The sequence below is a fragment of the Amycolatopsis keratiniphila subsp. keratiniphila genome, assembly GCF_001620365.2.
In the GTDB taxonomy this organism is placed as follows: Bacteria; Actinomycetota; Actinomycetes; order Mycobacteriales; family Pseudonocardiaceae; genus Amycolatopsis; species Amycolatopsis keratiniphila.
This window is the reverse complement of sequence record NZ_LQMT02000007.1, coordinates 414,978-472,648: the sequence shown is the minus strand read 5'-3', so window position 1 is coordinate 472,648 and position 57,671 is coordinate 414,978. Positions and strand designations below refer to the sequence as shown.

The following is a 57,671-nucleotide window of genomic DNA, read 5'->3' as shown; positions in this document are numbered from 1 at the left end:
TCTGGTTCCGCGAAACGGGGGCCGCTGCACCGTTGCTGTGCGTGCACCCCGGCGGCGGTGACGTGCACTGGTACGAGAACCTCGCCGCCTCGCTGCCCGAGGACCAGCCGGTGGGCGGGTTCCGCTTCGAGGGATCGCGACGGTTCCCCGACGGCGTCACGGTCGCTCGACTGGCCCGCTACTACCTGGATCAGCTGGACGACGAGGTGACCGCGTCCGGAGTGCGTCTTCTGGGCTGGTGCGGCGGCAGCGCCATCGCGTGGGAGATGGCCAGACTGCTCACCGAGGCGGGCCGGGAGGTGACGCTGACCCTGATCGATCCGGTGGCCCCGGTTTCCGACGCCACCGACCAGCTGCGGGATTTCCAGCGATGCGAAGAACTTTTCGCCGCACTGAGCGGAGGCGAGAGCCGAGTGCGCGCCGAGGCGTTCGCGCTGCTGGCGGAGCTGCTCGACGAGGAGTTGCCGGAAGACGACCTGACCGACGACGAGTGGTCGGAGCGGGTCCGTGGATGGAACAGCCTGCTCAAGGCGATCTTCGGCTACCGCTTCGAAGTGGCGCGGTGGCCTGTGGACCTCGTCTTCGGCGAGGAGATCGCCACCGGGGCGCATACGGTGGTCCAGGACATCGACCCGGCAGAGTATTCCGCTTCGTGGCAACGGTTGCTGGCGGGCACCGCATATACCCGGACCACCGTGCCGGGCAGTCATCTCGGGATCCTGGAGGAACCCCACGTCGGGCGGCTCGCCGAACTCCTGTCCGGTGACCGGGTTCAGCGGAGCGAACCATGACGGGGCAACTTGTTCCGCTTCGTCAGAACCGCGACTTCCGGCTGTTGTGGATCGGCCAGACGCTGTCCGCGCTGGGCTCGACGATGTCCTCGGTCGCGCTTCCCCTGCTCGTGCTGGTGGCCACCGGCTCACCGATCAAAGCCGGGATCGTCGCCCTCGCCGGGAACCTGCCCTTCATTTTGCTGCAGCTTCCGGCCGGGGCCTTCGTCGACCGGCTGAACCGGCGTACCGTGATGATCAGCTGCGACCTGGGGCGGGCGCTGGCGGCAGGCAGTGTCGCGGTCGCGTTGCTGGCGGACGAGCTGACCTTCGCGCATCTCGTGGTGTACGCGGCTGTGGACGCGACGCTCGCGGTTCCGTTCCAGCTGGCCGAATCGGCGGCGTTGAGCAGGATTGTCGTCGACGAGAGCCAGCTTTCCACCGCCATCGCCCTGAACCAGGGCCGTGCCTACGGCGCCGAACTGGCCGGACAGCCGGTGGGCGGTCTGCTGTTCGGCATCAGGAATTTCCTGCCCTTCGTCGCGGAGGCGATCGCCTACGTGGGCTCGTTGCTGACCGTGCTCGCACTGCGCACACCGCTGCCCGCGCCACCGCGGACACGGGCACCGCATCTGCTGCGGGATATCAAGGAGGGGGTGACGTGGTTCTGGAGCAAGCCGTTCCTCCGCTGGACGGCGTTGTTCGTCTCCGCGAGCGACTTCGTCATCAACGGGCTTTTCCTGCTGCTCGTGGTGATCGCGCAGCGGGAGGGAGTGTCGGAGGTCGAGATCGGCTTCATGCTCGCACTCGGCGGCGCCGGGGGTGTGGCAGGATCTCTGCTGGCACCACTGATCCAGAAACGGATCGGGTCGATGCGGCTCATTGTCGCCGGTGTCGCCTGGATCGGCGCGCCGATGGTCGCGGCGCTCGCGCTGACCACCGACTATCTCTCGATGGGTCTCCTGCTCGGCCTGACTATGTCGGTCTGGCCGGTGTGGAACGCGGTCATCATGGCACGCTGGCTGGTGCTGATCCCGGACGAGCTGATGGGCCGGGTGCAGAGCGCGGCCGTCCTGATCGCCGGAGCGCCGGTCCCGCTGGCCGGGCTCGCCGCCGCGTTCCTCTACGAATCACTCGGTTCCGTCGGTGCCCTTCTCGTTTTCGCGGGCATCATGCTGACCGTCGCGATCTTCGCCACGCTGCACAAGGTGGTCCGCGATGCCGACATTCCGGTCGACGCCGATCATTCGTTGACCTAGTGCGCGATTTGTCCCAGAGAACCTGATCGTGAACAAAGGAGCCTCCATGGCCAGGAATCCCGACAGTGTGCTGTCCTGTGTGGACATGAACGGCGACGTGCTCGCCGACGGCGTGCTCAGGTACGCCTTCCGGCAATTGCTGGGGAACAACGGGTATGTCCATGTCGTCAACGTTCCCGAAAGCTTCGACCACGTCGAATTCCTCAAGGAGATGGGCGAATTCCAGCCCACGCCGACCGGAACGGTCGTCGGCGACGTGAAACCCGAGCGAGGCATGGACGACGTCAACCACGGACAGAACCGCGGAGGTTTGACGCCGCATACGGAAGGCTACGAGTTCCATGGGCTCCCGCCGCGCTACCTCGGCCTGTGGTGCGTCAACCCGCCCGCCGGCCAGGGTGGGGAGACCACGATCTTCGACGGCAACCGGGTTCTGACCGAGTTCACCGACGACGAACGGGTCCATCTACGTGACACCGCCTATCGCTGGGGATCCACCGAAGGGCTTGCCCGTCATGGTGTCCGGCCGACGGCGGAGCACCCGGTACTGGAAGAACACGACGGCGAGACGATCTTCCGGTTCTCCACCAACTATCTCGTCGTCCCCGACGGCGACGACGTCGCGCGGCGGGTGATCGACCGGGGCAACGAGCTGTTCGCCGAACGGCATATCGCGGTCCGCTACCGGCGACACGACCTGCTGGTCTGGGACAACTGGCGGATGCTGCACTCCCGCAACGCCTTCGAGGATCCCGAACGGCATCTCAAGCGTGTGCAGATCGCGGCATGAACGGCGCACAGGTGGTGATGGAGACGCTCGGCGCCGCCGGTGTCGGCTTCTGTTTCACGAATCCGGGGACCTCGGAAATGCACCTGGTCGCCGAAATGGCGACCAGGCCGTCGATCCGCAACGTGCTTTGCCTGTTCGAGGGAGTCGCGACCGGCGCCGCCGACGGTTACGGCCGGATGGCCGGGAAACCGGCCGCTACGCTTCTGCATCTCGGGCCGGGCCTGGGGAACGGCCTGGCGAATCTGCACAACGCCCGCCGGGCCGCCACCCCGTTGGTGAATCTCGTCGGCGACCACGCCACGTACCACAAGGCGTTCGATCCGCCACTGGACTCCGACATCGAGTCCATGGCGGGAACGGTGTCGACCTGGGTCCGCCGTACGACGAGCGTCGAGCACGTCGGCTCGGACATCGCCGAAGCCCTCGTCGCCGCGCGCACCGGACGCGGTGTGGCGACCCTGATCCTCCCTTCGGACGTCTGCTGGTCGGCCGGGGGAAGCGTCGCGCCGATCCCGGCGATCCCGCCGGACGGCTTCGACGCGGACGAGGTGGAGCGGGTCGCCAAGGTCCTGAGGAACGAGGAAGGCTGTCTGCTGTTCGTCGGCGGTGCCGTCATGCGGCGGGACGGACTGCGCGCGGCCCGCCGGATAGCGCGGGCGACCGGTACCCGGCTGCTGGCAGAGAAATCGCCCGCCCGGCACGAGCGTGGCGGCGGTATCCCGGACCTGGTGCGCCTGCCGTACCCGGTCGACGAGGCCCTGGGGACGTTGCGTGGCTATCGGCACATCGTCTTCGCCGGTGCCCGGCCCCCGGTGGCGTTCTTCGCCTATCCGGGCAAACCCAGCGAGCTCGTTTCCCCGGAAACCGAAGTGCACGAACTCGGCCAGTCGGCCGCAGCACTGGAGTACCTGGCCGAACTGATCGCGGCGGGCGAACTCCCGGACGACGGGCCGCGGGCGCGCCCCGGCATGCCCACCGGAGGGCTGACCGCGGAAGCGGTCGCGGCCGTCACCGGAGCGCTGTTGCCCGAAGGCGCCGTGCTCGTCGACGAATCCATGACCTCCGGCCAGCACTTGCCCGCCGCGACCGCCGATGCGCCCTGGCACGACTGGCTCAGCCTCACCGGCGGGTCGATCGGGATGGGCACGCCCGCCGCCACCGGTGCTGCGCTGGCCTGCCCGGACCGGCCGGTGATCTGCTTCGTGGCCGACGGCAGCGCGATGTACACCCCGCAGTCCTGGTGGACGCAGGCGCGCGAAAGCCTGAACGTCACCACCGTCATCCTGAACAACTCCTCGTACGCGATCTTGGCGGGCGAACTGGGCAGAGTCGGTACCTTCACCGACGCGGACCTGGACCGGGCCAGGGAGTTCATCGACATCTCTGGGCTGGACTTCGTGTCACTGGCAGCGGGGATGGGCATACCCGGCGCGCGCGTCGACACGGCGGAGGGGTTCGCCGGAAAGTTCCGTGAGGCGCTCGCCGAACCGGGCCCGCATCTCATCGAGGCCGTCATACCACCCGTGGCCGCATTGTGAGGCGCGGACGATGACGGCCACCTTCTCCCAGATCTCCGTGCTGCCCGGCGTCTGGCCGACCAGCGGGCTGTTGGAACGGTTGTGCGCGGTGAGTGAGCGACCGCCGTTGGTGCTGCCCGAATGGCCGTCCGAGAACTCCGCGGACCGGCGGGCGTTCGTCGGCACCGACGCCATCCTGGCCGGCTGGAAGGACGAACTCGGCGCGGACCGGCTGGCCCAGCTGCCCGCGCTGCGCTACATCGGCTTGCGGGCCACGTCGACCGACCGGGTGGATCTGGACTACGCGACCGGTCACGGCGTCACTGTCTCGCCGATCCAGGGCTACGGCGACATCGGGACCATGGAGTTCGTCGCGGAACAGCTCCTGCGGCACGCGCGTCGAGGCGACCCGGCGCGCGGGGAACTGTCCGGACGTCGCCTGGGCGTCATCGGTTACGGCCCCGTCGGGCAGGGCGTCGGCCGGATCGCCACAGCGCTGGGGATGGACGTCCTGTTCCATACGCCCACCCATCGCCTCGCGGCGGCGGGCGGGCCACGGTGGGCTCCGCTCCGGACAGTGCTGGCCACCTCCGACTACCTGACCTTCCATTCGCCCGCCTATCGCCACGTCGTCGGCCTCGACGAGCTGAAGAGCGTGCCGTCGGAAGCCGTGGTCGTCCTGACGACCTTGGGCCTGCCCATGGCCGAAGCCGATCTGATCGAGTGGCAACGGGGCCGCACCGGAAAGGTCGTACTCGACCTGTGCGCGGGGCACGGTCTGTCCGCTGCCGCCAAGCAGGTGCCCGGAGTCGAACTGCACGAACTCTATGCCGCCAGGACCGCGGAATCGGTGCGTCGCGCCGAAGCCGGGCTGCTGGCCAACCTCGTCGCCTGCCTGAATCCGAGCGAAAGGGAAAGTCGTTGACGCCCAACCCATTCGACGCGCCGGACGAGCGGTTCCACGTGCTGGTCAACGCCGAGGGACAGCATTCGCTCTGGCCGGCTTTCGCGGAGGTGCCCGTGGGCTGGACCGTCGTATTCGGGCCCACCGATCGCGAGTCCTGCCTGACGCACATTCGTGAGCACTGGACGGATATGCGACCACAAAGCCTGCGGGCACAACTGAGCTGACAGGAGCGAGCGAGTGGACGTCGGCCTTCTCATCGACGAACAGATCCGCCTGCGCGGCGACTCCGCGATCGCGGTCGCGGCCGACGACGGCCGGTTGACGTATCGCGAATTCGGTGTCGAGGCGGGCAGAATCGCCGCCGCGCTCATCGAATCCGGGGTCCGGCCGGATGACGTCGTGGCGGTGCGGCTGCCGAGAGGAGCCGGGCTGGCCGCCACGCTGCTCGGCGTACTCTGGTCCGGCGCCGCGTATCTTCCGCTGGACCCCGGCGCGCCGCGCCCGCGCGGGGACCGGATGATCCAGACGGCGGGAGCGCGGTTCATCGTCACCGACGAACCCGCGCCCGAGGGCGTGCGGCCGGTCAGGCCGGGGCGGACGGTGGCGGGCCCGCGCACGTCACGTCCCGAAGATCTCGCCTACGTCGTGTTCACCTCCGGTTCGACCGGTGAGCCGAAGCCCGTGGCCATCCCGCGTGGCGCGCTGTCCAACCACATCGTGGCCGCAGGCCGGAGGTACGGGCTGACGGGCGAGGACCGGGTGCTGCAATTCTCCAACGTGGCCTTCGACGTGTACGCCGAGGAGCTTTTCCCGACACTGGCGGCCGGTGGCCGGGTCGTGGTGCTGCCCGAGGCCGTACCGCCGGTCGTTCGCTTCGAAGAGTTCCTCGCGCGGGAGCAGATCACGGTGGTCAACTTGCCCACCTCCTACTGGACACAGTGGACCAAAGAGCTCGACGCCTCCCGTCTGGACAGCCTGCGGCTTGTTGTGACCGGCAGCGAGGCCGGGCACGCCACGGATCTGCGAGCATGGCGGCGGACGTCCCCGGTACCGGTGATCAACGCCTACGGACTCAGCGAAACCACGATCACTACCACGGCCGCCGAGCTGTCCGATGTGGAGGAAGGTGTCCTGCCACTGGGGCGGCCACTCGCCGGCATGCGGGTCTACGTCCTGGACGAAAGACTCGACCAGGTCGCCGACGGCGCGGTCGGGGAGCTCTACATCGCCGGGGCGGGCCTGGCCCGTGGTTATGCCGACCGGCCGGACCTGACGGCCGAACGGTTCGTCGCGTGCCCGTTCGGGCCGGGTGAGCGGATGTACCGCACCGGCGACCTCGTCCGGAAGAACGAGGATGGCGGGCTCCGGTTCGAGGGGCGCGCGGACGACCAGGTGAAGATCCGGGGAATCCGCGTGGAACCGGAAGAAGTCCGGGCCGCGCTGGAGGAACATTCCGAAGTCGCGTCCGCCGCCGTGGTCGCGCGCCGGTACGACAGCGGGGAAACCGGGCTGATCGGCTACGTCGTCGCGCGCCACGAAGACTCGCTGGTCCGCGTACGCGAGTGGCTGAGCCAGCGGCTGCCCTCGCATCTGGTGCCGCACAGCCTTGTTCCGCTGGAACGGATTCCGTTGACCGGAAACGGAAAACTTGACCGGGCGGCACTGCCGGTGCCCGTGCGGACCACGACCTTCTCCCCGCCGCGCGACGCCGAGGAAGCGATCCTGTGCTCGTTGTTCGGCGAAGTGCTCGGCGTGGACGAAGTCGGCGTGCACGCGAACTTCTTCGAACTGGGCGGGCATTCGCTGCTCGCTGCCCGGCTGGTCGGCCGTCTCGACGCCGAGGTGTCCATCCGCTGTGTCTTCGACGCGCCCACGCCGGCCCTGCTGGCGGCCCTGGTCCGGGAGCGGGGGACGGCGCGGACGGCGATCCGGCCGGTGACCCGGCCCGAATCGATCCCGCTTTCTCCCGCACAGCAACGGTTATGGTTTCTCGGCCAGCTGGGGGCTTCGCCGACCTACAGTCTGCCTTTCGCCGTCCGGTTGCGGGGCGATCTGGACCGCGCGGCCCTCGAAGCCTCGGTGGCGGACGTCATGGCGCGGCACGAGGCCCTGCGCACGGTCTTCACCGAAGATCAGGGCACGCCGTACCAAACGGTGCTCCCGGTCGAATCGGTGCGCGTCGACCTGCCTGTCGAGTATCCCGAAGACGTGGACGCCGCGATCCGGCACGATATCGACACCCCGTTCGACCTGTCCGCGGATCCGCCGTTGAGGGTGCGGCTGTTCGGTATCGGGCCGGAAGAGCACGTACTGCTCCTGACGATGAACCACATCGGCACCGACGGTTGGTCGATGCGGCCGCTGGCCCGGGACCTGCACGACGCGTACTCCGCGCGGCTGGCCGGAGCGGCTCCCGCTTGGTCACCGCTGCCCGTACAGTACGTGGACTACACGCTCTGGCAGGCCGATCTGCTGGGGCCATCGAGGAAGCGGACGCCTCTCGCCCTGCGGCAACTGGACTTCTGGCGCCGGACCCTGCGGGATCTGCCGGAGGACGTGCCCGCGACGGACCTGCCGAGACCCTCCGTGAGCAGCGGCCGCGGCGAGGCGGTGCCGATCACCATCGAGCAGGCATCGCACCGGGCGGCCGCCGCGCTGGCCAGGCGGACCGGCACCACGGTCTTCATGATCGTGCAGTCGACCGTCGCCGCGCTGCTGACCAGGCTCACCGCCGCGACGGACATCCCGATCGGCACACCGGTGGCCGGTCGCGGCGATCCGGCGCTGGAACAGCTGATCGGGTTCTTCGCCAACACCGTGGTCCTGCGGACGGACACCGGCGGCGATCCCACTCTGCTCGACCTGGCGCGCCGTGTCCGGCAGACCGATCTGGACGCGTTCGACAACCAGGACGTCCCGTTCGGAGACGTCGTCGAAGCGGTCAACCCAGGACGGTCGCTCACCCGCAATCCGCTGTTCCAGGTCATGCTCCTGCTGGCGGGCGAGAAGGACGGCGAAGGGTTCCGGTTTCCCGGCCTGACGGCCGACACGAGGGACGTCTTCACCGGCGCGGCACTCGTCGACCTGCTGTTCGATCTCGTGGAGCGGTACGACGCGGACGGGTCGCCCGCCGGAGTCCACGGCAGACTGGAAGTCGCCGCCGACCTCTACCTGCCGGAATCGGTGTCGTTGATGGCGAAGCGGTTCGCCGCGCTCTTCGAACGGTGGGTCGCGCGGCCGGACCTTCCGTTGTCCGAAGTGGACCTTTTCCTCGGCAACGAACGCGCCGACGTTCTCGACCGGTGGAACGCGACCGAGGTTCCCTTGCCCGACATCACCCTGCCCGGGCTGATCGAGAAGCAGGTAGCCGCGACACCGGATGCCCCGGCCATCAGGTCGGCGGACGGGGAGATCACCTTCGCCGAGTTGAACGAACGGGCCAACCGGATCGCGCACCTGCTCCTGTCGCGCGGTATCGGTCCGGGCGATCACGTCGGTGTCCTGCTGGCTCGTGGTCCTCGGCAGATCGAGGCCTTTGTCGGCATTTTGAAATGCGGTGCCGCGTATCTGCCGATCGACCCGGCCTATCCCGGCGATCGGATCCGGTTCATGATCGAAGACAGCCATCCTGCGATCGTTTTCGCGGCGGCGGCCGATTCTCTGCCCTGCGAGGTCCTGACGCCGGCCGACCTCGCGTCGGTCACCGGCCTGCCGGTGTCCAATCCACTCCCGGCGGATCGTCCGCGGCCGTTGACGGCGGACACGCCGAACTACGTGGTCTACACGTCGGGCTCGACCGGACGGCCGAAAGGCGTGGTGCTCCCCGCCAAGGTCCTGCTCAACGAAATGCTCTGGCACGCCACGCAGGCACCGTACGAGCCGGACGCGCGGGTGGCGCAGTTCAGCGCCATCGGATTCGACATGTCCGAGCACGAGATGCTCACGGCCCTGATCAACGGCAAGACGCTGTGCGTTCCCGACGAAGACACCCGCTCGGATCCGGCACGGCTGGCCCGCTGGCTCGACGACGAACGTGTCACCGAGTTCTACGCCACCAACGCCATCATGGCCGCGGTCTACGAGGCGGCCACCGAGCAGGGACTGGGTTTCGTGGCGCTGCGGCATCTGGTGCAGGGCGGCGAAATGCTTCACCTCACCCCGTCGGTCCGGGCCTTCCACGCCGCCCGGCCGTGGCTGCTTCTGCACAACGAGTACGGCCCGTCGGAGACCCACGGAGTGACCGGCGCCGCCTTGCCCGCCGACGTCGGCGAGTGGCCGTACCAGCCCACGGTCGGTCCGCCGATCTGGAACACCCAGGTTTTCGTACTGGACGAGCGTCTCCGGCCGGTCCCGGTCGGGATCGTCGGCGAGCTGTATCTGGCCGGCAACAACGTGGCGCACGGTTATCTCGGGCGGCCAGACCTGACCGCGGCACGGATGGTGGCGAACCCGTTCGGCCCTCTGGGCTCCCGGATGTACCGCAGTGGTGACCTGGGCCGCTGGCGTTCCGGCGGTTCACTCGAACTGGTCGGCCGGGTCGACGACCAGGTCAAGATCCGCGGTGTGCGGATCGAACTGGGCGAGCTGAACTCGGTGATCGGGACGCATCCGGCCGTCGGGCAGGCCGCCACCGTGCTGCGTGAGGACCGGCCGGGGGACCGGCGCCTGGTCGCGTATGTCGTCCCCGCCCGGTCGGGCCCCGCGCCGACGGTGGCGGAGCTGCGCAGGCATGTAGCCGCGGCGGTTCCCGAACCCGTCGTTCCCTCGGCCTTCGTCGTGCTGAGCATGCTCCCGGTCACCGCGAACGGCAAGGTCGACCAGGCCCGGCTGCCGAAACCGATCCATGTCGGCACGGCGCGGCACACGCCGAGCACCGAGCAGGAGACCGTGGTGTGCGACCTGTTCATGGAAGTCCTCGACGCTGATGAAGTCGGCGTGCACGACAACTTCTTCGAACTCGGTGGTCATTCCTTGCTGGTGACGCGGCTGCTGAGCCGGATGCGCGGAAAGCTCGGAGTAGAGCTGACCGTGCGGACGGTGTTCGAGGCGCCGACGCCTGCCGAACTAGCTGCCAGGATCGACAGCGCCGGGTGACGGGCACAGCGAAAGGCGGTGAGCGCGACTCGCGCTCACCGCCTTTTCGCTACTTCGCGAAGACGTCGTCCAAGGACTCTTCCACCACACCGGCCATCAGTTCCAGCTCTTCGGGTGTGATCGCCAAAGGCGGCATGAGCACCAACGTGTCGCCCAGCGAACGGATCCAGACCCCCCGCTCCTGCGCGGCCTGGCAGACCCGGAAACCGGCTCGGGGAAGGTCGGTGCCGAGCTCGATGCCGGTCATCACACCGAGCCTGCGGACCTCGTGGACCGCTTCGTGTTTGGCGACGCGGTCGAGCAGGTCACCGAGCAGATCGCCCTTCTGCCGGGCCATCGACGGCAGATCGAGTTCGGTGGCGATGGCGAGGCTCTCGAGTGCCGCGGCGCAGGCGAGCGGGTTGGCCGCGTACGTGTGGCCGTGGAAGAACATCGACGAGGGCTCCGAGCCGACGAAGGCACTCGCCACCCTGTCCGTCGCGAGAAGAGCCGACAACGGGAGTACACCACCGGTGACGCCCTTACCGCACAACATGATGTCGGGGACGATCCCGGCGTGCTCCGTGGCCCACATCCGTCCGGTCCTGGCCACCCCGGCCGCCACCTCGTCGCAGATGAGCAGGACGCCGTGCTTGTCGGCCAGCGTGCGGCACGCCCTGAGGAAGTCCGCGTGATAGGGCCGCATTCCGCCGGCGCCCTGGATCATGGGCTCGACGATGAGCGCGCAGCACCGACTGCCGACTTCGGCGAGCGTCGATTCGAGTGCGGCGATCGCCCGCGCCGCCGCCGCGGGGGCGGATTCGCCGTTCACCGGACCGGGCGAATCGGTTTTCCGGACCTTGAGCAGCAACGGTCCATAGGTCGACCGGGACTGATCGCCGCCCATGATGCTCGACGCGCCGATGGAATCACCGTGGAACGAGTTCTCCAAATGGAGGACCACTTCGCGCGGACTTCCGGACTGCACGGAGAATTGGTATGCCATCTTGAGTGCCGCGTCGACCATGGAAGCGCCATCATTGCCGTAGAAAACCTTGGAAAGGCGTTCGGTGCTTTCCGTGGAGGTCGGTGCCAGCTCGATCAATCGCTCGGCGAGCCGGATCCCGATCGTGTGTGTCGCACCGAAGAACGACGAATGATCCAGCTGGTCCAGCTGATCGGCCACGGCTGCCTTGATGCGAGGATCCCCGTGCTGATACGACGTAACCCAGAGCGAGCCGCAGGCGTCGAGCAACCTGCGGCCGGAGACATCGGTCAGCCATACACCGTCGGCGCTGTCGATGACCGGCGGATTGTCGGAAATCCAGTTCTGATGCTGAGTGTACGGATGCCATACCGCTTTTTCGTCCCGCAACTGCCAGTCGTGGACAACATTCATGATTTCGTCCCATCTCGACAAAAGGTGAAGTGAATCGGGCGCGACGAACAACGCGCTGCAATTTCCGAGTGGTGCCGGGAAGCCGATGACGCCATCTTCGCTTTGCGGGATCTGAGGTGTCAATGCGGCTGTTCGCACAGTGCGGTGGCGGGCGGGTCCGACCTCCCGCCCCCGGCATGGGGAGTTCGAGTCGAGGTCGCGAGACTGGTAGAGCGCAGGCTGTGTGACAGCTACATCCTGCTCCCCAACTTCCGAGTGGCCGGAAAATGACGGCGGATGTCAAGGAGCAGCTGCACGATCGCCGAGTTCGTCATCGACTGCCCAGCGACGGTAGCGGAGACGGCGTGCCCAGCGGCGGCGTGTGATGAGATGCTTCGCGGGCCACCGCCACTACCTGGTGACAGTTCCTGCGCAGGCGTCGACGATGCTGGCGTGCGAGTTCTTCCACGTCGACTGTGCGCTCACCCTCCGAAGGATCTACGTGTTCCTTGTGCTGGAGGTCGGCAGCCGCTACGTCCACATCCTCGGTATGACCACGAATCCGGACGGCTGGCGGACGCAGCAGATTCGCAATCTCATGCTGGATCTCGGTGATCGATATCGAGTTGGCAAGAATTCCTCCGCGTCGCCCGCGGGCGAACTGCTACCCCGAACGGTTCGTGCTCACGGCCAGAACCGAGCTCACCGACCGTATGTCGATCCTTAACGAGCGGCATCTGCGCGCCGAGCTCGCCGAGTACGTCCGACAGTACAACGGTCGACGGCCGCACCGGGCACGCGAGCTTCGCCCACCACAGCCGACCCACCCCGTGGCGGACCTCAACTCTCAGCGGATCAGGCGACAGCGGCTTCTCGGAGGCCTGATCAACGAGTACGAGCGTGCGGCGTAAATTCGCTGGTCAGCGTCGGTGAACGACTCTTGGAACCCCACAGGGGGAGTGGTTCCGACACTTGCACGCCACGTTCCGTCACGGGCAGTTGGCGACGGCTCCGAAGGACTTCGCCATTGAACGACTGAAGCCCCACCCCTCCGAGGAGGAGCAGGGCTTCTGACCTGCGAAAACAGATGGTGCGCGATACTGGGATTGAACCAGTGACCTCTTCCGTGTCAGGGAAGATCGAACTAGCTCCTGACCAGGTGTTTTCTCTGTTTTCGCAGGTCCGCGGTCTCTCGTTCGTCCTCGTTGGGGCGGCTTCGAACGCGTTGCGGCGCGTTTCGGTCGCCTGAATATCGCCAGTTGATCTTGGAATGCTGGTTACGAGGAGTTACTTCGTGTCTGCCAAAGCTATTGGTTTTCCGGTCGAGCGCGACTCGGTGCTTCAGCTGGTCACGGTCATCGTTGGTGTCATCGTGGGGTTGACGTTCTTGTTCGGGTTCGGCAACGTCCTGGCGTTCGGTCTCAGGCTCGGCGTATCCGGTTGGGTTGCTCCGCTGGTTGCGCCTGCAGTGGACTTGTCGGTCCTGGCGCTGCTTATCGCGATCCGGCAGCTGTCGCTGCGTGGCGCCTCTGCCGACGTGATCCGACCTGCGAAACGGCTACTGCTGGTCTCGAGCGTCGTCACGCTGGCCCTGAACGTGGCCGAGCCGCTCATCGCTGGGGAGATTGGCCGGGCGCTGTTTGATGCGGTCGGCCCGCTACTCCTGATCGGCTGGGCCGACGTCGGCCCAGCACTACTTCGCGAGCTCGCCTCCGCGGCGCATCCTGCAGAGGCACCTACAGTTCTGGCGCCGCCACCGAACCCACTTGTCCCGACCGCGCCTGAAGCTCCCTCGGACACGCCGCCTCAGGAGATCGATACGTCCCCGCCGCCAACGAAGCGGTCGAGCTTGTCGAAACTCGACGACGACCTGGTCGGGAGAGCCATCGGGGTGGACCGCCGTCATCGCGAGGAGCACCAACGCCCGATCTCGGCGGAAGGCCTGATGCGACACTTCGGCCTGGGAGCGGAACGTTCACGCTTGCTGATGCGCACCGTCCGTGCGCGGTGGGAGACCGAGCATTCGATTCCTAGCGGCCGCGACGGCGCTACGATCGATCTTCATGGGTAGCAGCTTGTGAGCCCTCTGACTGCTAGGAAGGCTCGACGAAGCATGGCGAGGTTAAGGGCTAGCTGTGGAGCGAACGTAACCGATGTCGCTCGACTCGGTTCCACTGGTGTAGTGGGACTTCGCGGTCGAGGGCTACATCGGCCGGCGAAACGCCGGGGCAGCGGTCGCCGCGGCGACGCTCCAGGCACTCACAATGGACACAGATCCTAACGCTGCCTGTAGCGATTGGGAGAGGCTGAGCGACTAGAGAGAAGGCACCTTTGTAGGTGTCTGCTATGGAGGTTCAGGTGGCTGGTCTTGAGCGCCGTGCTTTATTGATCGCTGGTGGGGCGGCAGGGGCCGGCCTGGCGGTGTGGGGAGCACTGAGGTTTGGTGTGCTGGGATGGCTGGCGCAGGAGAGCCATCCGGTGCGACCGGTGATGGAGGCTCTGAGCTGGATCGCCGGGATCGCAGGGCTGGTCGTGGCGCTGGGTGCCTTGCTGCTTGCTTGGCGTCAAAGTCGGACCTTGTCCACCCCTGCTGCGGAAACAGTGGACGGGCGGCAGGTATCGACGCCCAGCAGGTACAGGATCGAGCTGCAGGACAACAAGGGTGTTCAAATCGGCGATAACAACACGCAATCCAACGACTTTGGTGCGTAGAACAACATGATTTCTGCAGACGCCGAAGATCGCAGCTCGTTGAGCGATACAACTCCTGTCCAGATTGAACTGAGTGCCAGTAAAGGCGTTCAGGTCGGCGACCGCAACACACAGACAAACAATTTCAGCGTACGCGTGGATAAGGTAAACCAGATCAACCTGGTGGTTGGCGGGACAGGGAATGCCGCCCTGACCGCAGACGACCAAGCGGCGGTCCTTGCCACAGTCGCCCGGCACCGGCGCCGGAACCGGATGACGCGCCCCCGAGTCTTGGCTGTACATCCCGCCGTGTCCTTGCTGGTCGACCGACTGCAGGCACCTGAGGGGCGTGCCGTTGTTGTGCTCCATGGGCGCGCAGGCTCGGGCAAGAGCACTGTGGCGACCGAGGCTGTGCAGCGTTTGCTGGAATGCGGGTGGCCTGCGGCGGTGTTGAGGATGGACGCCATTGATGGAGTTTGTCGAACAGCCGATGCGCTCGGGCGAGCTAGTGAGCTGACGTCGTCTCCTGTCAGTGCGCTCGCGTCCACTGCTGGCGGTAGGGAAGCCCTTCTAGTTGTTGATCAGCTCGATGCAGTGAGTACCTATAGCGGCCGAATGCCTGACAGCTTCGAGGCTGTTGCAGAGTTGATCGAGCAGGCGTGTGAACACGAGACGATGAAGGTCGTCCTGGTCGTGCGCACGGCCGACCTGACCGCGGACCCGCGAATGAGCTCCTTGCTGACCGACGAGGGGAACGTAGAAGCACTCGAGGTCTGCGACCTCGACGCGGAAGCCGTACGTGCTGCGCTCGGCCAGCTAGAAGTCGATGCAGGTACATTGTCATCTGCGACTCTAGAACTACTGCGCGTACCACTTCACCTAGCGGTGTTTACCCGCTTGTCAGCTGATTCCCGAAAATTATCGTATCGCACTCTCTCGGACCTGTACCACCGGTTCACCGAACAGGTGGTGCCCGCAGTCGAGCCAGACCTAGGCGCCACCGGTTGGAGTGGCGTGATCAGTCCGCTCGTCGAGTACATGAGTGAACACGAGGCCTTGCAAGCCCCGGCCGCGCTGCTCGACGCACTGCCGAGTCGGGGTCGCCCTGCGCTTGCATCGGCCGGAATTCTAGTTGATGACACCGCCAACGTAGGTTTCTTCCACGAAACCTATTTTGACTATCTCTTTGCAAGAGCATTCATTGTGAAAGGTCGCAGCCTTCATGGATTCCTTCAAGAATCGGGACAGTATCTTTTCCGTCGGGCACAGACGCGCCAGGTATTGGAGCACCTTTTCAGCGTAGATCGCCGCCGATTTCGTGCAGAGGTCGTTGAGCTACTAGCTAGTCATGTGATTCGAGCTCACGTGCTGGATGTAGTGGTCGGCGTGCTGAGCTCTCTGCCTGCCAGTGGTGAAGATTGGCGGGCGATCGAGCCGCTGGCGTTCGGAGATTCACGACGCGCTGCCAGGCTGGTCGACCTCCTGTCCACGCCCAACTGGTTCGATGCCGCCGATTCGGCGGGACGTTGGGAGGCGCTACTCGCCGGCTCTGCAACTGTCGGCCGAAGCTCTCACGCGCTCATAGGCGCTGCTCGAGAACGACCAGAACGGGCAGCTGAGCTGGTCCGGCCCTATATCGGCGCCTCCGAGGAGTGGCACCGGCGGCTACGGGTGATGGTCGAGTGGTCCCTATCGCCGGGGTTGGTCGATCTAACTGTGCAGTTGTTGGAGCGTGGCGCTATCGACGGCGCGCGCGGTCCCATCGCGGTCAACAGTGACTTCTGGTCGATCATCGCTGGGTTAAAGGAAGACGATCCAGCGGGAGCCGCGCGAATAGTAGGCGCATATCTTGATCGCGCCAGAGTGCGCTCGCGGGCTGATGGTGTTCTGAATCCCTTTTCCGACTACGTTGATCAGTCCTCCGGCAGTGGCGGCGAGACGACGATCATCGAGATCGCTACTGCTGCGCCTGAACAATTTCTGGACAGTGTGCTGCCGTTCGTGTTGGCGATCTTGAACGACACTGCCGGAGACCGCATGGAGGACGGTCTTTGGACGTACCGTTTCTCCGGCTCGCATCAGATCGATGGTGCTGTCCTCGACGGAATCGATATCGCACTTTGCGCGAGTGCTCCGAGACTCTGGGCCGACGGCAGCCGCACCATCCGGGATCTGACCTCCATCGACCACGAGGTGGCTTGGTTCCTCGCTTGCCGCGCGTACACAGCGATCGCCGACCTGGCAGCCGACGTAGCGATTGACTGGTTGCTCTCGGATGACAGGTATCTGAATCTGGGCTGGCGGGACAGCAGGAGCTGGGCATCTCGCCAGCTTGTTGAGGCGGCGTCGAAGCGGTGCCAGGACGCTCGCTTGATCGCCTTGTGTACCAGGCTCCTCGACTACTACCCAGTGTGGGAGAAGACCGCGGAAGGGCGGTCTGCGCGTGGCTACTCTCAGTATGAGCTGCTGTCAGCATTGCCCGCGGACCGTCTGCCTCTGACAGCACGCCGTCGGCTGAATGAGCTCGAAAGAAAGTTCCCTGAATTCTTACCTCGTCCTCCCAAGCCGCTAGAAGCGCAGTTTGTTGGATCACCTGTACCCGAAGCGGCGGGCGAGTACATGACCGACAGTGACTGGATCAACGCCATCGCGAGATACCGCATCGGTCAGGACCGCGATCTCCGTACCTTCGGGAAAGGTGGGACGACGGAGCTCGCTCGTATGCTCGGACGCCGGGCCGAAGCTGAACCGGAGCGCTTCGCCGCACTGGCGTTGACCTTCGATGCGCACACACCGACAGCTCACATCACCGAAGTGATCAACGCAGTCGTCGGCAAGATCGACATAGCCCTGTTCACGCGGCTGTGCCAGCACGCCCACCGCATCGCAGATGCGGCAGTCGGCCGAACGGTGTGCTCGGCCATCGCGAAGATCGCAGCAGATGCTGATGACGCACTAGTAAGCCTCCTCGAGCACTACGCTCATGCAGACGATCCAGAGCAAGAACTCACCGCCATGTTCAGAAGTCGCCGAACCGATGAAGAACGTGACCTTGCCACCGAAGGGCTGAACTCGACGCGAGGGCTTGCGGCAGAGGCGATAGGACACGTCGTCTTCGCCCAGCACAACCACGGCTCTCGCCTCGTGTCGACCATCAGGCGGCTTGCCCGTGATCCGATCCTGTCGGTACAGGCGCAGGCGGCTCAACCTGTGCTCGCCTTGTTCAACATCGATCTCGACCAAGCACTGCACATCGCCGACGACATGTTCACGACGGCGCCAGTCGAGATCACCTACTCCAATGCGGTCAACAGACTCCTGAAGTACGCTATCTACCGCGACGGTGACCGGTTCGCCCGTCACCTCAACCGGACGCTTGAAGCCGTCGACCACTTCGCGGTGCGGGCCGGCCATATCTGGGCTAACGCCTTACTTAACGACCTGTTGCCGGCGGCCTGTCCAGCCGTTCCGGACGCCTTGCCCGAAGCAGCACGGCAGGGAGCCGCCGCCACCATCGCCAGCGCCCCACACCTCGCGACAGACATCCTGATCGACTTATTCGATGACCAGAGCCCACGAGTCCGCAAGGCGGCATCGGCCGCCGTGCGCTCCCTACATGAAATCGATACAGCTAGAGCTGAACGTATCCTGGCCGCCTTTACGGTCAGTCCGGCATTTCCAGAAAACTTCGAAGGGCTCTTTCGCTCCCTCGAACGCAGCCAGCGACATCTGCCGCCTGCGACGATCTCCGCCTGCGAACGAGCCGTCGCACAAGCCGGTCCAGACCTAGGTGACCTGAGGACGGCCCACGTGGCAACTAGCCGCAGCATCGTCACCCTCGTACTCCGTCTCTATCGCCAAGGCGACGCGGCAATGCGTGCTCGATGTCTCAACGTGATCGACCAGCTATCCGACCTTGGGGCATATGGACTGTCAGAAGCACTCCAACATGAACGCTGACGAGGGCCCCGGCCAGAAAACGGTATCGGGTTCAGCGAAAGCCAAAGGAGTGCTAGCTACGCCTTCCTGACGCCACTGCGGCCGTAGCCGCAAATGCAAAGAACAGGCATCAGCTGTCCGAGGCGGAAGCTTTCGAGGCGCAACCGCAGTCATTGCTGATTTCGAGAAAATTGCCTGTGATCATTCTTGGCACATTCGTGGCGTCAACTTGGTCAACGGGACACCGCCTTTCCTGTGTAAAGGTGAAGATGTGGACGGCGAGATCGCATTTGCATTTACAACGTTTTCTTCGGCATGACGAATGAGTGCAGGAAGTCGATTTCGGCAAAGCCGTGTTCGCATGGGGAGGCCTCCTGCGTCGTCTTGGTGATGGCGGGCCGAGTATAGTTACGCGGCGTGACAGATGATGTCAGTCAGGTCGTCAGCCAGATCCGGTTTCAGCTGAGCAACTTGCGGTCCCGTAACGGCCACCACCTGTTTGAAGAGATCTGCATGCATTTCGCGGCTTTGCGGATCAGCCGATGCGTCCTGCCGAAAACGGGGCCGGTCGGAGCGGGTGGAGACGCAGGGCGAGATTTCGAGACCTTCCGCTCCTTCCTCGCGGAAGATGATCGCGCCGTCGCGTTCGCGTGCACCCTGCAGGTCAAGGGTCTGACGAAGAAGATCCAGGCCGACGTCGCCAAGATTCTGTCCGGCCCGCCCGTGGATGCTATCTATGTATTCACTGAGACTGACGTGCCCGACGGTTACCAGCGCCAGCTGCGAGACCAGGTGCCCGACGAGATCCAATTCCAGATTATCGACGGCAACGCGCTTGCCAACCAGCTTGCGCAGCCCGACCTGCGCTGGATCGCGGACAGGTACTTAGGTATGCCGCAGCGGCTCAATCCGGAGCCTCGTCATGGGTTGCCGCGTCGCCGTTGCCTTGTCGGCCGCGACGCCGAGCTCGGCCGGGGCCGGACACTGCTCGCGGACCGTGAACGCCCGGTGGTGCTGGTCCACGGTCCGCCGGGTGTCGGCAAGACCGCCCTCGCTGGAGAGCTTGTATGGCTCGTCCAGGCCGACTTCCCGGGCGGTGTCGTCGTCGTCGACCTGTCTCAGCCGGATGAGTTGCTGCCAAGGGTGCTACTCGCTCTTGATCCGGGCGGTCAGGTACCGGGGGAGCGTTATCAACAGCGCGCCCGTGTGGCTGCGTTGCTGTCTGGCCCGAAGATGCTGCTTGTTCTCGACAATGTCCAGACTGAAGAGTCGATGGCAGACCTGTTGTCCATTGGCGGGGTCTTCGCCATCATCTGCACCAGCCGATCGCGGCTGACGGGGCTCGCGCCCGGCGAAGTCGAGGCCCTCGAAGTCCATCCGCTTCCCCAAGACGCTGCAGCCCAGCTGGCACGGACCGTTGCCGAAAGGTTGACCGAGGAACAAAGCAGCCACCTGGCCAGCGTGTGTGGAGGTCTCCCTATCGCGGTGCTGATCGCTGCCGCGCGGATTGCCAAGCGTCCTCAGCTCAGCATACCTGGTTACCTCGCCGAGCTCGCGGACCCGATCTACGGCACCGAGGAGCTGCGCGCGGGTGAGAAGTCGGTCGAGCGGATCGTCGAAGACAGCTACCGGCTGCTCACCGTCGAACAGGCGCAACTACTGGTCGTGCTGGGCGTGCTTCCCGGCACTGAGGTAGCCCTCGACATCGTCATCGCGGCAATCGCCGGACCCGACGCGGCACTCCCCGAGGTGCACGTGCGCTCGGTCTCCCGTCGCCTAGACGACCTCCTGGAACTGCACCTGATCGAGCAGATTGACGAGCGCCGCTATCGCTTGCACGACGTGCTGTACCGGTTCGCCCGGCACAAGGCCATGACTACCACTGATTCTGCCTGGCGTGACCGAGTCGTCGCGCACGCATGCCAGGCCTACGCCGACCGGGCAAGCCACGCCATCAGCTCGATCGGATTCATCGACATCGAAGGGCGTGAGCCGACAAACAACATCGACGCCGTGGCCATACTCGAGCACGATCACGCGGGTGCCATGGCGATGGCCCACCAAGCGGCACAGCGTGAACTGTGGGATGCGTTCATCAGACTGACCCGTGCGCTCATCCCCGCCTTGCAGTACCTGGGTCGGTGGAGTGAACTGGCTCGCATCTCGACCTGTCTGACAGATGCAGGCGAACGTGCTAGCAAGCAGGACTGGCGGGCCACCGGTCTGCTCAACCTCGGGACGGTCGCCGCCCGGAAAGGCGACACGGACAACGCGCTCGATCTGTTCCGCGAGTGCATCGACATGACTACGGACGGCGAACATAGCTGGATCGCGGAAGCTGCACGCAACGCCTACGGTGACCTGCTGCTCAACACTGGCTGCGCAGCAGATGCCATCCCGGTGCTCCAGCGAGCCCTGCGTGTGTGGCGGGCACTTGAGAACGACACCATGGTCGCGCATGCTCTCGACAGCCTAGGCAAGGCGAACCTGGTGATGGTCCGATGGGACCGCGCCGAGGCCTACTTCCGCAACGCTCTGCGGGTGGCCAAGCGAGCGGGCGTCAACGGTCTTCTCGGCACGTCAGGTATCGCCCTCGCGCAAGCACTCAGGCTCGGAGGCCGCAGCGCTGAGGCGAAGTCTGAATGCGAGACCGCCTTGGCCCGGGCCCGTGCCTTGGGCAACCGCGAAGTTGAGGCGGATGCGCTGCGCGAGATGGGTTTGATCGAGCAGGCACTCGGTAGCGGCGAGTTGCTTCTGGACAACCTGGCATCGGCCATGGAGATCTACCGCGGAGTCGGGAATGTCCGCAGCCAAGTGTCGACGCTGCTGGTGATGGGCACTACTGCGGAGAACCAAGGTGACCGGGACCTTGCCATGCGGTACTTCTTCGACTGCGCGGAGAAAGCACAGCAGATCAACGACTTCCGAAACCTCGCCCAAGCGCTCGCCCACATCGCCAATCTCTACGCGGAAGCCGGGCAGCACGAGCAAGCAGACGAGTACCTGCAGGACGCCGCTGCGGTCGCCGAAGGCTGCGGCAGCCCCCTGGTGCGTGCGCAGGTCCAACACCAGCAGGCCAAGATACTTCGACGAGTTGGGAAGATCGATGAAGTCCTTCCCCTGTTGCGCCGTTCTGTGCGTCTGTTCGAGCGCACCGGCGAATCCGACTCGCTTGCAAACGCGCGAGCGCGGCTTGGCGAAGCGCTGATTCAGCACGGCGAATGGCAAGAAGCCGCACTGGTCCTCCGTTCGGTCACCGACGCTCCCGCCGATGCGGCCCTCCCGCGGACCCGTGCCTCGGCGTTCCGTTTCCTCGCGACCCTGTATTCCCGCCGCGAGTTGTGGGCGGAAGCCGCGCAGGCCGCGGACCAAGCCGTCTCGCTGGCCGAGAACTCCGGCTCCCGTGGCGAACACATGCACTGCTGCCACACTAGGGGAAATGTGCTTGCACGCATGTCCCGGTGGCCCGAAGCTGCTGCCGAATACGACCGCGCCGCGGAATTGGCGACTACCCTGCGCGACCTCCAGACGATGCTGATCATTCGCAGCAACCAGGCCACCGGAGAGATGGCAACCGGCGATGTGACCAAGGCCATCGCCACGATGCGCGCAATTCAGGACCACGCTGAAGAACTTGGGCTCGATGAGCTGCATGCCTCACTGCGCATCAACCTCGGTACCGCTCTTGCCCAGCAGGGCCAACACGCCGACGCGAAGGTCGAATTCAACCGTGTCATCGCCATAGCTGGTCGCCTTGGGGCGACCGACCTCCTCGCATATGCCACGAGCAACCTGGCGAGGGTTCATGTGTCTCTGGGGGACTTACGCGCAGCGCGGCATTGCTTCCGTGAGGCGAGGCTGACCTGGCAACGCAGCGACAACATGGCCGCCGCGTCAAAAGCTCTGCAGAACGAGATGCTCCTAGCCATGGCCGTCGCTGATCAGGATGGCGACGACCCAAAGCGGCTGGATATCCCGGACGGTGTGCCCGAGGCGCTGGTGAACACATTCCATGCGCGCCGGATGGCTACTGAAGCAGCACAAGTCGCCACCGAGCCCGACCGCATTCCCCATCGCCGGACGATAGCTGTTTCCCAAGAGATCATAGACGAGCTCTCCGACCTCAAGCTGGACGCCATCTGGACCAGACTGGCTACCGGCCGTCGCCATTGCCTGGAATGCCAGCTCCTCATTGCCGAGGACGGCCCTGCGAACGCCGTCCTGCTGCGCTTCCCGTCCGGGCCGCCGGGAATCACGCTCGCTCACCCCGCGTGCGCCCCATCGACAGTAGTCAGCACCACGGATCAGGGACCGCGCGGCAGCCAGGTAATTTTCGAAACTGAATGCATCATCATGACTGGCGGTCTTCCCGGCATTATCGTGGACACCAGAGGTCCCTGGGGCGCAGACGAGGACGGTCAGCCGAGAGATGTGTTCCTTGACTCCCTCAGTGCAACGGGTTTCGTGACAGTGACCGACCTGACACCGCAATCGGAAGGATCGCGCATCCCGCAGCTCACGAAAGCTTCCCTGCATGCAAAGCTTGTGGGTAACCAACTGAAGATCATGCAGGACGACAAAGTGTTCGTCTCCAGCCTGCCGCTCTCGTTCAACCCCGATTGGTATGCCACGACTCAAAGACGCACGCTGCTTATGTTGTTCGGACACGACCTCCGAGGAATGGCCGCGGACGATCCCAGCTATCTCATCAAATCAGCCCAAGCCGGCACCCTCGTCGGCGCAGCCGTCAAACTGACCGTCGAGCCGCCCTCCCGCAACCAAAAGTGCGTCTGTACTCCCAAAACAGACCGTAAATTCAAGCACTGCTGTGGTCGCCCCAAGAGCACCATTGGATGAGGAGCCGAGGTTGCGGAGGTGATTCGCGAGCCAGGCAAACATCGTATCCTGGTAAGACGCGGGATGCCGGTCGTCGCTGTGCCTCCGACGAGGCCCATGTTCACCTTCGTGCCCCGACTCATCGGCATCGCTACTTCGCATTTGTTGGGCGCTGACCACGGCCGGTGCGATCGCACCGCACTGGCTCGTCGGCTTGGTCTGTGTGCTCGATGGCATGTGCGGAAACTGTCTAGGCAACGCGCAATAGCCGCAGTTGTCCGAAGTAATTCTTCAGCTACTTCTTGGTTTCCACGCGATCGCATCGGTCTCTTATGTATCGCCTTTCAGTCCCTGTTCGCTGCTTGGGCCTTCACGAGTTGGAAATGGCAGATCCGTTGCGCTCATTGGTTTTTCGGAACAGATTAGGCCCAGGGAACGGGATCAGAGTCGCCAGCCCAGCCGCCTGGTCCGAGAACCGATTGATAAGCTCCCTTGTATCCGAGCCAGTGCAGGATGAGGAGGTTGAGGTACTGTCGGCTGAGTAGCCAAGCATCAGTGACGAGGCCGTCTAAATGGTATAGGTCATCTTGAGGCGAGTTCGGATGAACCAGTCGGTTTCGAACTTCGCTGACTGCAGCAGGCCCGTCTATCGGTCTATCGGTGCTCAATTCTGAGTTGGCAAACTGTGCAAGGGTAGGTTGCCGTCTCGAGTCGATGCCTGTGTCGATCGACGCAGTGTTAAGTAGGATTCTGATGCGTCCTTGCGCGAGAAGCTTGTTGTATTGACTCTTGCTGAGCCCTTTGCCGAGTTTGAGAGTGACCCACGTGAGTAGCTCGAGGGCCGAGAATACGGTCATTGTGCGCTGCTCGACCCGGCCGGCTTGGTTCGACTCGACTGCCATCGCCAGTAGCATGTGTGTGGTGTGGCTGCGGTCGGGGTCGGCGAACGCGGCGTACACGCGCGTGAGTAGGTCGCAGAGATCTTCGTTGTAGATGTGGTACAGCCAGGCAAGGCCGCCGCTGCGGCCCGGTTCGCAGAAGAAGTCGCCCCACTGCTGCCAGACGATCGAGCCAGTCGAGTCCATCCCTATCGGTCCCGTTGGCCCAACCCAGCGTCCGAAGGCAAAGGAAAATCCGAAATGCAGCGCCTGCTGAAGCGGTGCAAACTCCATCGCGGTGAAGTTTCCGCCGTCGGCCCTAGTGATCTCCATGATGTGAGTAATAGCGAAGTTGTGTTCTCTGCCAAGAATTTCCCACACCCGCTTGTAGTCCTCGCGGCTATCGAGCGTGATTTTCCACGGTCCTAGTTGGAAACGCCATCGGCCCGTCCGCCATCCTTGGTGTTCGCCGTCGCTATGGAAGATCAGTGTCGGGCTGTGGATCGCGGGGAGGTTCATCCAGTGCAGTAGCACTCGCTGCAGCGGCGCTGTGTCGCTGCCGAGTGTCTGTCCCTGGACGGTTCCCTCCGACAAATTGCCTTTGAGGGCAGCCAACTCATGCACGCCAGACGGCAGATGGACGCGGAGTCGGATGCTCGGTTCCGTCAGCGCATTGAATGTCCAGAGTGACGGCGGGTGCTCATCGAGACGCCAGACGACGCGGAGCTGTGACCCGCATCGTATCAAAATCTTGCCGTCTAGCTCCTGCCCTTCCGCTTCCATGAGAGGGCCCTCATAGAGCTGGATGCCTTCGCCGGGCTCATTGAACGGGAAGACGGGAACCAGTGGCTCCTCGACCTTCAACTCAGGTGGAACCATCGCCATCAGCCAATCCAACCAGATCACGCGGCATCTGACGCCTAATTTCATAGGCCGTCGGCGTCATCGCGGGGCTAGGGTTCCTGTTCGGCAAAAGTCCTGGACTTCGAGCTTCGGCTCTGGGGCGCAGGTGGGTGGCTCCGGTGGCGGCGGCCGACTGTGGGCCTGTTGGTGCTGGCGTTGCTTGTCCGGCCTATCTGGCTGCGTCCAAGGATGCTGAGTTGCTGCTACGCCACGAGCTTGCCGTGCTGCGCAGAGGCAACTCGAAACCTCGCCTGGACTGGCCTGACCGGGCTGTGTTCGCCGGGCTGATTCGACTGCTGCCCAAGGCGCTGCGACGACACCGACAGGTTACCCCGGGCCCGATCCTGCGTTGGTACGTCGGCTGGTAGCCGCGAACTGTACCTATCTACGCTGGCACGGACGTCCGCCCGTTGATGAGGCGATCGCCGCGTTCACGCAAGGGGGTGAGTCAGAATTCGTCGACCAAGCCCTGCAGGTTGCGGTGAATACGGACGGTGCGGCCGAGCCTTCGGGCGCTGTTGGTGAGGTGCGAGGCGTGTGATCGTTCGCCGACGACGTGATCGCAATAGCCTGCCGCGGTCGTCAGGTACATCATGTCGGTGAGGTCGTTGTGTTCCCAGCGGAGTCCGTTCTTCGCGAGCTTCTCGTGGAGGACCTCTCTGAACAAGCCGAGGGAAGGCATCCTGCTGACGTCTTCCTCGCTGTCGTTGAAGAACCAGTTGGACAGGTCATCGGTGGTGATGCCTGACATGCTTGCGGCGAGGGCGATCTCGTTGCCGGAGTCCGCCATGAACTTCGCCCGCGTCCGACGGCGCTTCAGTTCCTTTCCGGATGGGTTGTCCTGCAGGAAGTCCGTGAACTGCTGGAAGCCGACCGTCCAGCCAGGGACCGGGTCGTGTGGCACATGGTCGTCGTCGAGCATGGTGTCGGCTATCCCGCCGATACACCGGATGGCGTGAACAGCCGAGCGAGCTTCAGCAGGCAGGTCTGAGGCCACCTCATCCAGACTTTTGTCGCGTCCATCGTGGATGGCGTTGGGCTCGAGCGTGACCGCCGCTGGTGGGATGAGGCACCGAGCGTGGAAGCGTACGGTCAGGGCTTGTCGTAGCTCGAACCGCCGAAGGGCCAGCGGGTCACGAAGTTGCCACCCCGCCGAGAGTCGCAGGATGGTCAGTGCTCGCCGATATCGTTGTTCGACGTCGACCTGTTTGCAGGTTTCCGACATGTGCGCAGAGGACATGGGCAGCACGATTCGCCGCTCGGTCGCCAGAGTGATGATGTGCTGGGCTGCGGCGCGTTCCTGTTCGCTGGGGACACGGTGGGGCTCGTGGATGGTGTTGGTGAGCGTGCTCCAGTGGTTCTGGTCGAGGTAGATCGTGGGACGGTCGTCTAGCGGTGCGAGTTCGGCCGGTTCGGGGAGTTCTATGACGATGTTGTGGCCGCGTTTGGTCTGAAGATGCAACTGGTGCGAGTGCGGGTGGTAGGCGGACGAGGTGATGGCGCTGGTCCGGTCGAAAATCTCTCGGGTGCTGGATGCGGACACGACCCGACCGTCGACGAAGACGATCGACATCGCGCCATCGCGATCGATCCGCATCACCGAAATCCGGTCGAAGAAGGAACGGCTCACAGCCGCGACCGTACAGGGAGCCACCGACAAAACGCGCCCAGAAAGCCGCGGTGGACCCGGTGCTGTGTGGACGAAGACGCCCGGTTGCAGTGCTGCCGCGCCGGAACGATGTCGCGCCCAAGGCGGCAAATACCGCGTGAGCGTCCTGCAGAGGCGCCGGATTCAGGCGATCTGGCGTCCGTTGGGTCGGTTGAGTTTCCAGTCGTCGGGGTCGTGGTTGACCCAGACCGTGGTGTCCGGTCGGCTGGCGAGCAGTTTCAGCTTGCGGAGGCCGTTTTCCTTGTCGGGGTTGGAGACGTCCAGTGGCATGCCGGTGGTTTTGTCGATGTTGCTGCGCAGGTGGGCGGCGTCGCTGCTGAGGACGATCTGCTTGCCGTCGGGCAACCGCACTTGCAGTCCGAGTGTGCCGAGGGTGTGTCCGGGCAGGGACAGGATCGTCACACTGCCGTCGCCGAAGACATCGTGGTCGTAGCCGCGGGGTACTTCGAGCCAGTCGATCCGGCTCGCGGCGTCGAGGTCGTGTTCTCGGAACATGGCGGCGTCGAGTGCGCGTGGGGTGCGGGCGTAGCGCAGTTCGTCGGCGCCGATGAAGCCTTGTGCGCCGGCGAACAGGTCGAGGCCGCCGGTGTGGTCGAAGTGCAGGTGCGAGATGACGATCTGCCGGACGTCCTTGGTGGTGAAACCGATCGACTCCAGTTGGGTGTCGAGCCGGTGGTCCTCGGGGAATCGGATGTCGAAGGCTTCGGCGAGGGGGCCGTACGCGCGGGCCGGGTCGCCGGCGGCGTTGCTGTCGAGTCCGGAGTCGAACATGAGCAGGCCGAGGTCGTGTTCGATCAGGAAGGTCGGGATCGGTACGGCGAGTTGGGTGCCGCCGGTGCCGAGTTGGAACAGGCCGCAGTCGGTGGCGATGGTGGGGGCGTCGAGTGCCCAGAGGTGCTTGATGGTGCCGGACACGGAGGTCTCCTTCGGGTGAGTTCAGGCGAGGACGACGGCGCGTGCGCCTTGTTCCGCGGCGCAGTAGTCGACGGCTTTGGCGATGTCGCTGAAGGGGAAGGTCTCGGTGACCAGCTGGTCGAGGTGCAGGGTGCCGCTCCGGTACAGCTCGACCAGGCGCGGGATGTCGCGCTTGATGTGGGCTGACCCGTACAGGCAGCCCTTCACCGTCTTGCCTGCCATGACGACGTTGCCGAAGACCTCGTCGATGCCGACGCCCGGGCCGGCGCCGACGAGGACCGTCGTGCCGCCACGGCGCGCCATGGCGATCGCCTGTTGCACGGTTTCGTGTCGTCCGGCCACCTCGATCACAACGTCCGCGCCGCGGCGGCCGGTGAGTGCTTGCACCTGCTTGACGACGTCGGGGCCCGCGGTCAGGGTGTGGGTGGCGCCGAGTTCGGAGGCCAGCGCCAGGCGGTCGTCGTGGACGTCGATCGCGATGATGGTGGTGGCTCCGGCGATGCGGGCGCCTTGCACGGCGTTGAGTCCGACGCCGCCACAGCCGACGACGGCGACGGTGTCGCCCACGCGCACGTCGCCGGTGTGCACGGCTGCACCGAATCCGGTGAGGACACCGCAGCCGAGCAGGGCGGCGGACGCGATCGGGATGTCGTCGGGGATCTTGATCGCCGCTCCGGCGGGAACGACGGTCCGTTGCGAGAAGCTGCCCAGTCCGCAGAACTGGCGGACGGGGGCGCCGTCCAGGCTCATCCGGGTGCTTCCATCGGACATGGTGTGCGCACCGAGCATGGTCCGCGGACGGCCGCACAGGTGCTGCTCGGCTCGTTGGCAGTAGAAGCAGCTGCCGCAGCTGGCCAGCCAGGACAGCACCACGTGGTCACCGGGTTGCAGGTCCTCGACGCCGTCGCCGACTTCGACGACCACGCCGGCGCCCTCGTGCCCGAGGACCAGCGGTACCGGCGCGGGGAGTTTGCCGGTGAAGACGCCGACATCGGATTGGCACACGCCGGTGGCGCGCACCTCGACGACGACCTCTCCGGGATGCGGATCGGCCAGCGTGATCTCGGTGATCCGGAGCGCGGAGCCCGCCTTTTCGAGCAGCGCGGCTTCAGTCATTTCGTTCGCCTCCATAAGTTTTGCGCAGAACGCTCTTGAGGACCTTCCCGCTGGCATTGCGCGGTAGGTCGCCCACGAAGTGGAAGTGTTGGGGCACCTTGTATTTGGCGAGGCGTTCCGTCAGCCACCGGCGCACTTGATCGGTGTCGACCGTGTGGCCGTCGGCGGGCACGATGATCGCGGCACCGGTTTCGACGTACTTGTCGTCGGGCACGCCGATCACCGCGGCGTCGGCGACGTCTTCGTGTCCGGTGAGGACCATTTCGACTTCGGCCGGGTACACGTTTTCGCCACCACTGCGGTACATGTCCTTGACTCGCCCGGCGATCGTCAGGAAGCCGTCTTCGTCGACGCGGCCCAGATCGCCGGAGTGACACCATCCGTCGACGAAGGTCGCTTTGGTGGCGTCGGGGAGGTTCCAGTAGCCGATGCTCACCCCGCCGCTGCGTACGCAGATCTCGCCGACTTCTCCTGCTTCGGTGTGTGTTCCGTCCGGCCGGATCACCTTCACCTCGGTCATGGCCTGCGGGCGGCCGATGCTGCTTTCGCGACCTCGTGCCACCGCGAATTCCAGGCTGGTGCTGACGGCGCCGCCTTCGGTGAGGCTGTAGGACTGCACCAGTTCGACGCCGGGCAGGCGTCGTTCCATCTCGTCGTAGATCCACGGCATCACCACGTCGCCACCAGTGACGATTCGGCGGAGCGACGTGGGGACGAGGGTTTCGACAGCGTCCTTGTGCAGCAGGTCGGCGAGCATGAACGGGTAGAGCAGCATCGACGTCGTGCCGTTGTGGCGGGCGACTTCGAGGAACCGTTCGCAGGTGAAGTTGCCGGAGGGGAAGGTGACCGCTGTGCCGTGTGCGAGCAGAGCGGGCAGCAGCAGGACTTCGAACCCGCCGGCGTGGAAGAGCGGTCCGCTGGTCTGGGCGACGGTGTGTTCGTCGATGCGCCACCGCTGTGCCTGGATGGCGCCGATCCAGAACGCGTTGCCGTGCGAGAACAGCACGCCTTTCGGCCGTCCGGTCGTGCCGGAGGAGTACATCAGCGACACCGGGTCGTCGGCGCTCACGGCGGGGAAGCCCGTGGCGTCGGATTCCTGCTCGGCGAACACCAGCAGGGGAGTGGCCCAATCCGGGGAGACGTCGGTGGAGGAGCGAGAGACGTAGGTCGTGACCGCGATGTCGTCGCGGATGCCTTCGATGGTGTCCGTGAACTCGGCGTCGAACAGCAGCAGGCTCGCTCCCGAGTCGCTGAGGGCGAACCGGAGTTCCGGCGCGGTCAAGCGCCAGTTGAGGCGAGCGGCGATGCCGCCTACTCGGCCGACGGCCAGGTAGAGCGCGACGTAGTCGACGCAGTTGCGCAGCAGGATTCCGACCCGGTCGCCTTTCCGGATGCCCGCTCGCTGCAGGGCACGTGCGTAGCGCAGCTCCAGGGCACGAAGCTCCGTCCAGGACACGGCGGGCTCACCGCCCAGCACGACGGCCGGGCGGCTGGGGTCCACGACCGGCATCTGTCCGGCGATCGCATCGGTGACGTAGTTGAGGCTCATCCTCATTGATGACTCCCGTGTTTCGTGTCGGCCTAGACGACCGCTCCGGACGTTCGCAACGCGGTTACTTCGTCCTCGGAAAGGCCCCAGTCGTGCAGCGCGGTGTCCGTGTCGGCCCCGGCGGGGACCGCGGGGCCTTGGATGGCGCCGGGAGTCCGGCTGAAACGCGGCGCGGGCGCGGGCTGCAGCACGCCGTCGACGGGAACAAAACTCGCCCTGGCCGTGGCGTGCTCGTGGTGCAGCGCCTCGTCGAGGTCGAGGACCGGTGTCGTGCACGCTTCCCGCCCGTCGAACCGGCTCTCCCACTCGCTCCGCGGGCGAGTGCGGAAGACGTCGGCGATCTTCGCGTGCAGCGACGGCCATTCGGGACGGTTCCATTGGAGTGCGGCGAGTTCCGGTGGCAGCCCGAGGACGTCGAGCAGTTCGCTGAAGAACTTCGCTTCGATCGCGGCGACGGCCATCCAGCCGCCGTCCACGGTCTCGTAGACGGTGTAGAACGGCGCGCCGCCGTCGAGGGTGTTGCCGCCTCGTTCGAGGCTGAGCATCCCGGCTTGGCGTTGTCCGTAGAAGACGCCGCCGAGCAGGGCGATGCCGTCGAGCATCGACGCGTCGACGACCTGGCCGGGGCCGCCGTTCCGGGCTTCCCACAAGGCTGCCACCAGCCCCATGGCGAGCATCAGGCCGCCACCGGCGTAGTCGCCTAGCAGATTGAGCGGAACCGCCGGAGCCCCGCCCGCAGGGCCTATCGCCGCGAGCAGGCCGGACGTCGCGAGGTAGTTGAGGTCGTGTCCGGCCGTCTGGCTCAGCGGACCGTCCTGGCCCCAGCCCGTCGCCCTTCCGTAAACCAGGCCGGGGTTGCGTGCGAAGCAGTCTTCGGGCCCCACGCCGAGCCGTTCGGCGACTCCCGGCCGGTTGCCTTCGATGAGGACGTCGGCCTGTTCGACCAGTCGCAGTACCACTTCGGCGCCACGCGGGTGTTTCAGGTCGACCGCGATCGAGCGCCGTCCCCGGTCATTCACGAAAGCGGGCTGTCTGCCGTTGGCGGCACCGAGGTCGGTGCGCATGGTGCCGACGGCGCTCGGCCGGTCCACCCGCAGCACTTCGGCCCCGAGGTCGCTGAGCAGCATGCCGCACCATGGCCCTGGCCCGATCCCGGCGAGTTCGACGACTTTCAGTCCCGCCAGTGGTCCGGCGTTCATGCGGCACCGACGAGGATCTGCTTGAGTTCGGTGAAACCGAGAATCCCTTCCGGCCCGGACTCGCGGCCCCAGCCCGACGCCCCGATCCCGCCGAAGGGTGCGCTCATCGCCGGGCCGAACGAGTTGACCGCCACCGCGCCGGCGCGGATCCGGCCCGCCACCTCGATCCCCGCCTCGACATCGGCGGTGTAGACGGCGCCCGACAATCCGAAGTCGGTGGCGTTGGCCAGCCGGACGGCGTCGTCGACGTCGCGGTACACCTGCACCGCGGTCACCGGCCCGAACACCTCACGGCGAATCAATTCGGCGTCCTCGGCGACGTCGGTGAAGAGCGTCGGCCGGTGAAACCAGCCGTTCTCCAGACCCGCCGGTCGTTCTCCGCCGGTGACCAGCCGTGCGCCGTCATCGCGTGCCCGTGCGACGAAGCCTTCGGTGCGACGCAGGGCGGCCTCGTTGATCAAGGGGCCGATGTGCGTCGCAGGGTCCAGTGGATCGCCGATGACCAGTCGTTCCCAGGCTGTCTTCAACCGGTCGACGACCTCGTCGTGCCGCCGTTCGGAGACCAGGATTCGCGACAGCAGCGCGCACACCTGGCCCGCACCGTTGGTGGCGCCGGGAACCAACGCCCGCAACGCCTTGTCCAGCGGTGCGTCGTCCAGGATCACGGCCGGCGATTTTCCGCCGAGTTCCAGTTGAGTGCGCGCGTACCGGCCGTGCGTCGCCGCGAGGACGTCCTGCGCCGCCGCATGGCCGCCGGTCAGCGAGACCAGGTCCACCCGGGACTCCCGGGTCAGTGCCTGCCCGACGGCGACCGGTCCCGACACGAAGTTCACCACCCCGGCAGGGAAGCCGGCCTGCCGGGCGCAGTCCGCTACCAACGCCATCGTCAGCGAGGATTCCGGCGCCGCCTTGACGACCACAGGGCATCCGGCGAGCAACGCCGGGACGACCTTCGACGCCACCGTCACGACCGGACCGTTGTAGGGGAGCATCGCCGCCACCACGCCGACAGGCTCCCGGCGCAGCAGGACGTCACCGAGTTCCGAGGACCGGCGCTGCTCACGCAGCATCTCCTCGGCGCCGTCGAGCGCCGACCGCCACGCGGCGACGGTGCCGAACCGGTGCAGTGCCCTGCCGTGCCGCACCGGCATTCCTGCCTCGACGGCCCACACCACATCCAGATCGGCCGCGCGTCGGTCCACCGACTCCAGCCAGCGGGCGCACAGCGCAACCCGATCGGCCAGGGGAGTGGCGGCCCACGCGTCGCGGGCGGAGACGGCGGCATCCACCGCGGCGGTCGCGTCCGTTTCGGACGCCTGCCGAGCCGTTCCGACCGGTTTCGCGTCCGCGGGGGACACGATGGTGTGCAGGTCTCCTGTCGCCGGACGCCACACGCCACCGACGAAGACGTCGTCGGTGTGCGGTACTCGTACGCCTGCCGCTTCCACGATTCTCCCGGTCGCTAGATTCCCTACGAACGAATAGATAATATATTGTGCACTTAGTTCGGGCAAGTGAGGAGGTCGTGGTGGTCGAGACGCGGGCGATGCGGAAACGCGCCGAGCGGATCAGACTTATCGAGCACACCGCCGCCCGGCTCTTCGCCGAGCGCGGCTACGAGGCGACGAACTTCGAAGACATCGGCGCGGCTTTGGACCTGCGCGGTCCCAGCCTGTACCACTACTTCTCATCGAAGGAAGAGCTGTTCCTCAGGTGCATGGAGCACGCGGCCGCTGAGGTGTTCCCCCGGCTCGCCGGGATCGCGGAGTCGGCGCACCCGCCACGGGAGAGGCTGCGGCTGATGTTCCGCGAGGAAGCCGCGATCACTCTTCGCGAGTACCCCGAGTTCATCCCGCTGTTCCTCAAAGTGCGGGTCCCGGTCGCGGCCCTGGAGGCCCGGCGCGACGAACTCCGTCGCGAGCAGACCCTGATCTTCCGCGGCGTGGTGGACGAGCTGGCAACGGACCGGCGGAAGGCCGATGAACTGCACCGGACCCTGAACCTGGCGCTGGGCGGACTCGCCCTCATCGGCGAATGGTTCGACCCGGCGGACCGGCTCGGCGTGGACGACTTCGCCGAGTCGGTGTCGCACACCCTTGTCAGGCTCTTCGAGTACTGAAGGCGAACCCCGGGTTTGTGTGCGGCGACCAAGCGCGCCTCGGTCTTTGTCGCCTTGAAACGAACGCCTCCGGGATCTTTGGTCGATCGAGCTGTGACCTCGACCTCACTCCCGGACCTACGTTCGGTCGGCAATCACCGCCGTGTGGCCCGAGGAGTCGAATCATGGGATTCAAGACCGGGGACTTCCCGCCTGTTGACCCCGCCAGGTTGTTCGAGATGCCCTATCTCGAACGGATCAAAGTGTTGTCCCGGCACTGGGTCGAGTACGGCTTCGGAACGCCGAAGATGACCCACGTCATCTACCTCGCGAAGCTTCTCGTGGTCTACGTCGTCGGTGGCCTGCTGATCGCCGCACTCACTTCGGGGCTCAACCCCCTGGAGTTCTCGTCCTGGTGGACCGAGCCGATCTTCTACCAGAAGCTCATCCTGTGGACGGTGTTCCTCGAGGCCCTCGGCGCCGGTGGTTCCTGGGGGCCGCTGGCCGGCCACTTCAAGCCGTTCACCTGCGGTTGGCGCACCTACCTGAAGGTCGACACGATCCGGCAGGCGCCGTGGAAGCGCGTCCCCCTGACCGGTGGCGACCGCCGCACGGGCGTCGACGTACTGCTTTACATCGCGGTCATCGCCGTCCTGCTCGCCGGGCTCCTGCTTCCCGGCACAGCGGACGCGGACCTCACACGGCTCGGCTTCGACGCGGGCCGGGTGATGCCTGCCGTCGCGGCCGCGCTCGCCGTGCTCATGGTGACGTTGGGATTGCGCGACAAGGTCTTCTTCCTGCAGGCCCGTGGCGAGCAGTACCTGCCCGCGATCATCTTCTTCGCGGCCTTCCCGATCGTGGACATGATCGTCGCGCTCAAGGTGCTGATCGTGGCCGTGTGGTTCGGCGCCGGTTTCTCCAAGTTCGGCAAGCATTTCTCGATGGTGGTCCCGCCGATGGTCAGCAACACGCCGTGGCTCCCGTCCAAGGCGGTCAAGCGTATGCACTACAAGGACTTTCCGCGTGATCTGCGCCCGTCGTACCGAGGTTCGCTGCTCGCGCACGTCGGCGGCACTTTCGTCGAAATCGTGACGCCGCTGGTCTTGTTGTTCACCGTCAACGCCACCGTGGCGCTGCTCGCCGCCGGGGTGATGGTGTGCTTCCACCTGTTCATCACCTCGACGTTCCCGCTCGCGGTGCCGCTCGAATGGAACATTCTGTTCGCCTTCGCCGCGGTCTTCCTCTTTCTCGGCCACCCGAACTGGGCAGGCTACGGCCTCGGCGACATGAACCCGGCCCTGCTCGCGCTGACCGTGGTGGGCGTTCTGTTCTTCCCGGTCCTGGGCAATCTCCGTCCCGATCTGGTGTCGTTCCTGCCTTCGATGCGGCAGTACGCCGGCAACTGGGCCTCGGCGATGTGGGCGTTCGCTCCCGGCGCCGAAGATCGTCTCGACCAGCACCTGGTGAAGCCCTCCGAGATGACCGTCAAGCAGCTCTCCGCCCTCTACGGTCCCGAAGCGGCCGAAGTCGTGATGCACCAGCTGCTGGGCTGGCGGGCCATGCACAGCCAGGGCCGCGCGCTCAACTCGATCATGATCAACCAGCTCGGCGCCGACATCGACCACTACACCTTGCGGGAAGCGGAGTTCAGCACGAACTGCATCATCGGGTTCAACTTCGGTGACGGCCACATGCACGACGCACGGTTCATCGAGTCCCTGCAGCGCCGCTGCGGTTTCCGGCCGGGGGAGTTCGTGGTGGTGTGGATCGAGTCGCAGCCGGTGCACCGGAACCACCTCCGCTACCAGGTGATCGATGCCGCTCTGGGAGTCGTCGAGCGCGGCGTCTACCGTGCCGAGGACGCCGTCGCCGAGCAGCCCTGGCTGCCGAACGGGCCCATCGCGGTCGACGTGCAATGGCGCATGCGGGGTTACGAGCGCGTGCGGTACCCGAAGGCGGCGGCCGATCGCGAGGAGGTGCAGCGATGACCACGGCAGTCGTCGTCGGCAGCGGGCCCAACGGCCTCGCCGCCGCGGTCACACTGGCCAAGGCCGGTCTGCAGGTGACGGTCATCGAGGCCGCGCACGTCGTCGGGGGAGGCACCCGCAGCAGCGAGCTCACCCTGCCGGGATTGATCCACGACGAGTGCTCGGGTTTCCATCCGCTCGCGGTCGATACGCCGTTCTCTCGCGAGGCCGACCTGCACAGCCACGGTCTGCGCTGGCTGTGGCCGGAGGTGCAGTACTCCCACCCGCTCGACGGCGGTCGTGGGGCGGCGGCGCTCCGGTCGGTCGGCGACACCGCGCTCGGGCTGGGTGACGACGCTCGCCGCTGGCGGCAGGTGTTCGGGCCGCTCACGGAGAACTTCGATCGGATCACCGAGGACTTCCTCCGCCCGATGCTGCACGTGCCCGCTCATCCGCTGGTACTCGCGCGGTTCGGGCTCCTGTCGAGCCTGCCCGCATCGGTGCTCGCGTCCCGCTGGTCCACGCCGGAGGCACGCGCTCTCTACGCCGGGGTCGCCGCCCACGCGATGCGGCCGTTGTCCTCGCCGATGTCCTCCGCGATCGGGGTCGCCCTCGGGACCGCCGCCCACGCCTACGGGTGGCCGGTCGCCGAGGGCGGGTCCGCGGCGATCAGCGCCGCGATGGTCGCCGCCCTGGAGAGCCATGGTGGCAAGGTCCTCACCGGCACGACAGTGCGGACCCTTGCCGAACTCGGCGAGCCGGACGTGGTGATGCTCGACGTCGCGCCGTCGGCGGCGGTGTCGATCGTGGGCGATCGCCTGCCTGGCCGGGTCCGGCGCGCACTGAGCCGCTACCGGCACGGCCCCGGCGTTTTCAAGGTCGAGTTCGCCGTGGACGGCGAAGTGCCCTGGAGACACGAGGACTCCCGCAGGGCCGGGACCGTCCACATCGGAGGGTCTGTCGAGGAGATCGCCGCCGCGGAGCGGGAGGTCGCCCGGGGCGGTATGCCCGAGCGGCCCTTCGTGCTGGTGGGCCAGCAGTACCTCGCCGATCCCAGCAGGTCGAAAGACGGCAAGAACCCGCTCTACGCCTACGCGCACGTGCCCGCCGGGTACACGGGCGACGCGACCGCGGCGATCGAGCGGCAGATCGAGCGGTTCGCCCCGGGGTTCAAGGATCGCGTCCTCGCCCGCCATGTCCGCTCCGCCGTCCAGATGGAGGAACACAACCCGAACTACATTGGCGGCGACGTCGTGACCGGGGCGAATTCCCCGCTGCAGCTGGTGTTCCGTCCACGGGTCACGCTCAATCCGTACGCGGTCGGCGTGCCCGGCGTCTACCTGTGCTCGGCGGCGACGCCGCCGGGCGCGGGTGCGCACGGGATGTGCGGGTACAACGCGGCCAAGGCGGCTCTCGCCGGGCTCAGCTGAGCTGGGTGGACGGCTTGTGAGTGGCGATTCGGGTTGGCGGTCCCTTCTCTTAAGAAGAGGCAGCCCGCCGGCAGGCAGGCTGGACGATGTGCAGGGGCTATCGTTCGCGGTCGGTCGCGTTGTCGTGGAGGTGGACCAGTGGATGTAATCAGTGCCTTCATTGCGCGATACGTGAAGGAGTTTGATTTTTACGACCAGGCTGCCCGTTTGGTTAAAGAGCGACTCGAAAGTAGTCTGCAGAGATCGGGGGTCCGTTGCATGGTGACATCTCGCGCGAAAGACCCGTCGCGCTTGGAGGAGAAATGTCGCATTCGGTCCAGCGACCGAAAATACGCGAGCGCGGACGACATTTTCGACGACATCGCGGATCTGGCTGGTGTTCGTGTTGCACTGTACTTCCCTGCAGAAAAAAACCAAGTTGATAGTGCAGTCAGGAACCTATTTCACCTTGTTGAAGAACGTCGAGATTTCCCTAGGCGTGATGTCACTTTGTCCGGCAAGCGATTCTCTGGCTACTCAGCTTCGCATTATCGGGTGAGATTAAACGAGAATTTGCTGACTGGCTCACAGAAGCGATACGCCTTGGCGAGAGTGGAAATACAAGTGGCGTCGGTGCTCATGCATGCATGGTCCGAAGTCGAGCACGACCTCGTCTACAAGCCATTTGAGGGCGAACTGTCTGAAGATGAGTATGCGATACTTGATCAGCTGAACGGTATGGTACTTGCGGGTGAATTGGCTTTAGAGACCCTTCAACGCGCTGGTGAGCGCAGGGTGGCTGAGGTGGGGCGCAAATTCTTGAATCACTATGAACTTACTGTCCACCTTCTCGATCAAGTTAATTCATTGGTGGATAAGCCGGTTGGCGAAGCTGGGCTTGGGCGAATTGACCTCCTGTTTATACTGCTCTCCCGGCTTGGGATCGACACGCCGGCCAATTTGGCCTCCTATCTCGCGGCATTACATGGGAATCTCGAAGAGCGTCCACTTGCGGATCAGGTTATTGACGCCGTACTGGAGAGGGATGAGTCTCGTTTTAAAACCTACCAGCACATTCAAGAGGAGGATGCACTGCGTGCAATTGGATCTGAGCACAACGATGACGCATTCATGTGGGCAGGACTATTTATGGCTCGCTGGGCTGAGCTTGAAGGCCTTCTGTTCTCGCTTCTTGATGACGACCAGCAGCGGCTAACAGGGGTACCTGCCTTTCGGTTGCTGCAGTTGATGGAAGGTCGTGGTATCCTTGATCCTTCCACTGTGCGAGAAATTGACCTACTTCGGCAAATGAGGAACAGGGTAGCGCATCGCATAGGATCAGATTCTCCTTCAAAGGCAACATTGCAGGAGGCTGTGGGGCGCATCGAGTCAATCATTGCTGAAATCGGGACACCTTCGCCTGATGACGCGTAAACTTGTGTGATGCTTTTATCCAGAGGTCCTGCAGGCTACGAACCCTCCGTAGCGGCACGCCTCATAGCCATAAGTGTTCTCGCGCTCACGTGCACCCCTCGACCAACAGTGTTGATCTGTCTTCAATCGTAACGCCAGGTCTGGCTTGGTGCCTTCGGCGCGACTCGAACTCGCACTGGACGGATTCGAGTCCGTCAAGGTGCCCTCACGGCCCAGCCTCACCTGCCGTAGGTACCTAAACACTTTTGGCTCTAACCCGAATCGCCACTCACGACCCACTCGACCAGGCACGTCGCCTTCGCCCTTGTCCGTGGTCAGTTCTTCAGGAGCAAGGTTCGGCCCAACCAGTGGCAGGCGGTGACGGCGAGCTCGATCGCCTGACGGTCGTCCCGGATCGCCCGTCCGAGTACCTTCTCGGCGCCGGCGATCCGGTACTTCACCGAGTTCTTGTGCATGAGCATCGCCTCCGCCGTGGCGGTGTAGCTGCTGTCGTGGCGGAAGAAGATCAGCAACGTCTCGCGCAGGCGTTCATACTGTTCGTCGCAGCGGGCGAGATCGCCCAGCATCTCGTGTACCCACCGTCGTGTCACGTCGAGATCGAGCGCGAAGAGCGCGGCCACGTTGAGGCCGGGCTCGTGGAACCCGGTCACCGGATGGGTCGGATCGTCGCGGACCATGGCGACCCGCTGTGCCTGAATCGCCTCCAGATGTGTCCGCCGGAAGCCGTCGAGCCCGGAGTGCACCGCGCCGAGCGCGACCTGGGGAAGCGGCGGTCCGGCGGCGTCGTCGAGCAGGGGCCGCACGGTGGCGATGTCGGGCGTGAAGCCGTCGGCGACCGGGATCCAAGCCCACGCGCTGGCCCGGTCCCGCGGGATGACCAGCGGGCTCCGTCCAGAGCCGAGCTTCTCCGCCATCGTCGTCACCGTCCGGGTGAACCGGGACAGCTGATCCTGCTGCGCGCCCGTCTCGTGCACCCACAGGACCACGCCGAGGTGGGGGACCCGCAGCCGGTAGCCGATCACCGCCTCGACCGCGTCGATATCGCTGGTCAAGCCGCTGATCAGGTCCTCGACCCGGCCGACGCGGGCGGTGTTGCGTTCGGTCAGCCAGCGCTCGCGTTCGCTCTCGTAGACGGTGACGATGCGTTGCGAGATCCAGTCGATGTAGTCGAAGGTGACGGTCACGAAGCGCTGGTAGCTGGCCGCCTGCATCAGCGGGTCGGGATGCCGGTCTCGGCACTCGCGGAAGGCGGATTCGAGGAGGTTCTGCTGCGCCAGCCGGTAGGCCCGCACCAGTGCGCTGACCGGGACCCCGCGCTGGGCCAGCCGTCGCGCGTACTCGAAGGCGGCGGACGGCGGTTCGAGGTTCTCGACGCTGATCGAGTGCCGGAGCGCGTGCAGGATGTTTTCGAGGTTTCCCTCGATGCTCGACCCCAGCAGATCCAGGATCGCGGCGTCGCCGGCGAGCTCCTCGATCCGGGTGGACAGCAGGTCGCGCAGACCGGCTGTGAGGGTCGCGGTGTTGTCGTTGAGCGCCGCAGCCACCGTCTCGACCTGCTTGCGAAGCTCCTCGTCCACCACGTGAACAGTCTCCCACCTCCTGTGACGGCCGCCACTGGTCGTCGGGAACGAAGGAGCGGGCCTGGTCTTGTCCATGCGGGCCAGTGCCGGTTCCGCGAGCGGGATTTAGCGTCGTTCCCATGGACATTCCCAGCGAACCGGCACGGATTCCGTTCGTCCGTGAGGTGCTCGATCCGCACGGCCCGTGCATCGCTGACCAGGCAGGCACCCTCGACAACACGGCCTTCGCCGATTCTGTCCGCCGCCTTGCGTATCGGTTCGAGACGATGGGCGTCGCCGCCGGCGACACCGTCGCGGTCATGCTCCCGAACTGCTCGGAGATCGCGACGACGATGTTCGCCGCGTGGTGCCGCGGGGCCGCGCTGACACCGGTCAACCCGGCGCTCACTGACGACGAGGTTCGTTACCAACTGCAGGACTCGACGGCCGCTCTCCTCGTGGGCGACGAGCGCGCCCGCGCACTGGCGGAGGCGACCGGGATCGCGTGGATCGATGCGCGCTCCGTCCACGCGCTCGGCGATGTTCCCGACGTGACTCCGGTCGCGGACCGGTCCGACTTCGCGTTGATCATCTACACCAGCGGTACGACCGGCAAACCCAAGGGCGTGCTCCTCGACCACGCAAACCTCGACGCGATGAGTTCGTCCCTCATCGAGCATTTCGGCCTCACCGCCGCCGACACCAGCCTCCTCGTGCTTCCGCTGTTCCACGTCAACGGACTGGTCGCCAGTGTCCTTTCGGCACTGCGCGCGGGAGGGAACGTGGTCATCGCGCCGCGCTTCTCCCCGGCCGATTTCTGGGACCAGGTCGAAACCCATCGGCCGACCTACTTCTCGGCGGTGCCGACGATGTACGCGCTCCTGGACGCCAAGACCGAACGCGAGGTGGACACGTCTTCGCTGCGGTTCGTCATCTGCGGCGCCGCACCGATGCCCGCCGAGCTCATCACCCGGTTCGAGGACAGGTTCAAGGTCCCGGTCGTGGAGGGATACGGGCTCTCGGAAGGCAGCGTGGCCTCGACCATCAATCCGGTGGACGGGCCCCGCAAGGCCGGAACGGTCGGGATCACCCTGCCCGGTCAGGAAGTCGCCGTCGTTTCCCCCGACGAGGAACGGCTCCCGCCGGGACAGCGCGGCGAAGTTGTCATCCGGGGAGCGAACGTGATGCGCGGTTACCTCGGCCGACCCGAGGAGACCGCGAGAGTGGTACGCGACGGCTGGCTGCACACCGGCGACGTCGGGATCCTTGACGATGAGGGCTACTTGATCCTCGTCGACCGGATCAAGGACATGATCATCCGAGGTGGCGAGAACATCTATCCCAAGGAGATCGAAGAGTGCCTCTACGGCCACCGGGCCGTGCTCGAAGCCGCTGTCGTCGGACGGCCGGACGACGTCTACGGCGAAGTCCCGGTCGCCTTCGTCGCGACCAAACCCGGATTGACCGTGACGGCGGAAGAACTCGCCGAGCACTGCTCCCGCTCGCTCGCACGCTACAAGACGCCCGCCGAGATCCACGTCAGGACCGAACTCCCCAGGAACTCAGTGGGCAAGCTCGTCAAAGGGCTTCTCCGCGAGCAGATGGACCGAAAGAAGGCGCACCCGTGAGCCGCACCCTGGTGATGTCCGGCGGAAGCCGCGGGATCGGCCTGGCCACCGCCTTGGCCTTCGCACGCCGCGGCGGCAACGTGGCGCTCCTCGCCAAGACCGATGTGCCGCAACCGAATCTACCCGGCACCATCCACACCGCCGTCGAGGCGATCCGGCAGGCTGGCGGCCGCGCGGTGGGGGTGGTCGGCGACGTCCGGTCCGAAGAGGACACCGCCAAACTGATAGCGACCGCCGTCGCGGAGTTCGGTGGCGTCGACGTCGTCGTCAACAACGCCAGCGCGATCCACACCGCGGGCACCCTGGAGACCCCGGCGAAGAAGTTCGCGTTGATGCACGAGGTCAACATCCGCGGCACCTGGCTGCTCACCACGGCCGCCTTGCCCCATTTGCGTAAGTCCCGAGGCTCGATCGTCACGCTCTCGCCGCCGTTGAACCTCGCGCCGCGCTGGCTGGGGATCCATCCGGCGTACACGACGTCGAAGTACGGCATGACCTTGCTGACTCTCGGCTGGGCCGCCGAGTTCGCCGCCGACGGGGTGTCGGCGTCCTGCCTGTGGCCGGAGACCCTGATCGACACCTCCGCCGTCCGCAACGTCGTGGGCGGTGCCGACCACGCCCGATCACCCGAGATCATGGCCGACGCCGCCCTCGCCCTGTTTGACCTGCCGCATGAGCGCAAGAACGGTCGCGCGTTCATCGATGCCGACGTCCTGCGCGAGGCTGGCGTCACGGACCTGAGCCGATACGGCGATGCCAACGCGCACAAGGACATCTTCGTCGATTAGACGTGCGTCGGGCCGGCGATCTTGGACGGGACTAGCGTAGAGAGCATGGCCGAGGTTCGTGTTGGTGTGGTGTTCCGTCCGCAATTGCCGCCGGAGGAGCTGAGGGAGACCGTCGTCGCGGCCGATGAGGCCGGTATCGACGAGTTGTGGTTGTGGGAGGACTGTTTCCTCGAAGGTGGTCTCACCAGTGCCGCGGCCGCGCTGGCGTGGAGCGAGCGGCTCACCGTCGGGATCGGCCTGATGCCGGTGCCGCTGCGCAATCCGGCCGTCGCCGCCATGGAGATCGCGACGCTGGCGCGGATGTTCCCCGGCCGGTTCGTCCCGACCGTCGGTCACGGGGTGCTCGACTGGATGGGGCAGGTCGGCGCCCGGGTGTCGTCGCCGATGACGTTGCTGCGCGAGCACGCCGACGCCGTCCGGCGGCTGCTGCACGGCGAGACCGTCAGCGTGACCGGACGTTATGTGAACCTTGACGCCGTGGCTCTGGACTGGCCGCCGGTGCAGGTGCCGCCGCTCATCATCGGCGGGCGGGGTCCGAAGACCGTCGCGCTGGCGGGCGAGGTGGGCGACGGGGTGCTCCTGGACGCCCTGCTGGCCACCCCCGACTACGTCGCTTCCGAGGCCGCCCGCGCCGCCGAGGCCGCGCAGGCCGCGGGCCGACCAGCGCCGCAGGTCATCGTTTTCGCGGAGATCGAGCCGGACATACCCGCCCTTGGCGACCGTGCCCGCGCTCTGATCGACGAGCTGGCCGCCGCGGGCGCCACCTCCGTCATCCTGCAATGCACGTCTCAGCACCCGGACCCGGGCCCGCTCATCGCCGCACTGTCTCGCTGACAACCGCCTACGGCAGCGAAGGAGGGGCGACCGCTTCAGCAGCAGCCCCTCCTTCGCTGTCTGATCAGAGGTTTTCTTCGAAGAAGGTGCCCAGCTTCGCCAGTGCCTGGTCGACGTACTTCGGCTGGTCGTACAGGTCGTAGTGGCTCGCGCCCTGGACGACGAAGATGTCCTTCTTCTCCGAGCGGGCCCGGTCGAACAGTTCGAATCCGTCCCGGTAGGACCCGAAGCCGCCTGGCACGTCGCCGACGATGACCTGCAGCGGCTGCGTCAGCAGCACCTCGGCCAGGTGGAAGGCGTCGAAGCCGACCGCCGCTTCGAGACCGGAGAAGCGCAGCTTGTTGGGTGAGCCGGCGCTCTGGCCCCTGTCGGTGGTGTAGTACTCGACGGCGTTGACGATGTCGATGTCGGTGATTCCGGCCTTTTCCCGCTCCTCGACCGAGGTGGGGATGTAGGTGGTGATGTGCGGCTCCGCGCCCCGCGCTTCGGCCGTGCGCTGCTTGCCGATCGCCTCGAGCGTCGCGACCGCGGCGTTGGCGCTCAGGTCGCCTTCGCGCAGGAGCCGTCCGTAGTTCGCGGCGACGACGGTGCCCAGCGCCTTGATCCGGTGGTCGGTCATCGTGGCGTTCGCGGCGTAACCACCGCCACCGCAGATCCCGACCAGGCCGATGCGGTCCTCGTCGACGTAGTCCTGCGTCACCAGGTAGTCGATCGCGCAGCGGAAGTCTTCGACCCGGGTGGCAGGGTCTTCGAGGTAGCGCGGCTCGCCTCCGCTCGCGCCCTGGTGTGACGCGTCGAACGCCAGGGTCACGTAGCCCAGTTCGGTCAGCCGCTCGGCGTAGATGCTGCCGGACGTCTGCTCCTTGCAGCTGCTGATCGGGTGGGCGCAGATGATCGCCGGGTACTTCTTGGCCGGGTCGAAGCCCTCCGGGAAGCGGACGTCGGCGGCGACGTCCCAGGTGCGGTTCTTGAAGGTCACGGATTCCATGGGATTTCCTCTCGTTCAGGCGGTCAGGTGCTCGCCGAAGAAGCCGGTGAGCTTGGTGACCGCGGGAGTGACGTGCTCGTCCTGGTCGTAGAGCGCGACGTGGGTGGCGCCGTCGATGACGAACAGTTCCTTGGGCTCGTCGGCCTTTTCGATGGCCTCGCGGCTGAAGTAGCCGGTGTCGGCATCGGAGCCGATGATCATCAGCAGCGGCCGGGGCGCGATCAGCTTGATCATCGCGTAGGAGTCGTACTGCGCGATCTGGTCGATGCTGCGCAGCGGCCACTCGTTGGTGGAGTTCGCGTGCCCGCCGCGCGGGGTGCGGTAGTAGTCCTGCGCCTCGCGATACAGCGTCGGAGCTTCCTCGAGCCCTTCGGGGCTTTCCGGAGCCCAGTTCTGCACACCCGCGACCTCGCCCCGCGCTTCGGCGGTGCGCAGCGCGCCCGCCTGGTCCAGCATGGCCTGCAGGACCTCCGGACCCTGGGTGCGGCCGAGACCTTCGACCAGCAGACTCCGGATGTCCACGGCGCTGACCGTGGCGACGGCCTTGATCCGGTGGTCGGTCTGCGCGGCGAACGGGACGTAGCCACCGGACGCGCAGATGCCCAGCGCGCCGATCCTGGCCGGGTCGATGTCGTCGCGGGTGGTCAGGTAGGTGACCGCGGACCGGACGTCCTCGGCACGCTGGAAGGGGTTCTCCAGACCGCGGGGCAGGCCCTCGCTCTCACCTTGGTATGCGGCGTCGAACACCAGGGTGGCGTACCCCTCGCGGGCCAGACGCTCGGCGTAGATCGACGCGGTCTGCTCCTTCACACCACCGCCGGGGTGGGACACGACGACGGCCGGCAGCGGGGCGCCGGTGTGGTCGTCCGGAGTGAACAGGAGACCGGCCAGCGCGAGCCCGGCGCTCGGGAAGGTGACGTTCGTCTTCATCTTCGGGATCTTTCTTTCGGCTTCTCTTCGGCCGGGCGTTTCGTTCGGCCTCGTATTCGAGACTCACACGCGTCGCGTGCTCCTACAATGGGACGGTTCCAGCCCCGCACACCACTGTCCAGGGACACAATTGGCCCAGGCTCCCGAGTTGCACCTGTTGCGACAATGGGGTCATGAGCAGTGACGACCACACCAACGAACTGGGGGAGTTCCTCAAGGCTCGCAGGTCCGAGGTGAGCCCCCGGACGGTCGGGCTGCCCGAGACCGGCGCCAAACGACGGGTGAAGGGGCTGCGCCGCGAGGAGGTCGCGCTCCTGGCCTCGATCAGCCCCGATTACTACACCCGTATCGAACAGGGACGCAGGCAGGCGTCCGCCCCGGTGCTCGACGTCCTGGCGAGGGTGCTGCATCTGGACGACGATGAACGTGAATACCTGTTCGAGCTCGCGGGAAAGGACGCAGAACGCCCACGCCGCCAATCCGCGCAGAAGGTGTCACTACAGTTGCTGCGGGTGATGGATGAACTGACCACGAGCCCCGCGCTCGTACTGGGCAGGCGAATGGACATTCTCGGCTGGAACCGGATGGCTTCCGCACTGCTGGTCGATTTCTCGGCGATTCCGGAAAAGAAGCGGAATTATGTGTGGCTGTTGTTCTCCGACCCCGCATTCAGGGCCTTGCACGTGGAGTGGGAGGCCATGGCCCGCACCGCCGTGGCGATGCTCCGGATGGAAGCCGGCCGCAACCCCCACGATCAGCGGATGGCCACCCTGGTCGGCGAACTGTCAATGAAGGACGACGACTTCCGCACGTGGTGGGGTGACCATCATGTCACCGCCCGCGAGCGGGGGAGCAAGACGCTTCGCCACCCCGTCGCGGGTGAGCTGACGCTCGACTGGGACGCGCTCACCTGTACGAGTGACCCCGAACAGCAGCTCATTGTCTGGACCGCCGAGCCCGGTAGCGCCGCCCACGACGGCCTTCGTTTCCTGTCGTCATGGGCAGCGAGTGAAGACCGATCCGCGGCGGACCGCTGAGGCCCGGCGGGATTTCGGATCAGTGGAAGCTCAACCGTCCGTGCCGCTGAACTGCCTCGATCCTGGTGAACAGCGCTCCGCGCACAATCGAAAAAGTGCTCGAAGTACGCGGTGTTATCCTTCACCGGATGAAAAGCGCTTGCGGGGACCCTGAATGGGGAGAATCGGCACCGGAGCGAGGCAGGCGGTGAGGAGGCCCTACAGCTACGCTGATGCGGTCAAACTGCTCGGCCCCAAGGAAAACGCAGCCGTGGCGGCGTTGGATCGACTGGTCGGCGGCGCACTCCTCGGCAGTGTCGCGTTCGGCGCGACGGAACTGCTCGGCTGGTTCGACGCCAAGGTCGACTTCATCAAGATCAGTCATGAAGTGCTGGGCAAACTCGCCGAGAAACAACGTGGCCTGAGCCGGTACGCCCGCACTGAAAGGGTGAGCGCGGCTCACTCCGTCATCGTGGTGCTGGCCTTCTTCGAAGCCGTCGACGAACTCGGCCTGCCGGTTTCCACCAAGCAGCTGGGCGTGACCAAAAAGGAACAACTTCAACTGGTCGGGCTATCACACCTGTTCGACGGGGTCTGGCCGATGCCCACCCCCGACCGTCCTTATGAGGCCACTCGCGAAGCTCTGTTCCGACAGTACGTCGACTCGGCCGCGGCTCTGCTGGAACTCGTGCGCGCCCACGCGATATGGGACGAGCTGAACGAAACCCAGCAAACGCGATTGGAGCTGATGGTCCGGGACATCGCCACCGCGGCGATTCACCGCTACCACGGGCTCGTCGGCCGGGTCGTGTCCGACTACCCGGAAATCGGGTTCTGGATCCAGTTCGCCGAGGTACGAAGCGCAGGGAGAGCGCTGGACCGAGTCGAGGAGGCGATGCGGCAACTCCTCGTCGGGGGCACCCCGGACCAGCGACGGGCGGAACTGGCCAAGGGCTATCGGGCCGCGCTGGACCGGCCGATCATCGAAGGAGACGACGACTTCGGCGACCTCCGCGTCCCGCTGATCCGTGACGCCTACGTGGATCCACAATTCCAAGTCACCTCGATGCGGAAGGACAACCGCTCCGCCGAACTGGCCTGGTGGAACTCCCTGCCGGTGCGGAACGACCTCTACCGCTACCTCGTCGGCTACTTCACCTCGCCGAAGGCGGTCAGCCTGCCTTTGCTCGTTCTCGGTGATCCGGGTTCGGGCAAATCCATGCTCACCAGCATTCTCGCGGCGAGGTTGTCGCCATCGGACTTCTTGACGCTGCGAGTCGAGCTGAGGAACGCGCCGACCGAAGGCGATTTGCTCGACCAAATCGAGTTCGGCCTGCGTGAGGCACTGCACGAGAAGGTGTCCTGGGCGGAGTTCTCGCGAACCGCCGGGGCCAGCCTGCCGATCGTCCTGCTCGACGGGTTCGACGAACTGTTGCAGGCCACCGGGGTTTCGCAGAGCCGGTACCTCGACAAGGTCGCGCGCTTCCAGCGTGAACGACTCGATCTCGGTGCGCCGGTGGCCGTCGTCGTGACGAGTCGTATCAGCGTGTGCAGTGGCGTTCAGATTCCGGTCGACGCCGATATCCTGCGGCTGACGCCGTTCACTCCTGACCAGGTCGGACAGTGGCTCCAGACCTGGAACGAGGACAACGCGCCCTATTTCAAAAAAGCGCGGCTGCGGCCATTGCCCGCGTCCGTGGCCCTCGCCTTCCCGGAAATAGCCGAGCAGCCGCTGCTCTTGCTGATGCTGGCGCTCTACGACGCCATCGGGAACGCGCTCCAGCAGGAGAGCAGCACCCTCAACACGTCTCAGTTGTACGAGCGCCTTCTTCGGCGTTTCTGCAGGCGCGAGCTGGCCAAGGACAACGTCGATCGCAGCCCGGAGCACCTCGAACGTGAGGTGGACATGGAATTGGAAAGGCTTGCCGTCGTAGCGCTCGGCATGTTCAACCGGGGCGCGCAGTGGATTGCGGAGCCAGACCTCAATGAGGACTTCGCCGGTCTGCTCAAGGTGGACGAGCGCAACCGCCGCCACGGTACCCAGACACCTCTGAGTGCCGGCCATTCGGCCCTCGGCCGCTTTTTCTTCATGCAACGCGCCGAAGCGAACAGGGACTCGGAAACCCTGCGAACCTACGAGTTTCTGCATGCCACATTCGGCGAATTCCTGGTCGCCCGGTTCGTCTGGCACACCCTCGACGAGCTGTTCCAAGTCTCCCAGCAGCGCAGATCCAGATTGACCACCTCGCTGACCGACGACAGCGAGTTGTACACCATTCTCTCGTTCGCCCCGTTGTCGTCCCGGTGGGCAGTGGTGAACTTCCTGGTCGAGCTGACCGGATCGGAGCCCGACAACGTCCCGCTGTCCGCGATGCTCAAGGAGCTCATCGCCCACTCCTTCGAGCCCCAGCAGCAGAAATACTCCGGATACGAGCCGGTGCGCCACCCCACGCCCCGACGTTACGCCGCGTACAACGTGAACCTGATCATCCTCGCCGCGGTCCTGGCGAGCCCGGGCCCGCTGGACACGGGTTCGGTCGGTGTGCACCCTTGGCACAAATTCGCCGGTTTCTGGAAGTCGCAATTCTCCTCCGGTGAATGGCGAGATCTGGTCACTCTGTTCCATCTCTTGCCCGGCGTCGGCGGCAAGCCCACCATCACCGTTGGGAGAGCGCCATCGATCAGTCCGGTCGCGCCTCCCGCCACGATCGAGACACTTTCGTTTCAGATAGCGGAACTGAGTGCGCACTTCACCGGCGACCCGGAACTTTTGCCGTACCGGTACGCCTTGGAACCCGTCATCCACCAGAACTGGTCGGTGGACCGAATCCGCGGACTGGCCGCCTTGGCGGCGGCGGCCCCCAACCGGACGGCCCTGGACCGCACCTACCGTGCCTGGGCGGACTTCTCACCTTCCCTGGTCATCGAACGGCTCGTGCTCGATCGAACAGCCGGACCGGACACCTTCGCGGCCTTGCTTGGCACCAGGGTGAGCGCCGAGCCGGAGTTCCGCACGATCGTCTACGAGCGCATTGCCAGAGGCGGCGACTACGACCGGGAGTACCTGTCGATCGTCGAGGGAATCTGGCGTAAGCACGAAGAAATAGTGGTCGCTCCGATAGCGCTGCTCGAAGCCTGGCTCCGGCTCGCGGAGCGAGGTTTTGACTTCGCGCAGATCTCTCCTCTTCCCGATTTCGAAGCCCTGGTGAACCTGATAGACGTCTCGGCCGTCTGCTACTCCAGGCCGGACCTCCGCACCCGGGTGCGGAATCTGCTCGACCGGCCCGGATTCACTGAGCATTTTCTCCTGCGCAGCCCGGCCACCGATGTTGCCGCAGCGAACCCGAGTCAGCCGAGGTCGACACGTCCGCTGGCGTTCGTCGACAAGCCCGAGCCCAGGAAGGCGGAGCCCGCCGCCGAGGTCTGGCAGCCCGAAGGGGAAAGCTGGCAGGTGCAACTGGGGAGACTGGATACGGCATTGGCTTCGGGCACTTTGACCGCCGACGACTACTATCTCGAACGCGAAAGAATCCTCAAGCTCGCCGTCGGCGTGGATCCGGAAGAGTAGCGCTCTCGGCGTGATCGTCAACCGATCCTGTCAGGTCTCTTACCTGAGAACGCGCTACAGCAGCTCGGCGTTGTGCTGGCCGACCGACGGCGCCACGAACGGAGCGAGGCGGCTGCCGTCGACGAGGATCGGCGACTTCGGGGCCAGGTGGGGGCCGACGCCGGGTTGGTCGATCTCGTCGAACAGGTCGAGGTCGCGGAGGGTGCCGCGGCCGAGTTCCTCGAAGGTCCGGTAGCGCTGCCACAGGATGCGGTGGCGATCCAGCGCGGCGGCGGCCGCGTCGAACGTCGTGCTCCGGAACCAGCGGGCCAGCAGCGTCGAGATCACGTCACGGTGTTCGAAGCGGGCGGATTCCCGCGAGAAGTCGATGCCCAACGACTCGCTCAGCGCGGTGAACGCGGCGGTGAGCCCGGTGGCTGTCAGCAACTTCGTCCAGTGGCGCTCCGTCAGCACCACGAGCATGACGCGAACTCCGTCGGCGGTGAGAAAGTCGCGGCCGTACGTGCCGTAGACGTCGTTGCCGGATTTGGCGCGGCCGTGGTCGGTGACCTGTGCTTCCGCCAGGTAGCCGAGATTGCCCGCGGTGGCCAGGGCGACGTCTTCGAGAGCGACGCGAATAGCGCGGCCCCGACCGGTCTCCTGCCGGTGCCGTTCCGCGGCGAGCAGACCGATCGCCAGGTAGAGACCTGCGGCGACATCCCAGGCGGGCAGCACATGGTTGACCGGTGCGGGGGCTTCGGCGGAGCCGGTGATCAACGGGAAACCGCTGCCCGCCTGGACTGTGTAGTCCACCGCGGCGCCACCGCCGGGGCGTCCTTCGAGGAGTACGTGGATCACGTCGGGACGACGAGCGGACAGCTCCGCGTAACCGAGGTCCGGATGCCGGTCGGTGTTGCTGACGACGACGCACGGTCCACCGTGGACGATCAGGTCCACGACCCGTTTCCGGTCCACTTCGGACTCCAGGTCGACGGCGACGGCGCGCTTTCCCTTGTTCAGCCCCGACCAGTAGAGACTGGTCCCGGAGTCGGCTAGCGGCCACCGCGTCCGGTCCGCCGCGCCACCGAGCGGTTCGACCCGGACGACGTCGGCGCCGAGCTGAGCCAAGGTGAGGCCGCACAACGGGGTTGCGACGTAGCTCGAGATCTCGACTACTCGCAAACCCGTGAGCAGCGCCGGGTTCGGGTCAGGCATCGTCGTCCTCCCGCCGCCGGGTGAAGTCGGGCTTGCGGCGTTCGCGGTGGGAGGCCAGACCTTCGCGGACTTCCGGTCCGCCGAAGCCGTAGAACTCCAGCGCCAGTGAGGAATCGAAGATCGCGCCCGCGACTTGCCGGTACCACGCGTTCAGGCTCTGCTTGGTCCAGCGGATGGCGTTCGGGGCGCCGAGAGCCAACTCGCGCGCGACTTCCCGCGCGGTCGGCAGCAGGTCGGCGTCCTCGTCGACGCAGAGGGAGACCAGGCCGATCCGCTCGGCTTCCTCGCCGGTCAGCGGACGGCAGGTCATCAGGTAGTACTTCGCCTTCGCCATGCCGCACAGCAACGGCCAGCACACCGCGGCGTGGTCACCGGCCGCGACACCGAGGCGCGTGTGCCCATCGATGATCTTGGCGGTCTTTGTGACCACCGAGACGTCGGCCAGCACACCGGCGACGAGGCCGGCACCGACCGCCGGGCCGTGGATCGCCGACACGATCGGCTTCGAGCAGTCGATGACGTTGTAGACCAGGTCCCGCGCCTCCCGCATCGTGCGGGTGCGCGTCTCGTAGTCGTTCGACAGCTTCTCCACCAGGTCGAACGAGCCACCGGCCGAGAATCCCTTGCCCTCACCGCGCAGGAGGACGGCGTTCACCTCCGGATCCCGGTCGAACTCCCGCCAGATGTCGGCCAGATCCGCGTGCGCGGCCTCGCTGACCGCGTTGAGGTTCGGCGCGTCCAGGACGAGTTCGACGACGCCCGCGTCGTCCGGGCCGTCCACCCGGAGGTTCTCGAAACGTGCGTAGCGGCTCATGCGCTTCCCTTCTTGCTCTGACCGAGAAACAGGCCTTCGCGGTCGTACTTGCGGAGCCGAGCCAGGGCGTCGGCGCTCACCTCGGGCAACTCCTTCAGATCGTCCGCCACCGCGAGCTCCCAGCCACAGCGCGAACGGGCGTATTCGACGCGATCGGCGAGCGGTTCGGGTCCAGGCGCGACATGGGTGAGAACGAGTTCGCCGTCGCGCCGGGACAGGATCCCGACGTCGGTCACCACGGCACGTACGCGCGCGCCGGGGCTCGTGACGTAGTCGCAGCGCTCGACAAACCGGCGCGGGCTCATCGTCCCGACAACCAGCGTCTCGTCGGCGTTGGTGACCACGTCGTTCGCGCCACCCGATCCGACGAGGTGAGGGCCGCCGGTGATCCGGGTCGTGTTGATGTTGCCCAGCCGGTCGATCTCCGCCGCGCCGACACAGGCGATCGACCGCGTGGACGGCCCGTTGACCACCGTGCCGAGCACCTGTTCGGTGTCGAGCAGCATCGACGAGGTCGGGAAGTTCGCGAAGCTGAAGATGAACGGGTCGCCCGGTGTCGGCGTGTAGTCCCAGAGCCCCAGTTCGGCGGCGAGCGCGACACGGTGGCCCTCGGCCTTGGCCGTCTCGACGCCCACCCAGGCCGCGAGGTTCGCCAGACCCGCTCCGGCGAGGACGGCGTCTGCGCCGGTCTCCGCGATCCGTGTCCGGACGAGACCGGCCAGCCAGGTGGCCGCGCGTTCGGCAGGCGTCGCGGGGCCGCTGTGCTCGCCCCTGCCGGTGGGTGGTGTCGGCTTACCGCTGGAGTGGACGAGGGCGTCGAGCCGTGCCTTGCCAAGCTTCTCGAGGTATGCGCCGTGGTCGGCGGGCTCGAGGATCCACTCACGTATCCAGTCGTCGAATTTCGGCGATCGGCTCGCTTCCCGTGCGGAAATCCAGAACGCGACGTCCTCGGCGTATCCCTCCACCGGCAGCCGCGTGCCTACGGGCCCGGCGAATACCCCGCCGGGATGCGCTCCGAACGGCGTCTCGATAACGGCGAGCACCCGGTGTGCCGGGACGCGGACCAGCGACGACCAGGGACGGAGATCGTCGACGACCTTCTCCACCGTGGCGAGGACGCCGCGGCGGGCGGCGAACGCGCCGATCGAACCCTCGAACATCGGGGGAGCGATCGCGAGATTGCCGTGCCGGTCGGCGACCGCGGCGTGCACCAGCGCGACGTCCGGCACCAGCGGCGAGACCAGGCCCACCCGGCCGAACCGGGTGTCGATCTCCTCGTAGCCCTCGTTCCCGGCCATCGAGGAGTCCCGCACAGACCCGGTGACGACGGCGGGCACGCCGGTGGCTGCGGCCCGCAAACGCTGGATGTAGCTCAGGAACGACCAGTTCTCGACCTCGACAGAACCGTCTGCGTAGGCCTTCTGGAACACGGGGTTCGGTGTGAACACCGGGAACGAGTCACCGGAGTAGACGGTGACGACCTTCTCGATGCAGCCGGAGCGGAACAGGACCGCGCCGAGCGACGACAGACTCGCCATGATCAGGGTGAATTTTGATGGTTTTCCCCAGTGCTGCCTGGCCAATTCCCGGACCAGCGCACTCCAACGGCTGTGGCCCATCATCACGTGCACGGCGTCACCGGGGCGGACGTGCCGCGCGATCGCCTCGTCCAGGCGGCAGAAGTCGGTCATGCGTGCACTCGCTCGACGAGGTTGACCTTGACGTGGTCTGGACGCTTCAACGCGCCCTGGGGGACGAAGTCGACAACGGTTTTGACGTTGAGCGCGGAGCGGATCCGTTGTTCGATGGTCTCGCGGAGCCCGGTCTGCTGTTCGGGGGTCAGGCCGGTGTCCTCCACGACGACCGGGAGCGGACGCTGCGTCGAGTGCCCCTCGAAGTCGGCGCGGATCCGCATCTCGCCAGGGGTCAATTCGGCGACGAGTTGCTTGATCGCGGAGGGGAAGACGTTGATACCGCGCACGATCAGCATGTCGTCGGTGCGGCCGATGCACCGGACCTTGTAGCCGGTGCGGCCGCAGGAACAACCGGTCCCGGTGACGACGACGTGATCGCGGGTGCGGAACCGCAGCAACGGGGACGCCTGACGCCGCAACGCGGTGTAGACGAGTTCGCCTTGTGCGCCTTCGACCGGGGCGATCTGTTCGCCGGTGTCGGGGTCGATGAGTTCGGCGATCATCAAGTCGGGGGAGAGGAAGTGCATACCGTCGGCGGCTTCGCATTCACCCCAGTACGTGCAGGCGATATCCGTGCCACCCAGCATCTCCCGCGACGTCGCACCCCACAGCGATTCGAGCTTCTCTCGGACTGCGGGAAGCCCGCCGCCGGGTTCGCCGCCGACGCTGATCGCGCGGACACCGAGGTCCCGTGCCGGACGGCCGACGATCTTCGGTGCCTGTTCGGCGAGGTGGGCGAGGAAGTACGGAGTACCGATCAAGGCGTTGGGGCGCTGATCGGCTTGGACTCGCAGGAGCCTTTCCGCGCCGGCCTCCGCGCCGACCGGGATGTCGACGATCCCCATGTACTGGAGGATCTGCACGATCGGAAGCCCGCCCACGAATCCCTTGCTCATGCCGAAGGCGTGCAGCAACCGGTCACCCGGATGGAATCCGTTGGCATACAACGCTCGCGCGCCGAGTTCACACCAGGTGGTGATGTCGCTCGGCGTCAGGCCGACGTAGGACGGGCTGCCCGTGGTACCGGACGACGCCTGGATCTGCACGACTTCGGACATCTCCGCGGCGACGTGTGTGCCCAGCGGCGGGGCGGCGGCGAGGCTGTCACGCAGTTCCTGCTTCTCGGTGAACGGCAGCCCGGCGAGATCCTCGACCGTCCGGATCTTCGCCAGGTCGGCACCGAGCTTCGCTTGATAGAACGCGCTGTGCGCGGCCAGGTACGCGACCTGCTCGCGCAGGCGTTCGTCCTGGACCGCACGGGCGGCGGCGGGGGAGAGGGTTTCGACCGCACTCCAGTGTCGTGCGGAAAAAGGTGCGACTGCCATTTTGATCACCTTCAGCTGACGACGACGAGGGTTTCGGCGACGCATGCCGGTTTGGCCGTGCCGTCGAGTTCGACGACATAGCGGGTCGTCACCGTCACCCCGGCCGTTCCGGGCTGAAGCTCGGTGAAGGTCGCCTTCGCACGCAACCGGGAGCCGACGGGGACCGGAGCCGGGAAGCGGACCTTGCCGAGTCCGTAGTTGATCCGCGCCGTGCCGAAGTCCAGCCGGTACAGCTCCCGGGCGAAGTACGGGATGAGCGACAGAGTGAGGAACCCGTGCGCGATCGTCGTGCCGAACGGCCCGGTCGCGGCGCGTTCCGGGTCGGTGTGGATCCACTGGTGGTCGCCGGTGGCTTCGGCGAACGCGTCGATCCGCGCCTGGTCGACGGTGAGCCAGCCGGTCGGGCCGAACTCCTCGCCGAGTACGGCCTGCACGTCGCCCGCCGAGGCGAAAACCCGAGTCACGATGTCAACTTCTCGAACACCGCGGCCAGCCCCTGACCGCCGCCGATGCACATGGTCTCCAGCGCGTAGCGCGCGTCCCGGCGGTGGAGTTCACGTGCCAGCGTGGCGAGGATCCGGGTGCCCGTGGCGCCGACGGGGTGACCCAGCGAGATACCGGAGCCGTGCACATTGAGCCGCTCGAAGTCGGTTGCACCGAAGCCCCACTCACGCGTGCAGGCCAGGACCTGAGCGGCGAACGCCTCGTTCAGTTCGACGAGGTCCAGGTCCGCGAACTTCAGCCCCGCCTTCGCAAGCGCGGCCGCGGTGGCGGGAACGGGACCGATGCCCATGATCTTCGGGGCGACCCCGGCGACGCCGTAGGAGACGAGCCGCACCAACGGACGCAGCCCGAGCTCGGCGGCGCGCTCGGGATGGGTGACGACGCAGACGGCCGCCGCGTCGTTCTGGCCGCTGGCGTTGCCGGCGGTCACTGTCGCTTCGGGATCCTGCTTGCCCAGCACGGGGCGCAACTTGGCGAGGGTCTCGGGCGTGGTGTCGGCGCGAGGGTGTTCGTCGGTGTCGACGACGACGGTGCCCTTCTTGGTCTCGACCGAGACCGGGATGATCTCCTCGGCGAACACCCCGGAGTTCTGCGCGGCGACCGCGCGCTGGTGCGAGGTGAAAGCGAGCTGGTCCTGTTCTTCGCGGGTGATCCCGTAGTCGCGCCGGAGATTCTCGGCGGTCTCCAGCATTCCTCCCGCGACCGGGTAGTGCTTGCCACCGGGTGTGGCGCGGCCGCGGTTGAGCGCGTCATGCAGCATCACCCCGCCGCCCTTGGCGCCCCAGCGCAGGTCGGTGGCGTAGAAGATCACGTTGCTCATGCTCTCGGCGCCACCCGCGACGATCACGTCGCTGACCCCGGCCTGCACCTGGAGGGCGGCCTGGACCACGGATTGCAGCCCGGAGCCGCACCGCCGGTCGACCTGCATGCCCGGCACGGTCACCGGCAGCCCGGCGTCGAGTGCGGCCACGCGGCCGATAGCGGGCGCTTCCGCGCTGGGGTAGCAGTGGCCGAGGATGACGTCGTCGATGGCTTCGGGGTCGATCCCGGTGCGCTCGAGCAGTCCGGTGAGCGCGATGGTGGCGAGGTCGGCGGCCGGGACGCTCTTGAGCGAGCCGCCGAAGCGGCCGATCGGGGTCCGGACGGGTTCGCAGATGACGGCGTCACGCATGGGGAGTGCCTTCCTCGTACAGTTCGACTTCCAGGCTGGTCCGTGGGCCCGCGGGGACGCCGCCAGGACCGAAGAGACCGAGCTGCCCCGCTTCCGCCCGGAGCTGAGCGGGCTCACCGCAGAACAGCGGCGCGTTATTGCGGTGACTCAAGCGCTTCACCCGGGCGCCGGGATGGTCCAGACGGAGGGTTTCGGCGAGCGCGAGGGACATCAGCGGGCCGTGCACGACCAGGCCGGGGTAGCCCTCGGTGCGGGTGGCGTAGGGCCAGTCGTAGTGGATGCGGTGTGGGTTCGCGGTGGCCGCCGAGAACCGCATCAGCAGTGTCGGATCGGTGGCGAAGTCCCACGTGCCCGCCTCGGCGCGGCGGAACGGCGCGCCGACGGGGTCGAAGTCGGCCGGTTTCGGCTCGGCGGGTGTGCCGCGGTCGCGGTAGATCAGGTCCTGCCGCTCTTCCACGCACAACGCGCCATCCTCTGTGGACAGACGAGTGCGCACGACGACGATCACCAGACGGCCGGATCGCCCGGATTTCTCCGTCACCGAGTCCACTGTGGATTCGTGGACCACGGTGGCGCCGATCTTCAGCGGGGTGTGGAAGGTCACCTCGCCGCCGGCGAACATCCGCCGTGGCAGGTCCACCGGCGGTAGGAACGTGCCACGAGCCGGATGCCCGTCGGTGCCCAGCTCCGAGGAGACGGGCCAACGGGGGAGAGCGACCCAGTGCCACAGCGGCGGCAGGTCGTCGCCGGGCAGCGGCGCGGGCAGCCCGTCGTCGAACAGGGCGGCGAGCGCCGTGACCGGCGCCGGATCGACCAGCTCGCGGGTGGTGACGGTGCGCGGAGCCCACTGCTCCATCACATGAACCTTCCGCCGGTCACTTCCAGCACCGTGCCGGTCATGTAGGACGACAGGTCCGAGGCCAGGAACAGGGCCACCGAGGCGATCTCGCCGACCTCACCGGCCCGGCCCATCGGGATCTCGGCCATCTTCTGGTCCCACACCTTGGCGGGCATCGCCTCGGTCATCGCGGTGCGGATCAGCCCGGGCTGGATCGCGTTGACGCGGACGCCGTGGTGAGCGAGTTCCTTCGCCGCGGCCTTGGTCAGTCCGACGATGCCTGCCTTGGCCGCCGAATAGTTCGTCTGGCCGACCATGCCGACCTTGCCCGAGAGCGACGAGATGTTGACGATCGAGCCGCGGCTGCGTTCGCGCATGATCGCCGCGGCCTTGCGGACACCGTTCCAGCTGCCCTTGAGGTGCACGTTGATCACCTGGTCGAACTGGTCTTCGGTCATCTTGCGCAGCGTCGCGTCGCGGGTGATCCCGGCGTTGTTGACCAGGACGTCCACGGGGGAGAAGG

The 57,671-nt window shown here is 66.0% G+C and carries 40 protein-coding genes (2 of these 40 cut by a window edge); 21 read left to right on the top strand and 19 right to left on the bottom strand.

The features are described 5' to 3' along the window. The 7 genes in view from AVR91_RS06435 to AVR91_RS06405 are tightly spaced (at most 46 nt apart) and all read left to right on the top strand, a layout consistent with a single transcriptional unit that may run on beyond the window. Positions 1–791 carry the final stretch of a non-ribosomal peptide synthetase gene (locus AVR91_RS06435; protein WP_063274863.1) on the top strand. Its footprint begins 6,367 nt before the window's first position, so the window shows 791 of its 7,158 coding nt (coding positions 6,368–7,158); its start codon lies off the left edge, out of view; the stop codon is at positions 789–791. Next, the gene (locus AVR91_RS06430) at positions 788–2,029 is read left to right on the top strand and encodes an MFS transporter (RefSeq protein ID WP_063274862.1); all 1,242 of its coding nucleotides are present in this window, start codon (positions 788–790) and stop codon (positions 2,027–2,029) included. The genes AVR91_RS06435 and AVR91_RS06430 overlap by 4 nt, the downstream gene beginning before the upstream one ends. A 46-nt stretch (positions 2,030–2,075) precedes the next feature. After that, positions 2,076–2,819 (top strand): TauD/TfdA family dioxygenase, encoded by a 744-nt coding sequence (locus AVR91_RS06425; protein WP_063274861.1) that lies wholly within the window; start codon positions 2,076–2,078, stop codon positions 2,817–2,819. Beyond that, on the top strand, positions 2,816–4,357 hold the full coding sequence (locus AVR91_RS06420) for an acetolactate synthase large subunit (RefSeq protein ID WP_063274860.1): 1,542 nt from the start codon (positions 2,816–2,818) through the stop codon (positions 4,355–4,357). The genes AVR91_RS06425 and AVR91_RS06420 overlap by 4 nt, the downstream gene beginning before the upstream one ends. Before the next feature lie 10 nt (positions 4,358–4,367). Continuing rightward, complete coding sequence (locus AVR91_RS06415; protein ID WP_063274859.1) at positions 4,368–5,261, top strand: NAD(P)-dependent oxidoreductase; 894 nt, start codon at positions 4,368–4,370, stop codon at positions 5,259–5,261. After that, on the top strand, positions 5,258–5,467 hold the full coding sequence (locus AVR91_RS06410) for an MbtH family protein (RefSeq protein ID WP_063274858.1): 210 nt from the start codon (positions 5,258–5,260) through the stop codon (positions 5,465–5,467). Before AVR91_RS06415 ends, AVR91_RS06410 begins: the two co-directional genes overlap by 4 nt. A gap of 13 nt (positions 5,468–5,480) precedes the next feature. Continuing rightward, positions 5,481–10,337, top strand: coding sequence for a non-ribosomal peptide synthetase (locus AVR91_RS06405; RefSeq protein WP_063274857.1), 4,857 nt, complete (start codon positions 5,481–5,483; stop codon positions 10,335–10,337). A gap of 49 nt (positions 10,338–10,386) precedes the next feature. Here AVR91_RS06405 and bioA read toward each other — a convergent pair whose 3' ends face one another. Next, positions 10,387–11,838 carry an adenosylmethionine--8-amino-7-oxononanoate transaminase gene (bioA, locus tag AVR91_RS06400; RefSeq protein ID WP_211282645.1) on the bottom strand — a complete coding sequence of 484 codons (1,452 nt, stop codon included), beginning with the start codon at positions 11,836–11,838 and terminating at the stop codon, positions 10,387–10,389. 467 nt (positions 11,839–12,305) lie between these two features. Between bioA and AVR91_RS43680 the strand changes: the two genes are divergently transcribed. The 5 genes from AVR91_RS43680 (at position 12,306) to AVR91_RS06375 (ending at position 23,181) form a co-directional block, all read left to right on the top strand. Continuing rightward, the gene (locus tag AVR91_RS43680; RefSeq protein ID WP_228709134.1) at positions 12,306–12,605 is read left to right on the top strand and encodes a transposase; all 300 of its coding nucleotides are present in this window, start codon (positions 12,306–12,308) and stop codon (positions 12,603–12,605) included. A gap of 383 nt (positions 12,606–12,988) precedes the next feature. Then, on the top strand, positions 12,989–13,765 hold the full coding sequence (locus tag AVR91_RS06390; RefSeq protein ID WP_323807886.1) for a hypothetical protein: 777 nt from the start codon (positions 12,989–12,991) through the stop codon (positions 13,763–13,765). Positions 13,766–14,040: 275 nt separating this feature from the next. After that, entirely contained in the window at positions 14,041–14,406 is a 366-nt protein-coding gene (locus tag AVR91_RS42715) for a hypothetical protein (protein WP_143253902.1), read from the top strand. Positions 14,407–14,412: 6 nt separating this feature from the next. Next, positions 14,413–18,345 (top strand): NACHT domain-containing protein, encoded by a 3,933-nt coding sequence (locus AVR91_RS42710; protein WP_143253901.1) that lies wholly within the window; start codon positions 14,413–14,415, stop codon positions 18,343–18,345. Between the two features lie 396 nt (positions 18,346–18,741). Further along, on the top strand, positions 18,742–23,181 hold the full coding sequence (locus tag AVR91_RS06375) for a tetratricopeptide repeat protein (RefSeq protein WP_063274852.1): 4,440 nt from the start codon (positions 18,742–18,744) through the stop codon (positions 23,179–23,181). A 401-nt stretch (positions 23,182–23,582) separates the two neighbouring features. Here the strand turns inward: AVR91_RS06375 and AVR91_RS06370 are convergent, their stop codons facing one another. From AVR91_RS06370 to AVR91_RS06335, 7 genes are all read right to left on the bottom strand, one after another. Continuing rightward, the gene (locus tag AVR91_RS06370; protein ID WP_143253900.1) at positions 23,583–24,944 is read right to left on the bottom strand and encodes a hypothetical protein; all 1,362 of its coding nucleotides are present in this window, start codon (positions 24,942–24,944) and stop codon (positions 23,583–23,585) included. Between the two features lie 445 nt (positions 24,945–25,389). Then, the gene (locus tag AVR91_RS06360; RefSeq protein WP_063274850.1) at positions 25,390–26,571 is read right to left on the bottom strand and encodes a hypothetical protein; all 1,182 of its coding nucleotides are present in this window, start codon (positions 26,569–26,571) and stop codon (positions 25,390–25,392) included. Between the two features lie 162 nt (positions 26,572–26,733). Further along, positions 26,734–27,525, bottom strand: a complete 792-nt coding sequence (locus AVR91_RS06355) for an N-acyl homoserine lactonase family protein (RefSeq protein WP_063274849.1) — start codon at positions 27,523–27,525, stop codon at positions 26,734–26,736. 21 nt (positions 27,526–27,546) lie between these two features. After that, complete coding sequence (locus AVR91_RS06350; protein ID WP_063274848.1) at positions 27,547–28,641, bottom strand: zinc-binding dehydrogenase; 1,095 nt, start codon at positions 28,639–28,641, stop codon at positions 27,547–27,549. After that, positions 28,634–30,196 (bottom strand): class I adenylate-forming enzyme family protein, encoded by a 1,563-nt coding sequence (locus tag AVR91_RS06345; protein WP_083737405.1) that lies wholly within the window; start codon positions 30,194–30,196, stop codon positions 28,634–28,636. The genes AVR91_RS06350 and AVR91_RS06345 overlap by 8 nt, the downstream gene beginning before the upstream one ends. A 26-nt stretch (positions 30,197–30,222) precedes the next feature. Next, entirely contained in the window at positions 30,223–31,389 is a 1,167-nt protein-coding gene (locus tag AVR91_RS06340; protein ID WP_063274846.1) for a CaiB/BaiF CoA transferase family protein, read from the bottom strand. Next, a complete protein-coding gene (locus AVR91_RS06335) occupies positions 31,386–32,837 on the bottom strand; it encodes an aldehyde dehydrogenase family protein (RefSeq protein ID WP_063274845.1) in 1,452 nt (483 codons plus the stop codon). The genes AVR91_RS06340 and AVR91_RS06335 overlap by 4 nt, the downstream gene beginning before the upstream one ends. A gap of 80 nt (positions 32,838–32,917) precedes the next feature. Between AVR91_RS06335 and AVR91_RS06330 the strand changes: the two genes are divergently transcribed. From AVR91_RS06330 to AVR91_RS06315, 4 genes are all read left to right on the top strand, one after another. Next, the gene (locus tag AVR91_RS06330) at positions 32,918–33,508 is read left to right on the top strand and encodes a TetR/AcrR family transcriptional regulator (RefSeq protein WP_076857266.1); all 591 of its coding nucleotides are present in this window, start codon (positions 32,918–32,920) and stop codon (positions 33,506–33,508) included. Between the two features lie 164 nt (positions 33,509–33,672). Beyond that, positions 33,673–35,475 carry a DUF3556 domain-containing protein gene (locus AVR91_RS06325; protein WP_063274843.1) on the top strand — a complete coding sequence of 601 codons (1,803 nt, stop codon included), beginning with the start codon at positions 33,673–33,675 and terminating at the stop codon, positions 35,473–35,475. Continuing rightward, on the top strand, positions 35,472–36,884 hold the full coding sequence (locus tag AVR91_RS06320; protein WP_063274842.1) for a phytoene desaturase family protein: 1,413 nt from the start codon (positions 35,472–35,474) through the stop codon (positions 36,882–36,884). Before AVR91_RS06325 ends, AVR91_RS06320 begins: the two co-directional genes overlap by 4 nt. 138 nt (positions 36,885–37,022) lie before the next feature. Next, a complete protein-coding gene (locus AVR91_RS06315; RefSeq protein WP_076857265.1) occupies positions 37,023–38,297 on the top strand; it encodes a GTP pyrophosphokinase in 1,275 nt (424 codons plus the stop codon). A 314-nt stretch (positions 38,298–38,611) separates the two neighbouring features. Here the strand turns inward: AVR91_RS06315 and AVR91_RS06310 are convergent, their stop codons facing one another. Further along, positions 38,612–39,874 (bottom strand): PucR family transcriptional regulator, encoded by a 1,263-nt coding sequence (locus AVR91_RS06310; RefSeq protein ID WP_158077389.1) that lies wholly within the window; start codon positions 39,872–39,874, stop codon positions 38,612–38,614. A 122-nt stretch (positions 39,875–39,996) separates the two neighbouring features. On the opposite strand from AVR91_RS06310, the gene AVR91_RS06305 reads away from it, so the two are divergent. From AVR91_RS06305 to AVR91_RS06295, 3 genes are read left to right on the top strand one after another with little or no spacing between them, the layout of a single operon-like run. Continuing rightward, positions 39,997–41,484 (top strand): class I adenylate-forming enzyme family protein, encoded by a 1,488-nt coding sequence (locus AVR91_RS06305; RefSeq protein WP_063274840.1) that lies wholly within the window; start codon positions 39,997–39,999, stop codon positions 41,482–41,484. Beyond that, entirely contained in the window at positions 41,481–42,272 is a 792-nt protein-coding gene (locus AVR91_RS06300) for an SDR family oxidoreductase (protein ID WP_228709133.1), read from the top strand. The genes AVR91_RS06305 and AVR91_RS06300 overlap by 4 nt, the downstream gene beginning before the upstream one ends. 45 nt (positions 42,273–42,317) lie before the next feature. Beyond that, positions 42,318–43,106, top strand: coding sequence for an LLM class flavin-dependent oxidoreductase (locus tag AVR91_RS06295; RefSeq protein ID WP_063274839.1), 789 nt, complete (start codon positions 42,318–42,320; stop codon positions 43,104–43,106). Between the two features lie 64 nt (positions 43,107–43,170). Here AVR91_RS06295 and AVR91_RS06290 read toward each other — a convergent pair whose 3' ends face one another. Beyond that, complete coding sequence (locus AVR91_RS06290; RefSeq protein ID WP_063274838.1) at positions 43,171–44,094, bottom strand: alpha/beta hydrolase; 924 nt, start codon at positions 44,092–44,094, stop codon at positions 43,171–43,173. 15 nt (positions 44,095–44,109) lie between these two features. Then, on the bottom strand, positions 44,110–45,024 hold the full coding sequence (locus AVR91_RS06285; protein ID WP_063274837.1) for an alpha/beta hydrolase: 915 nt from the start codon (positions 45,022–45,024) through the stop codon (positions 44,110–44,112). A 173-nt stretch (positions 45,025–45,197) separates the two neighbouring features. On the opposite strand from AVR91_RS06285, the gene AVR91_RS06280 reads away from it, so the two are divergent. Further along, complete coding sequence (locus AVR91_RS06280) at positions 45,198–46,061, top strand: helix-turn-helix domain-containing protein (protein ID WP_063274836.1); 864 nt, start codon at positions 45,198–45,200, stop codon at positions 46,059–46,061. A 154-nt stretch (positions 46,062–46,215) separates the two neighbouring features. Beyond that, entirely contained in the window at positions 46,216–49,608 is a 3,393-nt protein-coding gene (locus AVR91_RS06275) for an NACHT domain-containing protein (RefSeq protein ID WP_143253897.1), read from the top strand. 54 nt (positions 49,609–49,662) lie between these two features. Here AVR91_RS06275 and AVR91_RS06270 read toward each other — a convergent pair whose 3' ends face one another. The 8 genes in view from AVR91_RS06270 to fabG are tightly spaced (at most 11 nt apart) and all read right to left on the bottom strand, a layout consistent with a single transcriptional unit that may run on beyond the window. Further along, positions 49,663–50,802 (bottom strand): CoA transferase, encoded by a 1,140-nt coding sequence (locus AVR91_RS06270; RefSeq protein WP_063274834.1) that lies wholly within the window; start codon positions 50,800–50,802, stop codon positions 49,663–49,665. Then, entirely contained in the window at positions 50,795–51,616 is an 822-nt protein-coding gene (locus AVR91_RS06265; RefSeq protein WP_063274833.1) for an enoyl-CoA hydratase/isomerase family protein, read from the bottom strand. Before AVR91_RS06265 ends, AVR91_RS06270 begins: the two co-directional genes overlap by 8 nt. Then, positions 51,613–53,307 (bottom strand): CoA-transferase, encoded by a 1,695-nt coding sequence (locus AVR91_RS06260; protein ID WP_063274832.1) that lies wholly within the window; start codon positions 53,305–53,307, stop codon positions 51,613–51,615. The genes AVR91_RS06265 and AVR91_RS06260 overlap by 4 nt, the downstream gene beginning before the upstream one ends. Then, positions 53,304–54,635: a phenylacetate--CoA ligase family protein gene (locus AVR91_RS06255; protein ID WP_063274919.1), complete on the bottom strand. Its 1,332-nt coding sequence runs from the start codon at positions 54,633–54,635 to the stop codon at positions 53,304–53,306. Before AVR91_RS06255 ends, AVR91_RS06260 begins: the two co-directional genes overlap by 4 nt. Before the next feature lie 11 nt (positions 54,636–54,646). Beyond that, positions 54,647–55,099 carry a MaoC family dehydratase gene (locus tag AVR91_RS06250; protein WP_063274831.1) on the bottom strand — a complete coding sequence of 151 codons (453 nt, stop codon included), beginning with the start codon at positions 55,097–55,099 and terminating at the stop codon, positions 54,647–54,649. Then, a complete protein-coding gene (locus AVR91_RS06245) occupies positions 55,096–56,310 on the bottom strand; it encodes an acetyl-CoA C-acetyltransferase (protein ID WP_063274830.1) in 1,215 nt (404 codons plus the stop codon). The genes AVR91_RS06250 and AVR91_RS06245 overlap by 4 nt, the downstream gene beginning before the upstream one ends. Beyond that, a complete protein-coding gene (locus AVR91_RS06240) occupies positions 56,303–57,166 on the bottom strand; it encodes an FAS1-like dehydratase domain-containing protein (protein ID WP_063274829.1) in 864 nt (287 codons plus the stop codon). Before AVR91_RS06240 ends, AVR91_RS06245 begins: the two co-directional genes overlap by 8 nt. Beyond that, positions 57,166–57,671, bottom strand: partial view of a 3-oxoacyl-ACP reductase FabG gene (gene fabG / locus AVR91_RS06235; protein WP_063274828.1) — the 3' portion only. Its footprint extends 223 nt past the window's final position; 506 of the gene's 729 nt are visible here — the last part of the coding sequence; the start codon falls outside the window, past its right edge; it ends in the stop codon at positions 57,166–57,168. The genes AVR91_RS06240 and fabG overlap by 1 nt, the downstream gene beginning before the upstream one ends.

Coding starts and splice junctions, on each gene's coding strand:
- AVR91_RS06345 (WP_083737405.1), bottom strand. CDS start 30,196: ATGAGGATGAGCCTCAACTACGTCACCGATGCGATCGCCGGACAGATG.
- AVR91_RS06270 (WP_063274834.1), bottom strand. CDS start 50,802: ATGCCTGACCCGAACCCGGCGCTGCTCACGGGTTTGCGAGTAGTCGAG.
- AVR91_RS06350 (WP_063274848.1), bottom strand. CDS start 28,641: ATGACTGAAGCCGCGCTGCTCGAAAAGGCGGGCTCCGCGCTCCGGATC.
- AVR91_RS42710 (WP_143253901.1), top strand. CDS start 14,413: ATGATTTCTGCAGACGCCGAAGATCGCAGCTCGTTGAGCGATACAACT.
- AVR91_RS06325 (WP_063274843.1), top strand. CDS start 33,673: ATGGGATTCAAGACCGGGGACTTCCCGCCTGTTGACCCCGCCAGGTTG.
- AVR91_RS06255 (WP_063274919.1), bottom strand. CDS start 54,635: ATGGCAGTCGCACCTTTTTCCGCACGACACTGGAGTGCGGTCGAAACC.
- AVR91_RS06305 (WP_063274840.1), top strand. CDS start 39,997: ATGGACATTCCCAGCGAACCGGCACGGATTCCGTTCGTCCGTGAGGTG.
- AVR91_RS06240 (WP_063274829.1), bottom strand. CDS start 57,166: ATGGAGCAGTGGGCTCCGCGCACCGTCACCACCCGCGAGCTGGTCGAT.
- AVR91_RS06320 (WP_063274842.1), top strand. CDS start 35,472: ATGACCACGGCAGTCGTCGTCGGCAGCGGGCCCAACGGCCTCGCCGCC.
- AVR91_RS06260 (WP_063274832.1), bottom strand. CDS start 53,307: ATGACCGACTTCTGCCGCCTGGACGAGGCGATCGCGCGGCACGTCCGC.
- AVR91_RS06290 (WP_063274838.1), bottom strand. CDS start 44,094: ATGGAATCCGTGACCTTCAAGAACCGCACCTGGGACGTCGCCGCCGAC.
- AVR91_RS06415 (WP_063274859.1), top strand. CDS start 4,368: ATGACGGCCACCTTCTCCCAGATCTCCGTGCTGCCCGGCGTCTGGCCG.
- AVR91_RS06280 (WP_063274836.1), top strand. CDS start 45,198: ATGAGCAGTGACGACCACACCAACGAACTGGGGGAGTTCCTCAAGGCT.
- AVR91_RS06425 (WP_063274861.1), top strand. CDS start 2,076: ATGGCCAGGAATCCCGACAGTGTGCTGTCCTGTGTGGACATGAACGGC.
- AVR91_RS06295 (WP_063274839.1), top strand. CDS start 42,318: ATGGCCGAGGTTCGTGTTGGTGTGGTGTTCCGTCCGCAATTGCCGCCG.
- AVR91_RS06275 (WP_143253897.1), top strand. CDS start 46,216: ATGGGGAGAATCGGCACCGGAGCGAGGCAGGCGGTGAGGAGGCCCTAC.
- AVR91_RS06265 (WP_063274833.1), bottom strand. CDS start 51,616: ATGAGCCGCTACGCACGTTTCGAGAACCTCCGGGTGGACGGCCCGGAC.
- AVR91_RS06430 (WP_063274862.1), top strand. CDS start 788: ATGACGGGGCAACTTGTTCCGCTTCGTCAGAACCGCGACTTCCGGCTG.
- AVR91_RS06285 (WP_063274837.1), bottom strand. CDS start 45,024: ATGAAGACGAACGTCACCTTCCCGAGCGCCGGGCTCGCGCTGGCCGGT.
- AVR91_RS06340 (WP_063274846.1), bottom strand. CDS start 31,389: ATGAACGCCGGACCACTGGCGGGACTGAAAGTCGTCGAACTCGCCGGG.
- AVR91_RS42715 (WP_143253902.1), top strand. CDS start 14,041: ATGGAGGTTCAGGTGGCTGGTCTTGAGCGCCGTGCTTTATTGATCGCT.
- AVR91_RS06245 (WP_063274830.1), bottom strand. CDS start 56,310: ATGCGTGACGCCGTCATCTGCGAACCCGTCCGGACCCCGATCGGCCGC.
- AVR91_RS06420 (WP_063274860.1), top strand. CDS start 2,816: ATGAACGGCGCACAGGTGGTGATGGAGACGCTCGGCGCCGCCGGTGTC.